The following is a 43,532-nucleotide window of genomic DNA, read 5'->3' as shown; positions in this document are numbered from 1 at the left end:
GGCCGGGCAGTGCGCGGTGCTGCCGGGCGCGCACAACGCGTGCTTTCCCTATCCCGTCCAGGCCGACGCCGCGGTGCGCGCGGCGGTGCGGACATGGAAGGGCCCAGCCGCCGGGAACGACGGCTGGGCCACTGCTACCTGAGGACCGCGGCTACTTGACGACCGCGTCGAGCGCCTTCTTCATCGCCTTCGGCTGAGCCGGGCTGCGCGGCGCCGTCTTGCGCATCTCTTCCATCCGCTCGCCGAGCTCGGCGAGCTGCTTGCGTGACATCCCCTTGCGTACCTCGGGGAACCACTCCTGCTCTTCTTCTTCGATGTGGTGCAGGACGTTCTCGATCAGCACCGTCGTCTTGGCATCGAAGCGCTCATGGTCAGCGCTCATCGTGCTCAGCTCCAGGCACAGCACGTCGGCGACGTGGTGCTCCTCGTAGGACTCCAGAACATCGTCCTCGAGGTCGGGAAGCTGCCGGCGCACCTCTGGATAGATCAGCTCGTTCTCCAGGTAGGTGTGAACGGTCAGCAGCTCGATCATCTTCTTGACGAGGTCACCCTTCTTCTCGGTGGCATCCTCGCCTGCCTGCTGGAACTGCTTGAAGACACTCTTGACTTCTTTGTGGTCGGCCTTCAGGAGCACGATTGCATCGCTGGACATAGAGCTTCTCTCTTGTCAGGTCGCGGCGCGACGGGATCGGATCAGGAGCTGGTTCAGCTGCGGCTTTCCTGGATCGTGTCCTTGGCGTCGACGGCCTGGCCCTGGACGTCCTGCGCCGAGGACTTGCCCTCTTCCTTGACGGTGGTGGCCGCGTCAGCAGCGGTCTCCTTGACCGACTCGACCGCTTCCTGAGCGGCCGGCTTGAGGTTCTCGGCGACCTCCTTGGCGGCGTCGCTCACCACCGGCATGGCGGTTTCCTTGACCTGGTCCTTGACCTGGGTGGCGGCCTGCTTCTCGCGCTCGCTGACGGGCAGCAGCGAACCGACCAGCCAGCCGACGCCGACGGCGATCAGGCCGGCAGCCAGCGGGTTGCCAGCGGCCCGGTCCTTGACGGTGCCCGGAGCGCCGGTCACCGCGCTGCCCATGTCGGAGGCCTTGCCGGTCAGGGTGGAGGCCTTGTCCGACGCGCTGGACTGCAGGTCGCCGGCCGTGCCCATCACCCGGTCCTTGACGCCGAACACGGCGCCACGGGCCTTGTCGACCTGCCGCCGGGCCACGTTGCTCGGGGTCACCGTCTCGGTGAGCTGGTTGACATCGTTGGAGAGGTTCGCGCGGGTCCGCTCGATCTCTGCGCGAATCTGGTCTGGGTCGTTGCTCGTCGTCATCGGGTCTCCTCGTTTCCTGCGACAGCGCTGGGAATCTTCTTGACGGTGTCCGTGGTCCGCGGCACACCGGTGACGTTCTTCATCTCTTTACGGCCCATGGAGGCCAGGATCGCGCCGATGATCGCCCAGATGACAGCGACGATCAGGGCGGACCAGCCGTGGCCGGTGGCGTTCCCGATCGACCACCAGAGGGCGATCGAGAGGAACAGCAGGACCATGTGGCCCGCGATGCCGGCGCCGGCCAGCAGGCCCGCGCCCTTGCCGGCCTGCTTGCCCGACTGGGTCAGCTCGGCCTTGGCCAGCGCGACTTCCTGGCGCATCAGGGTGCTCAGGTCGGCGCTGATGTCAGACAGCAGCTCGCCGATCGAGGGGCGGTCAGCCGCCGGTGGGCTGGCGCCCTCGTAGGAAGTACTCACCGGGCGCCACCCGTGGTGCCACCGGTGGTCGGGAATCCGGTCGGGCCGTCCTCGCTGGACGCGTAGGGCCGGACCACCTCGATCTCCTCGACGGTGCCGAGGACGACGGCCTCGTCGCCGTACTGCACGCCGGTCCCGTACTGGGCGCCGGTGCCGTACTGCACGCCGGTGCCGTACTGGGTCGGGGTGCCGTACTCGCTGTAGCTGCCGCTCAGCTGCGAGGCCTGGGCCTCGTCGGCGGCGGTCTCCTTCAGGCCACGGGTCATCCGCCCGGCCAGCACGCCGGCTCCGGCGGCCAGCATCAGGAACATGCCGGGACGCTGCCGGGCGAAGGTCTTGACCTCCTCGAGCAGCTCGCCGGGCTCACGCTGCTCCAGCCAGGTGGCCAGATCCCGGGCGCGCTCAGCGCCCTGGCGGGCCAGGTCGGCGGCGGGGCCGGAGGCCTGCTCGCCCGGCTGGGTCAGCTTGCGCAGCTCGTCACTGAGCGAGCGAACGCCCTGGGCCAGCCGCTGCTGCTGCTGGCCGGCCTGCTGGCTGAGCTCGGTGGTGGCCTGCGACAGCAGGACCTTGGCCTGGAAGCCGGCTTCGGCGCCCACGTTGGCGGCCTGTTCCTTGGCGACGCCGGCCACGTGCTGGCCAGCCTGCACCGCACCCTGGGTCACCTCGGCCGCCTGGCCCTTGGCCACGTCGACGGTGCCGCTGCCGGTGTCGGCCTCGGTGGCGCCGGTCGCCGGCGGGGTGGAGTAACCCACCACGGGTGGCGTGGTGCCAGCAACCGGAGTGGTGCCCTCGGCGGCCAGCGGCGTAGAGGTGTAAGGCGGGGTGTATTCCTCGGTCATGAGAACTCCTCGAGTTCGACAGAGCGAGCGCTGTGGGTTCAGCGCGACGTACGGCGGATGCGCTCCGCCAGCGGTACGGCTACCGCATCAGACAGTGGACATCAAGTTCGGCTCCACGGCGGCTGGCCGCAGGGACCAGCTCCGGACGAGCGATCGACACAGACTCGGTGCCCTGTCCGGTCGGACGGGACTTCCAGCGCCTACATTCGCTCATCATGTTGGTAGCCCGAGGTCTGTCTCAGCTCATACGAGGCGTGATGTCAGTAGACGCCCAGCTGAGCATCGAAGAGGCTCGTGATTGAGCCACGCGCAGGCCGAAGGCACTCCACTGGGCTTGATTGTACGGTGCGCTCAGTAAGCGGCGCAATCGCAGTGATCATGGAGACAGGCGGCTATGACCTGTGCGGGCGGCTGGCACCGGGTCGCTGCCGCCTGCCGATCCGGGGCGGCAGCGCAGCAACCGGCGGCCCGCCAGCCACAGGCCGCGGCGCAATCCGTGCCCCTGCAGAGCCTCGGCGGCGTACTGCGAACAGGTCGGGCTGTACCGGCAGCACGGGCGTCGCCGCGGGCTGATCTCCTGCTGGTACAGCCTGATCGCGGCAAGCGCGAAGCCGAGCAGCCAGGGGGCTCCGGCGCCCGCCTGCGCACCGGAACCGGTGGCCTGCCGGGCGGCTCGGGCCGATCGCCGCACCAGCGACGGGGCGAGGAGGGCCAGCTGTGGCCCGCAGCCGACCAGCTCGGCCAGGCAGCAGCCGGACTGGATCAGGCAGATGTCGCGCATGCACGAGTTGCCCGGCCGGCCGGGCCCGTAGCCATAGCCCCGGTAGGGGCCATATCCGCCGTAGGGGCGAAAACCCCGCCGCCGGCCCGAACTCCATCCCCCGATGAACACCATGCTGGGAACGTAGCGCGCCGGCGTACGGGGGCTGCAGGCGCCGTCCGTGACCGACGCGCGCAGGTCCGCACAGATTGCAATCGCCGAACCGCAGGAATATGGTCGAATACTGGCTCGGCAAGTAGCCGGCGGATGGAGTCCACCGCAATTGCTGCCAGCTGGCTCCGCCGCCACCAATGCCTCAACCTGATGGAGGCGAAGTGACAAGGTCCAATTCCGGCACCGCGGAGCGCACTGATCTGCAGAAGGCCGCCATGGCGGTCGGCGCGGTGTTTCTCCTGGTGGGAGTGCTGGGATTCATCCCTGGCATCACCAGCAACTACGGCGACATGAGCTTCGCCGGACACCACTCGGAGGCCAAGCTTCTGGGGATCTTCCAGGTCTCCGTGCTGCACAACATCGTCCACTTGCTGTTCGGTGCCGCCGGCATCGCAATGGCTCGCCAGGCTCGCACCGCCTACCTCTACCTGGTCGGCGGCGGCGTGATCTACCTGGTGCTGTGGCTGTACGGCCTGGTTATCGGCAAGGAGTCCAGCGCGAACTTCGTGCCGGTCAACAACGCCGACAACTGGCTGCACCTGCTGCTGGGCCTGGGCATGATCGCCGCTGGCGTCCTGCTCAGCCGTCGGGCGGCTGCTGCGACGGGGACGACCCGCTAGCCGCAGACCGACCGATATCCCTCGCGGTGACCGTTCTGGTCAGCGCGACGCCGGAGCACGGCATCATGTCGCCGAACCGCCGGTCCGCACCGTCAGCTGATGCGGGCCGGCGGTTCTGCGTCGGCCCATTTCCTTCAGCCTGAGGAGATTGCCCATGACGACGGTACGAATCACCCGGCGGCGCCACCAGCCACGCTGGGCTGAATCCGCGGGCGGGATACCGGAGTCGGCGCAGCTGGCTGCCGCACTGGGCTACGCCAGCCTCGGGGTGGGCGCCGTCCAGGTCGTCGCTCCCAGATTGGTGGCATGGCTTACCGGCGTCCGGCCCAGCCAGGCGCACAAGAGCACCATGCGCGCGGTGGGGCTGCGCGAGCTGGCCGTCGGAACCGGGCTGCTCAGCGCCAACACCACCAGTCCGTGGCTGTGGGCACGCGCTGCCGGGGACGTCCTGGACCTGGCCCTGCTCGGCCCCGGCCTGGCCTCGAGCCGGGTGGGCCGCCGGCGCCGGGTGCTGGCGATCGCCGCGGTGGCCGGGGTCACCGTCCTGGACGTGGTCGCCGGCCGGCGGATCTCGGCCGCCGAGGGCAGGAGCGGGAACAGCAGCACCAGAACCCACCTGCGGGCCTGGGCGACGATCCGCTGCCCACCTGAAGAGGCTTACCGGTACTGGCGAAATTTCGAGAACTTCCCCAACTTCATGGAGCACGTGGAAAGCGTGCAGGTGATCGGGGACACCCTGTCGCACTGGCGGGTCAAGGGGCCGGCGGGCAGCCGCCTGGAGTGGGACGCCGAGATCATCCGCGACGATCCGTCGTCGCTGATCTCCTGGCAGTCGCTGCCCGGAGCGGCGATCTCGCATCAGGGCGGCGTTCGGTTCCGGGAGGCGCCGGGCGGCGCCGAGGTGTCCCTCGACATCGTCTACTCCCAGCCGGCCGGCCTCGCCGGTGGGCTGGCAGCCAGGCTGCTGGGTGAGCATCCGCAGCAGCAGGTCTCCGATGACCTGCAACGGTTCAAGCAGCTGATCGAAGTGGGTTCGGTCACATATCCCGGCGACACGCCGGCCCAGCCGGCCGGCTGACGCACCGGTTCTCGTCACCGGACCAGCGCCGGTTCGTTACTCCCAGCAGATCATCGTCGTCCGCTGGAGGTATTCGTGCGCCGCGCCCTGTGCTCCGTCCTCACCGCTGCCACAGCCCTGGCTGTCAGCTCCACGGTCGCCGTCGGAGCGCGGGCGGCGGGCGCCGCCGAGCCCGGGTACCGCACGCAGTCGCTGCACTTCTCGGTGACGGTCGGCCCTGCCGGCAGCCAGCAGCAGTGCGACATCGTCGGCGACCTGTACACCCCGGACGGCGCCTCGGCCCAGCAGCCCACGCCCGCCATCCTCACCACCAACGGCTTCGGTGGCTCGGCCGCCGACCAGGCCCCGTTCGCCCAGCAGTACGCGAGGCTGGGTTACACGGTGCTGTCCTACTCGGGGCTCGGCTTCGGCGGCTCGGGGTGCAAGATCACCCTCGACGATCCCGACTACGACGGCCGGGCCGGCAGCCAGCTGGTCAGCTTCCTCGGCGGCGCGCCAGGTATCGCCTTCGCCGACGCCGAGCACACCCAGCCGGTGCCCGCGCCGGACTACGTGGTGCACGATGCGGTGGACCACCACGGCATCGCCCAGCAGCACGACCCCCGGGTAGGCATGTGGGGTGGCTCCTACGGCGGGCAGATCCAGTTCGCGATCGCCTCGATCGACGCCCGGGTCGACGTCCTCAACCCGCAGATCACCTGGCACGACCTGAGCTACTCCCTCGGCCCCAACAATGCCGGTCCCACCAATGCCGGTCCCAACAATGCCGGGACCAGCACGCCCGGCGCCACCAAGCTGACCTGGGCCGGCGCCTTCTCCGCGATCGGGATCTTCAACGGCGCGCAGTACGCCCAGCAGGACCCGCAGCGCCTGATCGGGTGCCCCAACTTCGCCGAGTTCGTCTGCCCGGCGCTGGTCACCGCCGGCAGCACCGGCTACCTGCAACCGGACGATGCGGCCAGGCTGCGGCACGCCTCGGTCGCCAGCTACCTGCCCCGGATCACCATTCCGGTGCTGCTGGACCAGGGCCAGGTGGACACCCTGTTCACCCTCAACGAGGCCATCGCCACCTACCATGCGCTGCGCCGGCAGCACACCCCGGTGGCGATGATGTGGCGCTACAACGGCCACTCCGGCGGCACCCCGTCGGCTGCGGGCGCGGCGTACGAGGCGGCCCGGATCCAGGCCTGGTTCGACCACTACCTCAAGGGCAAGGACGTCAGCACCGGCCCGGCATTCGCCTACTACCAGGACTGGACGGGCACGGTGGCGACCGCGTCCAGCTACCCCGTCGGCAAGCCGCGACGGCTCTACCTGTCGGGTACCGAGCTGGTCGGCAGCGGGGTGCGGCCGGGGTCGCAGTCCTTCACCACGCCACCGGCCGGGGCGCCGAGCACCCTGGGCAACCTGGACGTGGTCGGCTCCCGGGTCGAGGTGCCGCTGGACAATCCGGATGTGAACCTGCCCGGGACGTACGCGTCCTGGACCGGAGCACCGCTCACCGCGCCGGTCACCGTGGTCGGCACGCCCACCCTGGACGTCCGGGTGTCGGCTCCGACGGCCGCGCTCAGCCAGTCCAGCGGTCCCGCCGGCCAGCTGGTGCTGTTCGCCAAGCTGTACGACGTCAGCCCGGACGGCACGGCCCGGCTGATCCACGGCCTGGTGGCCCCGACCCGGATCTCCGACGTCACCAGGAGCGTGCACATCACGCTGCCAGGCATCGCGCACCGGTTCGAGGCCGGCCACCGGATCGCGGTGTACCTCGCCGGCGGCGACACCAACTACCGCGGCGGGCAGCTGGCCACTCCGGTGACGGTCAGCACCGGCTCTACCGACCAGGTGCTCACACTGCCCGTGGTCTGACCCTGGATAGAAGTGTTGTATCGTCACTTAGAAGCTGTAACACTTCTATCCATGGGTCGAGAGTCGCTGCCTGCCACCTTCACCACGGCAATGGCCCGGGCGCGAGGTGTGCATCCCCGCGATTTGTATGCCTGGCGCGATGACGGTCGAGTCGTCGAGCTGTCACGCGGGGTGTTTCGGCGGGCGGACGCACCCCCAGCAGGTTATCCGGATCTGTTGGCGGTTGCCTACCGATCCCCGGTCGCCATCGTGTGTTGCCGCTCGGCCGCCGCATTCCATGATCTGAGTGACGAGATCTCTCCGGCGGTGCAGATCGCGGTGCCGACCCGGCATCGCCCACCGCGGATTGCCTACCCACCGACGGCGGTGTTCCGATTCGAGGCATCGACGTTCGAGCTCGGCCTGTCAGCTGTCGAGGCTGCACCCGGGGAATGGGTACGGATCTATGACCCTGCACGGACAGTGGTCGACCTGATGCGTCTTCGCGGGCGGTTGGGTGACGACGTGGCCTACGGCGCGCTGCAGCATTACCTGCGGCGTCGTGATGCCCGCCCGGCAGGATTGCTCAAGTTGGCATCCGCATTAGACGTGCGTGGGCCCATGCAGCGGGCGCTCGACGTCGCCCTGGCGCAGTGATTCGGGTTGATCAGCCCTGCCGGCGCTTGCCCAGCTCCTCGAGCAACCGCAGCCACACCTCGCTGGCCGTGGGGTACGAGGGCACGACGTGCCGCAGCACTCCCACCGGGATGCGGGCCACCACTGCCATCGTCGCCGAGTGGGTCAGCTCGGCGATCCCGGTTCCGACGAAGGTCGCGCCCACCAGCACGTCCCGCTGCCGGTCGATCACCAGCTTGGCCCGTCCGACGTAGTTCTCACGCAGCAGGTACGTGCCCGCCAGTGCCGCCATGTCGTACTCGACCGCCTCGATGTCCAGGCCCTTGTCCCGGGCCTGCTGCTCGGTCAGCCCCACCGAGCCGATCTCGGGATCGGTGAAGGTCACCTGCGGCACCTGGTCATGGTCGGCCACATCGGCGTGCCGGCCGAACGGATCGCTGTCCAGCGGCCGGCCGGCAGCCCGTGCGGCGATCACCTCGCCGGCGATCCGGGCCTGGTACTTGCCCATGTGGGTCAGCAGCGCCCGGCCGCACAGGTCGCCGATCGCGTACAGCCAGTCGCCGTCCACACCTTCGACGTTGAGCTGGTCGTCCACCTCAAGGTAGCCACCGGACTTGCACCCCACCGACTCCAGCCCGATGTCGTCGCTGTGCGGACGGCGGCCGGCCGCCACCAGCACCTCGTCGGCGGTGATCTGCTCGCCGCTGTCCAGCGTCACGGTGACCTCGCCGCCGTGCCGGTGCCCGACCGGGGCGTCGTTGACCTCCGCCCGCTCCGCCGAGGTGACCTTGGCCCCGGTCCGGACCGTGATGCCGGCCGCCCGGAACTGCTCGGCGATGATCTCCCCGGCGAAGGGCTCGTTCTTGGCCAGCAGGCCCGGGGCGCCCTCGACCACGGTGATCTCCTCGACGCCCAGCCCGTGCAGCCAGGTCACCGATTCACAGGCCACCACGCCGCCGCCCACCACGACCACCCGCCGCGGGATCTCGTGCATGTTCGTGACGTCGCGCGAGGTCCACGGCCGCGCCTCGGCCAGCCCCGGCACCGGCGGGATCGCCGGCGAGCTGCCGGTGTCGAGCACCACCGCATGCCGGGCGGCCAGCACCCGCTCGGCGCCGTCCGGGCCGGTCACGGTCACCTCGCGCACCCCGGACAGCCGGCCGTAGCCACGCACCACGTCGATGCCGGCCCCGAGCGCCCAGTCGACCTGGGAGCCGTCGTCGAGGTGATTGACCACGGCATCACGACGGGCCAGCACCGCCTGGGCATCCAGCCGGCGATCCCCCAGCAGCTCCTTCACCCCGGGCAGGTCCCGTCCGGTCGAGAGCACCTCCACCGGGCGCAGCAGCGCCTTGCTCGGCATGCACGCCCAGTACGAGCACTCGCCGCCGAGCAGCTCCGCCTCCACGATCACCGCGCTCAGGCCGGAGAACTGGGTGGCGTACTGGGCGGCGTTCTCACCGGCCGCCCCGCCCCCGAGAACGATGACGTCCCACTCCCGGCGATCCGGATCGACTGCCGCGCTCATCCCGACCTGCCTCTCTTCGCGAAGCCGCCCAGCGCACCGGCTGGTCCGGACCCTGCGCCTCGACGCTATCGATCGAGGGTATGGGCTGCGCTCGCGGCAGCGGTACCGGCCGGCGAACCCGTGGAGCGGATCGGCCTAGCATCGAAGTACCACGGGGAAAGGCGGGCACGGTCGTGACCACAGGCGAGATGTTCGACACCGATCCGGCAGCGCTCGCCGAGCAGCTCACCGCGATCGCCCGCAGCCTGAGCCTGGAACAGCAGGTGCGGCTGCTGACCGGCGCGGACATGTGGAGCACCCATCCGGAGCCCGCCGCCGGACTGCGCGCCATGGTGCTCTCCGACGGCCCGTCCGGCGTCCGCGGCCAGATCTGGGACGAGCGGGACCCCTCGCTCAACCTGCCCTCGGCGACCGCGCTCAGCGCCTCCTGGGACCCGGAGCTGGCCTACCGCTACGGCCAGATCGCCGCCGCCGAGGCCATCCGCAAGGGCGTCGACGTCGTCCTCGGCCCGACCATCAACCTGCACCGCAGCCCGCTCGGCGGCCGGCACTTCGAGGCGTACTCGGAGGACCCGCTGCTCACCGCCGAGATCGGCGCCGCCTTCGTCCGGGGGGTGCAGTCGGCCGGCATCGCTGCCTGCCCCAAGCACTACATCGCCAACGACTTCGAGACCGAGCGGTTCACCGCCTCGGTGGAGGTCAGCGACCAGGCGCTGCGCGAGGTGTACCTGGCGCCGTTCGAGCGGACGGTCCGCGACGGCGCCTGGACGGTGATGTCGTCCTACAACGCCGTCCGGGGCGTCACCATGTCCGAGAACGACCTGCTGCGCAGCCCGCTGTGCGAGGAGTGGGGCTTCGACGGGGTGGTGATCTCGGACTGGACCGCGGTCCGGTCGCTGGCTGCGGCCAAGGCCCGGCAGGACCTGGCGATGCCCGGCCCGAACGGCCCCTGGGGAGATGCGCTGGTGGCCGCCGTCCGGGCCGGCGAGGTGCCGGTCGAGGCCATCGAGGAGAAGGTCCGCCGGCTGCTGCTGCTGGCCGTCCGGGTCGGCGCGCTGGGCGCGGAGCCCGACCACCGGCCGCGGCCGATCATCGACGCCGGCTTCGCCCGCGAGGCCGAGGCCCGGGGCATCGTGCTGGTCCGCAACGTCGACGGCCTGCTGCCGTTGCGGGCGCCGGCCAGCGTCGCCGTCAGCGGCCAGAACGCCGAGCTGCCCCGGACCCAGGGCGGCGGCAGCGCGACGGTGGTGCCCAGCGAGGTCGTCTCCCCGCTCACCGGGCTGCGCCAGGCGCTGCCGGCCTCGATCGTCAGCTACCGCCTCGGCGCGGTCGTCCAGGAGGGGCTGGCCGAGCTGCCGCTGGACTGCCTCACCGATCCGGAGACCGGCTCGGCCGGGCTGCGGGTGCGGTTCACGAACCTGGCCGGCGAGGTGGCGCTCGACGAGGTCCGGTTCTCCAGCGCGCTGGTGTGGCTGGGCAACGCCCCGACCGGCGACCTCGACACGTGCGAGATCATCACCGACTACCGGCCGTCGGCCACCGGACCGGTCGAGCTGGGCTTCGCGGCGGTGGGACCGACCGTGCTGTCGATCGACGGAGCTGTCGTGCTGTCCGCCGAGAGCGACGTCACCGGCCATGACCCGGCCACCGCGGTGCTCTCGCCGCCGGTCAGCACCACCGAGGTCGACCTGGAGGCCGGCCGCAGCTACCGGCTGAGGCTGGAGCACTCCCTCGCCGGCAGCGCGCGGCTGCCCGGCACCCTGGGGATCACGCTCGGCTCCCGGCCCGCGGTCGCCTCGGCGGACGCGCTGATCGCCGAAGCGGCCCAGGCCGCCCGCGAGGCCGAGGTGGCGGTCGTGGTGGTGGGCACCAACTCCCAGGTCGAGTCCGAGGGCTTCGACCGGACGTCGCTGGCGCTGCCCGGCCGGCAGGACGACCTGGTGCGGGCGGTGGCACAGGCCAATCCCCGCACCGTGGTCGTGGTGAACTCAGGCTCGCCGGTCACCATGCCCTGGCGCTCGGAGGTGCAGGCGGTGCTGCTCACCTGGTTCGGCGGCCAGGAGTACGGCCGGGCGCTGGCCGACGTGCTCAGCGGAGCGGTCGAGCCGGGCGGCCGGCTGCCGACCACCTGGCCCGCCGAGGAGGCCGACGTGCCGGTGCTCGACGTGACGCCGGTCGACGGGGTGCTGCGCTACGACGAAGGCATCCACATCGGCTACCGGGCGTGGCTGCGCGCGGGCGCCGAGCCCGCCTACCCGTTCGGTTTCGGCCTCGGCTACACCACGTTCGAGTACGAGTCGGTGTCGGTCGCGGCAAGCCCTGATGCCGCCGAGGTGTCGGTCCGGCTGCGCAACACCGGAACCCGGGCCGGCCGTGAGGTGGCGCAGGTCTACCTGTCCCGGCCGGAGTCCGCCCACGACCGCCCGGTGCGCTGGCTGGCCGGCTTCGCCGGCGTCGAGGTCGCTGCCGGACAGACCGCGACGGTGACCATCGCGCTGCCCCGGCGGGCCTTCGAGCACTGGCAGCAGGACGGCTGGGCGCTGGAGCCCGGCAGCTTCACCGTCGAGGCCGGGCCTAACGTGGCTGAGCTGCCGCTACGCGCGGAGCTTCCGGCTGACTGGCAGGGGTAAGCAGCTCCTTGCCGAAGTGCTTGGCCAGCGGCCGGTCGGCGTAGTGGCCGAACGGCGGCACCGGCTGGTACCCGCAGGACTGGTAGAGCTGGACCGCCTCGGGCTGCCGGGAGCCGGTCTCCAGCAGCAGCCAGCGGGCCCCGGCCTCTCGCGCGGTGTCCTCCAGCCGGGCCAGCATCGCCCGGGCGTAGCCGCGCCCGCGGGCGGCGGCCGCCACGTACATCCGCTTGACCTCGACCATCGGCGCCGCCCAGGACGTCTGCGGGTGGTCGTCGTCGTACCGGCGCCAGCCGCCCATGACGACCGGTTCGCTGTCGAGGTAGCCGACCAGGAACAGTCCCCGGGGCGGCTGGAACTCCAGCGGATCGACCGGCGCCCGGTCCGGGCCGCCGTAGCGCTGGACGTACTCGTCCTGCACCTCGGCGATCAGCCGCTGCGCGTCGGGATGGTCGTAGCCGACTTCTCGGATGGAAAGAGAGCTCATCCCTGCATTATCGAATGCCGCCCGACGACGGCGCGGGCCGGTGCGCTACGGCCGGCGAGCAGGTCCGAGGCGGCCTGGATGTCCAGCGGCCGGGACAGCAGGTATCCCTGCGCCCGGCCGCAGCCCAGCGCCCGGACCTGCTCCAGCTGGTTCTCGTCCTCGATGCCCTCGATGGTGGTCTCCAGCGACAGCGCCTCGGCCACCTGCAGCACCGCCCGCAGCAGCGCCGCCCCGCTGAGCTCGCCGTTGAGCCGGTCCACGAAGGACTTGTCCACCTTGACGATGTCCAGCGGGAAGTTCACCAGCTGGCCGAGCGAGGAGTAGCCGACCCCGAAGTCGTCCAGCGCGAGCGCCACCCCGAGATCCTTGAGCTGGTTCAGCACCGTCACCACGTCCACCGTGGGGGTGGCCAGGCTGCTCTCGGTGATCTCCAGCACCAGCGCCGACGCGGGCAGCCCGGCCACCCAGAGCGCCCGCTGAACCTCCGAGATCAGGCCCGGGTCCGACAGCTGCCGGGGCGAGACGTTGACGCTGACGGTCAGCTCCCGTTGGGCCGGGATGCTGCGCCGCCACTGGGCGAGCTGGTTGCAGGCCTGGCGCAGCACCGCCGAGCCGAGCCGATCGATCAGCCGGGATTCCTCGGCCAGCGCGACGAACTCCTCCGGCGAGATCAGCCCGCGCTCGGGATGCTGCCAGCGCACCAGCGCCTCCATCGAGACGATCTCGAAGCTGCGCAGGTCGTGGATCGGCTGGTAGTGCACGATCAGCTTGTCGGTCTCGATGGCGTGTTCGAGATCGGCCTTGAGGGCCAGCCGGGCCATCGCCTCGACGTGCATCCCGGGGGCGTAGCAGTGGCAGCGGCCGCCGCCGTCCCGCTTGGCCGTGTACATCGCCAGGTCGGCATTGCGCAGCAGGTCCCCGGCGTCCTCGTCGGCCGAGGGCAGCGCGATGCCGATGCTGGCCCGGATGGTCAGCGTCTGCCCCTCGACCACCAGCGGCGCCGACAGCGCGGCCAGCACCCGTTCGGCCGCATAGACGGCATCCTCGGCGCCGTCGAGCTGGCGCAGCAGCACCACGAACTCGTCGCCGCCGAGCCGCGCGGCGACATCACCGGGGGCCACGCAGGTACTCAGCCGCTCGGCGACCGCGATCAGCAGGGCATCGCCGGCGACGTGGCCGAGGCTGTCGTTGACGGTCTTGAAGTCGTCGAGGTCCAGCAGCAGCACCGCCAGGCTGCCCTCCCGCCGGCGGCTGGAGGACAGCGCGGCCGTGACCTGCTGGATGAAGTAGGTCCGGTTGGCCAGCGGCGTCAGCGGATCGGTGAAGGCCTGGACCCGCAGCTCCTGCTCCAGCTGCCGGTGCAGGGTCATGTCCCGGAAGCTCCAGACCCGCCCGACCGTGAGCCCGTCGATGCGCTGTGGCTGGGAGTAACGCTCGAAGAACCGTCCGTCGAGGAACTCGATCTCGTCATGGCTGCACTCGGCCGGCGTCGCCATCAGCGCATCGGCCTTGCGGGTGAAATCGTCGGGGTCGACCAGCTGGTCGAGCACCGACGCGCGCAGCCGCGCATCCTCCCCGGACGCCAGCACGGCCGGCTCGATCCGCCACATGTCGACGAACTTCTGGTTGTAGCCCAGGATCCGGCCGTCGGCGCCGATCACCAGGATCCCGTCGGCGGTGGCGTCCAGCGTCGCCTCCAGCAGCGACATCGACAGGGTCACCCGGGCGTGCTCGGCGGCTCGCAGCACCGCCACCGAGGCCAGGCTGGCCGCCCAACCGGCCAGGTCGCCGTCCCGGTCCTGGGCCACTGCCAGGTCCGGGTAGTGCAGGCTCACCCGGCCCAGCGGGTTGCCGTTGGGCGCGGTGAAGTCCGCCTGATGCCCGGCCGGGCCGAACCGGTCGCGGTCGGCCTCGGTGAACACCCCGTCGGAGCCGGTGAGGATGCTGCGCCCCAGCCCCGCGCCGGCCTCGACCTCGATCAGGCAGCGCGCGGTGCCACTGACCGTCTCGGTGGCGCTGGCCAGCTCGATCAGGGTCGACTCCAGCTCGTCGCCGCGGGCCACCCGCTCGACGATGTCGGCATGCTCGGCCAGCAGCAGCTCGGTGCGCTTGCGGGCGGTGATGTCGTAGAGCAGGCCGTGCTGGATGGCTCCGTCGCCGACCTCGTCCAGCAGCGCGTCGTCGAGCACCCAGATCACCTGGCCGTCCCGGCGGATCATGCGGTACTCGATCTGGGAGCGCCCGGTGCCGGGCTGCGTCATCTCCGAACGCAGCACCCAGTCCCGGTCCTCGGGGTGCAGTTGCCGGGCCCACAGGCCGGGGTCGGCGATCAGGTCTTCGGCGCAGAACCCGAGCATCTCCTGGATCTGCGGGCTGGCATACACCCACTGCCCGTTCGCGCCGGACTCCGCGGCATAGATAGCGGCCGGCAGCCGGTCGACCAGCCCGGCCAGCAGCAGCTCACGCAGCTGCGCGCCGCCGGTCTTGTGCCCGATGGGCTCCGGACCGGGGGTCTGCATCGCATACATCGCCAACCGCCATCTCGTCGTGGGGTCCCCCGGCCCCATTACCTAATCGACTACACAGCAATTTCACGATCCATGGGTGTGCGCGTCCGCATCACGCATAGTCCTGGCAGCCGGCCCGTTTCCGATGTCGGCGCGCCCTACCGCACAAAATTCACACACTGCGACATCTACCAGCTTGCCGGATACCGCCGATCAGGGAAAGTCGGCCAGTTATCGCCTGATTACCCACGATACGGCGCGAAGCCTGAGTGTGCTCGGCGCGCGCCTGCAGCGACATCGCCGGTCGCGGCGCCGGGTCACAGTGGCACCGGGTCACAGTGGCACCGGGTCACAGTGGCGCCGGCTAGCCGGCGTCGGCGAGCACCCGCAGCACGTTCTCCCCGGTCAGCGCCGCAAGCTCCGCCTCCGACCACCGCCGGTCCAGCAGCTCGGCGATCAGGGCCGGGTACCCGGCCACGTCCTCCAGCCCCACCGGCAGCTGGTCGCAGCCGTCGTAGTCCCCGCCGAGGCCGACATGGGCCAGCCCCGCGACCTCGCGGACATGCTCGACGTGGTCGGCGACCTGGGCCACCGTCGCGGCAGGCCGTGGCTTGCCGCTGTCGGCGTAGCGGGCGATGGCAGCCATCCGGGCCTGCCAGTCCCGGACGTTCTCGCCCCGCTCGAGCATCTGCGCGGTCACCTCGTCGGCGTAGGCGCGGCAGTCCTCGCTGACGAAGTACGGCACGAAGGTCACCATGCAGACGCCGCCGTTGCCGGCCAGCGTGCCGAGCACGTCGTCGGGCACGTTGCGCACGTGATCGCAGACCGCCCGCGCGGAGGAGTGGCTGAAGACCACCGGAGCGCTGGTCACCGCGAGGGCGTCGCGCATGGTGTCTGGCGAGACGTGCGACAGGTCCACCAGCATGCGGAGCCGGTTCAGCTCCCTGACCACCTCGCGGCCGAAGTCGTTCAGCCCGCCCAGCACCGGCTCGTCGGTGGCCGAGTCCGCCCACGGCACGTTGTCGTTGTGGGTCAACGTCAGGTACTTCACGCCCAGGCTGCACATGGCCCGCAGCACGGGCAGCGAGCTGTCGATCGAATGACCGCCCTCGGCGCCCATCAGGCTGGCCAGCTTGCCCTCGCGCCAGGCCCGCCGGACATCGGCCTCGGTCCTGGCCAGCACCATCCGGTCGGGGTAGCGCGCCGCCATCTGGTGGACGACGTCGATCTGCTCGAAGGTCGCGGTGACGGCCCGCTCACCGGCCCAGCCGGCCGGCACGAACACCGACCAGAACTGCGCGCCGACGCCGCCCTCGGCCAGCCGGACCAGATCGGTGTGGGTGCGGCTCTGCCGCTGGCCGATGTCGTAGGCGTCCAGGTCGTAGTTGACCAGTTCCCTCAGCGCGTAGGGCAGGTCGTTGTGGCCGTCGATGATCGGATGGCTGGCCAGCAGCGTCCGGGCGGCTGTCAGCGAGTGCTCGCTCACAGGTCCACGCTCTCGCCGGCGTCCAGGTGCTGGAAGCGGGTCACGCCGTGGAACTCGCCGATCCGGCCGAGCTGGCTCTCGTAGAGGCCGCGCCCGATGTCGTTGAGCAGGCCGTCATGGATCTGGAAGGCCCGGGCCGCCCGCACCGAGACGGTGAAGTCCATCGCCTCGGCCAGCTTCGACCACGGCGCGTTGATCGGCACCAGCACCGCCTCGACGATGGCGTTGGGCACCACGTAGGAATCGCCCGGGTGATAGACCGCGTCCCCCACTAGGTAGCCGACGTTGGAGATCACCGGGATCGAGGAGTGGATCAGCGCGTGCTGGCCGCCGTAGGTGCGCACCTGCAGGCCACCGGCGACGAAGGACTGCCCGGGTCCCACGGCGGTCACCCGCTCACTCAGGACCTCGTTGCCGGCCAGCTGGTCGGCGACCGACTTGGGCGCCCAGACCCGCAGCGCCGGGTTCTGCCCGGCCGCCGCGGCCAGCTTGTCGACGTCGATGTGATCGGGGTGCTCGTGGGTGATCAGCACCGCGTCGATGTCGGCAAGCGCCTGTGCCACATCGGTGAACACACCCGGATCGATGGCCAGCCGCCGGTCGCCGTCGCTGATCCGGACGCAGGCATGGCCGAACTTGGTCAATTGCATGCAGGTACTTCACCACATCCGGCGACGAACGCATACCGTCGAAAGGGTGCCTGCTGTGATGTGGTTCCGGCGCGACCTGCGGGTGTCCGACAATCCGGCGCTGGTCGCCGCGACGGAGGCCGGCAACGGGTCGGCGCTCGGGGTGTTCGTGCTGGACCCGGCCCTGCTGCGGCCGTGCGGCACCCCTCGGCTGGCGGTGCTGTACCGCACCCTGCGGGCGCTGGACGCCCAGCTCGGGGGCAACCTGGTGGTGCGGCACGGCCAGCCGGCCGCCGTGCTGGCCGAGCTGTGCCGGGAGGTGGCGGCGGATTCGGTGCACTGCGCGGCGGACTTCGGCCCGTACGGCGCCCGTCGTGACCAGGTGGTGGCCGACGCGCTGGACGGCGTCCCGCTGCGCCGGACCGGCTCGCCGTATGCGGTGTCGCCGGGCAGCGTGGTCAACGGCAGCGGCCAGAACTTCAAGGTCTACTCGGCCTTCTATCGGGCCTGGCGCCAGCACGGCTGGGCGCAGCCGGCCCGCTCGGTGCGCCCGCAGTGGATGCCGGCCCGTTCGGACGGCGTGCCTGCGGACCCGGAGCTGCCGGCCGGGCTGCGGCTGCCCGAGGTCGGCGAGCCGACCGCCCGCCACGCCTGGCAAGCCTTCCTCGCCGGCCCGATCGAGGACTACGCCGACCACCGGGACCGGCCGGACCTCAACCGCACCTCGCACATGTCGGTGCACCTGAAATGGGGCACGATCCATCCGCGCACCCTGCTGGCCGGCCTGTCCGAGCGGCACGAGACCTACCGCCGGGAGCTGGCCTGGCGGGAGTTCTACGCCGACGTGCTGCACCACCGGCCGGACACGGCCCGTGCGTACTACCACGGGCAGCTGCAGGGCCTGCCCTTCGCCACCGGCCGGCTCGCGGAGCTCCGGCTGGCCGCCTGGGCCGCGGGGCGGACCGGCTATCCGATCGTGGACGCCGGGATGCGCCAGATGCTCGCCGAGGGCTGGATGCACAACCGGGTGCGGATGATCGTCGCCTCGTTCCTGGTCAAGGACCTGCACGTGGAGTGGACCGACGGCGCGCGGCACTTCATGCGCCACCTGGTCGACGGCGACCTGGCCAGCAACGCCCACGGCTGGCAGTGGGTGGCCGGCACCGGAACCGATCCGGCGCCGTACTACCGGATCTTCAATCCCGTCCTGCAGGGCAAGAAGTTCGATCCGGACGGGGCCTACATCCGCCGGTACGTGCCGGAGCTGGCCGGGACGCCGACCTCGTTGATCCACGAGCCGTGGCGCAGCCCCGGTGGCCTGCCGCCCGGCTACCCGGAACGGATCGTGGACCACGCGGTCGAGCGGGCCGTGAGCCTGGCCGACTACAACGCGCTGCGCCAGGCGCGCTGACGCTCGTTTCTACTGGAGGACGCCGCACGGTCGGAGGTGCAGCCGCTGCCGCTGCCCACCGTGGAGCCCCTGGCCGTCGACTGGCGTGGAAGACTCCCCGGGAACCCACCCCTGACCCCAGACGTCGGAGCAACCATGACCTACCTCGCGAACGTGGACCACTTCTTCGTCAAGCAGAAGATCACCATTGGGGTGAACCGCTACGAGATCCGTGCCGCCCTGCCGGACGGCTCCGAGGGCGAGGTGCTGGCCGTCGCGCAGCAGAAGCGGATGGCGTTCAAGGAGCAGGTCACGTTCTACGCCGACGAGAAGCGCTCCGTGCCGGTGTTCAGCTTCAAGGCGCGCAAGCGGATCGACCTGGCCGCCACGTACGACGTGCTGGACGCCCAAGGCCAGCCGATCGGCAGCTTCCGCAAGGAGTTCGCCAAGTCCCTGCTGCGGTCCTCGTGGGAGCTCACCTCGGCGGCAGGCGTCGCCAGCGGGACCGAGCGCAACCAGACCGTCGCCATCGCCCGGCGCCTGTGGGAGTCCCTCCCCTTCGTCGGCGACCTGCCGTCGCCGTTCCTCTTCCACTTCGACTTCACCGACGCGCAGGGCAACGTCGTCCTCTCCTCGGTGCGCAAGCGCTCGCTGCGGGACCGGTACGAGGTCACCGTCCCGGGCGGTCGGGTCGACGGCCGCGTGGCGGCGGCGATGGCGGTCGCGCTGGACGCGCTGCAGTCCCGCTGAGCCGGCTCAGACCAGCCGGATGCCCCAGCTGCCGGTCCACTGCTGCCCCGGCTCCAGCCGGATCAGCCCCTCGCCGGAGTTGAAGGCGTTCGCCGGGCAGCTCATCGGCTCGATCGCCACCGCGTTGCGCCCGGGCGTGATGAAGGACGGCGTGAACACCTGCAGGTAGCCGAACGCGGCATCCCAGCTGATCTCGACGGCCCGCTGCTCGGTGCGCAGCACCGCCGCCGAGCCGGTGAGGTCGGCGAAGCCGTGGTCCAGCCGCAGGCTGCCGATCGGCCGGCTGGTGCGCAGATCGAACGGGGTGCCCTCGACCGGACGGCGCCCGGTCGGGATCTGGCGGTCATCGGTGTCGAGCACCGTCCCGGCCGGCACCAGCAGCTCAGCGGTGTCGAGCGGGTGCCCGGCCAGGTCGAGGTAGGGGTGGAAGCCGGCCCCGAACGGCGCGGCGGAGCGTCCGGTGTTGGTGACGGCGGCGCGCACCCGCAGGCCGTCCTCGGCCGCCAGCCGGTAGCTGACCTCCAGCCGCAGCTCGAACGGGTACCCGGTCTGGGGCACCAGGTCGTGGGCCAGCGTGACCGACGAGGCGTCCTGGCTGGTGGCGCTCCACCGGACGAACCGGACCAGGCCATGGCTGGCGTTCTGCCTGGCCGGCTCGGTGAGCGGCAGCTGGTGGTCCACGCCGTCGAAGGAGTACCGGCCACCGGCGATCCGGTTCGGCCAGGGCAGCAGCACCGCGCCGGTCGACTTGGGCGGCAACGCCTCGGGCGAGCTGTCCACGGTGACCGGCGAGCCGTCGTGCCAGAGGCCGGCCAGGCGCGCGCCGACCTCGGCCAGCGCCGCCCGGTAGGGACCGGCGGCTATCTCATAGCGCCTGCCGTCGAAGGTCATGGACCCGACGGTAGCGAGTCCGGCACGGCGGATGCCTGCTGCGCTTCGGCTTCCCGGGCGTCATAGCGCCAGAACGACCGAACGGCCCGGGCCGCCACCAGCACCCCGCCGGCACACAGCAGGCCACCGCCGACCCAGGACACCGTCACCGAGGTCAGCGACGCGGTGGCCCCGGCCCGCAGGTCCCCCAGCCGCGGGCCGCCGGCGACCACCACCACGAAGACACCCTGCATCCGGCCGCGCATCTGGTCGGGGGCATAGGTCTGCAGGATGGTCTGGCGGTACACCGCGCTGATCAGGTCGGCCGCGCCGGCCACCGCCAGCAGCAGCACCGCCAGCCAGAGCTGGTGGGCCAGGCCGCTGACCGCCACGCACAGCCCCCACACCACGATCGCCCCGGTCAGGCTCACGCCCTGCCGGCGAACCCGGCCGATCCACCCTCCGGACAGCCCCGCCAGCACCGAGCCGATCGCGATCGCGGCGTACAGCGGGCCGACCTGGCCGTCCCAGCGGTCGGCGGCGACCTGCGGGTAGAGCGCCCGGGGCATCGCGAACACCATCGCCACGATGTCGACCACGAAGGACATCAGCAGCACCGGACGGCTGCTGATGAACCGCAGGCCGTCCAGCACCGAGCGCAGGCCGGCCCGTTGCGACCGGCCGTCCGGTGGGATCTCCGGCAGCCGGGCGGCCGCGTACATCGCCAGGGTGAACAGGGCGGCATCGACGGCGTAGGCGTAGGCGAAGCCGTGCTGGCGGGTCACCAGCACGCCGGCGATCAGCGGCCCGATCACCTGGCCGACGTTGCCAGTAGTGAAGGTCAGGGTGTTGGCCGCCGGCACCAGCTCGACGGGCACGATCCGGGGGATGATGGCGCCCCGGGCCGAGGAGGCAACCGCGAAGAAGCCGGACTGGACGGCCACCAGCGCCAGGATCAGCGGCACGCTGGCCAGTCCCGCCACGGTCTGCAGCAGCAACCCGACGGTGCACGCCCAGGTGCCCAGCGAGCTGATCAGCAGCAGCGTGCGGCGGTCGATGACGTCGGCGATGGCCCCGCCGTACAGGCCGAACACCACCAGCGGCAGCAGGCCGACCAGCCCCACCAGGCCGACCTGCAACGAGGAGTGCGACAGCGCGTAGACCTGCACCGGCACCGCCACGGCGGTCAGCATCGCGCCGATGAACGAGGTGCCCTGGCCCAGCACCTGCCGCCGGAACGAGGCGATCCTCAGCGGCGCGGTGTCGATGGCGTGGGTGCGCAACCAGCCGGCCCCGGCTTCGGGCTCGGCCTCGACGACCGCTTCGGCCGGCCCCGGCGCGTCGTCCGAGGTCACGGACCCAGCCGCTCGACCAGCCACCGGTCCTCGGTCAACCGGTACCGCAGCCGGTCGTGCAGCCGGTACTCCCGGCCCTGCCAGAACTCCGCCTCGGTCACCGTGATCCGGAATCCGCCCCAGTGCGGCGGCGGTGGGATCTCGCCGTCACCGAATCGCTCGGTCACCTCGGCCAGCCGCCGTTCCAGCTCCACCCGGTCGGCCAGCGGCCGGGACTGCGGCGAGGCCCAGGCCGCCAGCTGCGCCCCCCGCGGCCGGGTAGCGAAGTAGCTGGCGGTCTCGGCCGGGTCCACCCTGGCCACCGGCCCGCGCATCCGCACCTGGCGCTCCAGCGGCAGCCAGGAGAACAGCACGGCGGCCACCGGGTTCGCGGCCAGCTGGCGGCCCTTGGCCGACTCGTAGTTGGTGTAGAAGACCACCCCGGCGGCGTCGAAACCGCGGGCCAGCACCGTCCGGACGTCCGGCCGGCCCTCGGCGTCGACGGTCGCCACCTGCATGGCGTTGGGCTCGGAGATCCGGTCGTCGGCGATCGCCTGGCCGAACCAGATCCGCAGCTGCTCCAGCCAGGTCGCAGCCAGGTGGGCCTCGCTCAGCTCACCGGCGCGGTAGGAGCGCCGGCTGCTGGCCTGCCGCGCCAGCGGGTCGCCGGAGTCGCTGCTGCCGTCGCTGCCGTCGCTGCCCGAGACGCTCACCGGGCCATTCTTCCAGCTTGGCCGGGGGCTTCGTGCAGCCACCTGACCCGCCCGGCGCTCGATAGGTAACAATGGACAGGTCGGGGGCATCGACATCGCGCCCGCCCCTCAGCGAGCCTTCCGCGCCGGCTCAGCCGGCTCAGGCGGTGAGCTGACCAGATGATCGGAGTCAGTTGCATGTCAGACGATTTCAGCCCCGGCCTCGAGGGCGTCATCGCGTTCGAAACCGAGATCGCCGAGCCGGACAAGGACGGCGGCGCGCTGCGCTACCGCGGTGTCGACATCGAAGAGCTGGTCGGCCACGTCACGTTCGGCAACGTGTGGGCCCTGCTGGTGGACGGCAAGTTCGGGCCCGGGCTGCCGCCGGCCGAGCCGTTCCCGATCCCGGTGCACACCGGCGACGTCCGGGTGGACGTGCAGGCCGCGCTGGCGATGCTCTCCCCCATCTGGGGCTACCGGCCGCTGCTGGACATCAGCGACGACGAGGCCCGCGAGCAGGCCGCCCGCGCCTCGGTGATGGCGCTGTCCTACGTGGCCCAGTCCGCTCGCGGGGTCGGCGCGCCGGCCGTCCCGCAGTCGCGCATCGACCAGTCCCGCACCATCGTCGAGCGGTTCATGACCCGCTGGCGGGGCGAGCCCGACCCCAAGCACGTCGACGCCGTGGACGCCTACTTCGTCTCCGCGGCCGAGCACGGCATGAACGCCTCGACCTTCACCGCCCGGGTGATCGCCTCGACCGGCGCCGACGTGGCCGCGGCGATCTCCGGAGCGATCGGCGCGATGTCCGGACCGCTGCACGGTGGCGCGCCGGCCCGGGTGCTGCCGATGCTGCAGGAGGTCGAGCGGACCGGCGACGCCCGAAAGGTGGTCCGCGACATCCTCGACCGCAAGGAGCGGCTGATGGGCTTCGGCCACCGGGTGTACCGCGCGGAGGACCCGCGGGCCCGGGTGCTGCGCCGTACCTGCAAGGAGCTCGGGGCGGTCCGCTATGACGCCGCGGTGGCCCTGGAGCAGGCGGCCCTGGCGGAGCTGCGCGAGCGCCGGCCCGATCACCCGATCGAGACCAACGTCGAGTTCTGGGCCGCGGTGACCCTGGACTTCGCCCAGGTGCCGCCGCACATGATGCCGGCGCTGTTCAGCTGCGCCCGGACGGCCGGCTGGTGCGCGCACATCATGGAGCAGAAGAAGACCGGGCGGCTGGTCCGGCCGTCGGCTCGCTACATCGGCCCGGACCCGCGCAGCCCGAAGGACGTCGAGGGCTGGGACAACATCGCCCACTCCTGACGGGGAGCCATCCAGGTCCGGGTAGGGGGATTCGCCCGTCGGGGTAGGACAGTTTCCGCCCTGCCCCAAAGGGAGATCGCGCTGCCGGTCGCGGGGCCGCCATCCTGGACGCAGCGGTGTCAGCCGGGTCGGCGTCACAGCGCGGCGACACGTCCGACGGTTAGGGCTCGCACAGGCGCCGCCGGGGTTCTATAGTCGCCCGATCATGGGCAAATACGGTACGGCGGGCTGGCGCAACTGGGCGGGCACCTACGCGGTGACCCCCGCCCGGCTGTACCACCCCAGCTCACCGGACGAGGTCGCTGACGAGGTGCGCCGGGCAGCGGAGGACGAGCTGTCGGTGAAGCCGGTCGGGGCCGGCTACAGCAGCAATGACATCGCGATGACCCGCGGCGTGATGCTGAACCTGTCCAAGCTGAGCGGCATCATCGAGGCCGACGAGCGGACCGGGCTGGTGACGGTCGGCGCCGGGACCACCCTGCGGGAGCTGAACCGCGACCTGTGGAAGCTCGGCCTGTCGCTCAGCTGCCTGGGCAACCTGGACGCCGCGACCATCGCCGGCGCGATCGCCACCGGCACCCACGGCACCGGACGGCGGTTCCCGGGCCTGGCCAGCCAGGTGCGCCGCCTGCAGCTGGTCACGGCCGCCGGGGAGCTGCTGGAGTGCTCGGCCGAGCAGAATCCGGAGCTGTTCGCCGCCGCCCGGGTCAGCCTCGGCGCGCTGGGCATCATCACCGCGGTGACGCTGCAGTGCGAACCGGCCTTCGTCCTGCACTCGGTCGAGGCGCCGGCCGACTACGACGACCTGCTGGAGGTGCTCGCCCGGCTGGAGCTGAAGGACCACTTCGAGTTCCTCTGGTTCCCGCACACCCGCCGGGTGCTGACCAAGGTGCAGACCCGGCTGCCGGTGAACGCCCCATTGCAACCGAAGAGCAGGGCGCGTGGCTGGTACGACGACAAGGTGCTCGGCACCGTGTTCAGCGGCATGAACCGGCTGTCCTCGACGTGGCCGGGCGTGACCGGCAAGGTCAACCGGATGGCCACCAAGGCGCTGCCCGAGCGCAGCTACACCGACCAGGCCCACCGGATCGTCAGCGGGTCGGGCCGGGTGGTGTTCCGCCAGATGGAGTACGCGGTGCCGCGGACGTCGCTGGCCCACGTCCTGGACTCCCTCGACGACTGGCTGCAGCGCTCCGGGGAGCAGATCACCTTCCCGGTCGAGGTCCGGCTGACCGCTGCCGACAACATCCCGCTGTCGCCCGGCTTCGGACGCGAGACCTGCTGGATAGCGGTGCACCAGTACCACCGGCGCCCGCACGACAGGTACTTCCTCGCCGTCGAGGCGATCGCCCGCGAGGTCGACGGCCGCCCGCACTGGGGCAAGCTGCACTACCGGTCGGCGGAGGACCTGGCGCCGGTGTACCCGCTGTTCGACGAGTTCCTGGCGGTGCGCGACACCTACGACCCGGACCGCCGGTTCGGCAACGACTACCTGCGCCGGGTGCTCGGCAGCTGACCTGCTGCAGCAGCTGATGACGTCCGCCGCACGAACCGCGGCAGCAGGCGATCCAGCGCCTGCTAAGGAATGACTGACCGGCTGAGCGTGGTGTCGATCAGCGTGCAGGCGTCCTGGAGCCGGGTGCCCAGGTAGACGCCGGGCAGGTTGCGGCGGCTGCGCAGTGAGGTGAAGGCGTTGCCCGCGTAGAACACCTCGACGCCGAGGACGTTCGCGGCGTGCAGCGATTGGATGGCGCGGGCGCGGCCGGAGTTGAGGTGCGAGACGATGACGACAGCCCCGGCACGGGTCGCGGAGATCGCGGCCTCCAGAGCGGGGACGGACGTTCTCGCCCCCAGCAGGCGAACGGTCCACTGCTGGTAGCGCAGCAGCGCCCCCAACGCTTCCAGGCCGATGGTGTGCAGATCGGTCGGCCCGCAGGCCAGCACGATGGGCGTCGGGCGGACGGGCGCCGGGGCGTAGGCGGACAGGGCTTCCAGCCAGGCCCGCGACGCCTCGGTGGCGAGGTGTTCCTGTTCCACGTCGCAGCGTCCGGTCTGCCACCACAGCCCGACCTGCCGCATCGCCGGCAGCAGCACGTCGTCCAGGCAGGCCGCCAGGCCCAGTGCTTCGTGAGCCCGGGTCAGGTGCTGGCGCACGGCGATGGGGTCCGAGCGTTCGGAGGCGGCGAGGAGGTCGTTGACGAACTCGCTGCCTGCGCCGGTGAGCTGGAGCAGGTCGCGCACCGACTGCGCGGCCAGGCTCGCTCGTTTGCCTCGGGCTATCTCATCACGCATCAGTCTGAGGCCGTGCAGTTCCGCGGGGGAGTACCGCCGGTGCTTGCCCGCCCCTCGCGAGGACTGGGGCAGGTTGTACCGAAGCTCCCAGGAGCGCAAGGTCGGCATCGGTACGCCGAGTTGGCGTGCCGCCTCAGCGATCGGCACACCCAGGGACGCGCTGGGGGACTCCTCGCCGGCTCCGGGCGCCACCATCAGCCCCGACGTGCCGGGTCTGCCAGGCGGTCGTGCGGAGGGTTGCCGGCCGGGCTGCGCATCGGGTCCACCGAGGAGGGGTGCCGGCGCATGAGAGGAGGTTATCGTCCTGGATCCACGGTGGCGAGAATGAGCGACGCCGCGGCCTGCAACCGGGTTCCGAGGTAGGTCCCGGGCACGTCGCGGCGCAGCTCGGGGGTCGCGAAGGCGTTCCCGGCATAGAACAGGTCCGGCACCCATTCCTGAGCCGTCCACAGTGACTCAGCGGCGCGGTCCCGGTTGACCCGCAGATGCGACACGATCACGACCGCCGCCGGGAGGCTGGCTCGGATGGCCGTGACGAGCGTGCGGGAAGACACCCGGGCGCCAAGCAGGCGACAGTCCTGCCCCTGGTAGCGCAGCAGGATGCCTAGCGCCTCCAAGCCGAGGCTGTGCTCGTCCGTCGGCCCGCACGCCAGCACCACAGGTGAGCCGCCATCAGGTTCGGGCACCAGGACCTCGTGGCTCTGGAGCCATCCCCGCGCGCATTCGGTGGCGAGCCGCTCCTTCTCGATGCTGCAGTGCCCGCTCTGCCAGAGGGCCCCGATCGCTCGCATCCCGGGCAGCAGGACGCCATCGAGGCACTCGCCCAGATCGCACGCCTCGGTGGCCTGCTGGAGCGTCAGGCGCATCGCTGCCGGGTCATCGCGCAGGAACGCCGACAGGAACCGGGCAGCGAACTCGGCGGGCTGATCGGCCAGACCTGCGCTGGAGCCACGGCCGGGCTGCGGGTGGCTCATCTAGCGCGTCTGGTCGCGCGACCGTCAAGCGGCAGCACAGCGGGCGGACAGAACATGGAAAGCCTCTCGGGGGTCGGCCCTGCCCATCCTTCTGAGCGCGCGGCGGCAGCGACAAGGGGATCGGTCGCGCAAGAACCGCAATGCATAGTTTGGAACCGCCTTGCAGCCACCGTTGTGGGGGAACATTCAACCGGGCTCAGCGCCGAAGCCCGCCGCTGCGTTCCACGGCCCCACGCCATCTGGCATCGGACCGGGCACTTCACCTCGGAGATTTTCATGAGCACTCAAACCGCGCCCCTCGTCGAGCATCGAGCGTCCTCCGGCGGGCGGTCCGATCTGGAGCTGATCCTTCGGGCCCTGGACGGGCTGGTGGCTTCTGCCGAACCCGCGGTCGTGTTCACCAGCGTCACCCGGCTGTGCGTACCCCTGCTGTGCGATGCCGCCAGCGCCACCATCGTCACCGCCGATCAGCAGGCGTACCAGACCAAATGGCCGTGGCACGAGGCCGACCCGGATGCCGCGCTCGTCAGCAGGACGATGGCCGGCCGGCAGCTGGTCAGCCACAACGCGGTGCTGACGCCGATAGCGGGCCTCAGCACCGAAGGCGGTCCCGACTACCGGGGCGTCCTGGCACTGAACTTCCACACCTCCAGCCCCAGCCCCAGCCATGCCGTGCTCGCCCAACTCGTCGTCGAGCGTGCGGTGGCGGTGATCGAGCGCGAGCGTCTGGCCGATGTGGTGACGGCCCAACGGGCCCAGGCCGACCATCTCCGCATCGCGTTGGCGTCCAATCGGCAGATCGGCGCCGCCATCGGGATACTCATGGCCAGCCGCAAGCTGACCAGCGAGCACGCTTTCGACCTCCTGCGCCTGGTCAGCCAGCACAGGCACCGCAAGCTCTACGACGTCGCCCTCGAGGTGATCGAGACCGGAACGGTCGAGCTGCCCACCAGCCTCACCAGGACGACGCCCGCGAACGGGACCGTCGCAGCGGTGACCCCGCCGGAGCCACGCCAATTCATGCCCCTGCAGCCCGAAGCCTCGACGCCTGCCTCGAACTGAGGCTGAGCAGCCGGGTCAGGGCACGAAGACCCAGTCGCGAAAGCTTCCGTAGGACCGGACGAACTCCGCTGCGTCCCGGAGAACGCCCGACACCCGGTCACCTTCTGGTCCGGCTACCCGATCACCGGCGATATCGCCGGCAAGGTCGAGGTTTCGCGCCAATCGTTCGATCGGAAAGCCCCGTGACTCCAGGACGCTGGCCAACCACGCGACATCGTCCTTCATGTCGCTGCCGTCGTTGACCGCCCCGACGGCCCAGTTCAGCAGGTGCTGGTTGTCATGGACGCACCAGGCGTTGCCGGCCTCGCCGTAGCGCTGCTCCTCGTCAGGGAACTCTTCGCGGTAGCGGTGGCAGATCGCGGTAGCCAGGACAACGAGATCCAGCGCTCGGCCATCGGCGAGGACCGCGGACACCGGCGCGGCGTCGCCGCCGCTGGGTGGCAGTAGCGGACGTGCGCTCACTGGGCGAGGACCTCGTAGGTCTGTTGCAGGTGCTCGAGCCGTTCGAGCTTGATCGCTCTCCTCAGGCTCGGATCCATCCGCTCGTGTGACACCCGGTGGTCTTCGCTCTTCAGGTACGCCGTGAAGCAGTCCCGGTTGCGCCACCTGCTGACCATGAGCACCTCAGCAGGGTCACGGTCCGAACGCCAGACCTGCAGATCGATGAAGCCGTCGTGACCCTCGACCAGGCCCGCACGCTGGGTGAAGGCGGCGATCAGCTCATCGGAGCGTTCGATCGCCACCCGCAGGCGCGACACCGAGACGTACATGGCGGGAACGGTCATGGGACTGTACCTCGTGGTTGCGGCGATCGGTGGCCCATGCGCGCAAGGTCGGCGACGACGGCGGAACGCGCCCACCCTACGGGCGCCGATGACCCGTGTCACCACCCCCAGCTCCGACCGCCGGTGAGGCGTGCGCGATGACGGGTGCTCAGGCGGCCGGGTTGACGGGGCAGTTCTGGTAGACCGCCAGCAGCCACTTCCGGTTGCGCTTGACCAGGATCCAGGACGCCTGGATGGCAGCGGAGTCGGGCAGCTCGGTCTGGCCGGCGGGGATCACCCCGCCCCTGGTGATCAGCGCCACGGCCCCGGCCTGCAGCGGCTTGATGTCGATGGGCGCTCCGGTGACCCTGGTGCCCTGGTAGGCGCCGGCGTACTCCCTCGCCATGTACTCCCGGATGTTGTCCTTGCCCTTCTGGTAGAGCCCGGGCAGCATCAGCGTGCCGTCGTCGGTGAACAGGTCGGCGAAGGCGTCGGCATCGTGTGCCGCCCACGCCGCCACCATCCGCGCCGGGACTGCCGCGATGGCGGCCTGGTCGGCGGCGGACGGGCCGGCGCCGCGGGCAGCAGGCTTGGCAGCCGTTGCGCCGTTGGAGGTGGCCGGCTTGGCTGTTGAACCGGTTTTGGCGGCGGCCGGCTTGCGCGCCGAACCGGTGCTGGGGGTGGCCGACTTGCTCGCGGTCATGGATGTTCTCGCTTTCCGTTCGGGTTGACGATGGGGGTGCTGGGAGGGGCGGTGACCTGCCCTGGCGCTGCTCGACTCGACCGTCGCATCAGTCGGTGAGGTGATGCACCTTCGGTAGTGCGGGCTCGCCGCCACGCCCGGCTGGGATACTGGGCCGGTGAGCCACCCCGAGCCCTATCCGGTGATCCCCGCCGAGCTGCTGCCCCGGGACGGCCGGTTCGGCTCCGGGCCGTCCAAGGTCCCGGCAGACACCCTGCGCCGCTTCGGCGAGCGGGCCGGCCGGGTGCTGGGCACCTCCCACCGCCAGCCACCGGTGAAGTCGCTCGTCGGCCGCATCCGGTTCGGGCTGACCACCCTGTTCCGGCTGCCGGCCGGCTACCAGGTGGTGCTGGGCAACGGCGGCTCGACCACGTTCTGGGACGCGGCGGCGTTCTCCCTGGTCCGCCACCGCAGCCAGCACGTCACCATCGGGGAGTTCTCCGCCAAGTTCGCCGCCGTCACCCGGGGCGCGCCGTTCCTGGACGAGCCCAGCCTGCGCTCGGCAGCGCCCGGGTCGGCCGCCTACCCCGAGTACGAGGACGGCATCGACACCTACGCCTGGCCGCAGAACGAGACCTCGACCGGGGTGATGCTCGACGTCCGCCGGGTGGCCGGCGCGGACGGGGCGCTGCACCTGGTGGACGCCACCTCCGCCGCGGCGGGGCTGCCGGTCGACGTCACCCAGAGCGACGTCTACTACTTCGCGCCGCAGAAGGGCTTCGCCGGGGAGGGCGGCCTGTGGATCGCCTTCTTCTCCCCCGCCGCGCTGGACCGGGCGGCCGAGCTGCGCGCGTCCGGCCGCTGGATCCCGCCGTCGCTGGATCTGGTCACCGCCATCGACAACAGCGCCAAGGACCAGACCTACAACACCCCGGCGATCGCCACCCTGTGGCTGCTGGCGCATCAGATCGAGGATCTGCTGGAGCGCGGCGGGCTGGCCTACAGCACCGGCCGCAGCGCCGAGTCCGCGGCCCGGCTGTACTCCTGGGCCGAGAAGTCCTCGTTCGCCGGCCCGTTCGTGCCCGATCCGGCGGTGCGCAGCTCGGTGGTGGCGACCATCGACTTCGCGTCCGAGATCGACGCCGGCCGACTGGCGAAGGCGCTGCGCGCCAACGGCATCGTCGACACCGAGCCCTACCGCGGGCTGGCCCGCAACCAGCTGCGGATCGGGATGTACCCGGCCGTGGATGCCGACGACGTCTCGGCGCTGACGTCCTGCATCGACTGGCTGGCGCCCCGGCTGGGCTGACCGGCCCCGGCACGCACAGCCATCTGTGGCAACCACGGCGTGGACAGTCACGTTCTGCGGCGGGTCACCGTATCGTCGCGGGCATGCGAGCGCTGCGTCTGATCGGTCCCGGTGAGGACGGCACGTCCCTGATCGTGGAAGCGGTCGAAGCGGGCAGCCTGGAGGGTGAGCGCTTCACCCTGTCGCTGGATGAGCGGCTGCGCGCCATGGCCAGCGCTCGCTCCGATCTGAAGACCGAGACGCCGGCCGAGACGCCGGCAGAGAGCAGCGGCCCGGTGCCGACTCCCCGTGAGATCCAGGTTCGAGTACGAGCCGGCGAGACTGCCCAGGCGGTCGCCGACGAGGCCGGCATCCCGCTGGAGCGGGTGATGCGCTTTGCCTTCCCGGTGCTGCAGGAACGCGTCCGGGTCACCGACGAGGCGCGTCGCGCCCGGGCCAGGCGGGGCGGCGACGGCCTGCTGACGCCGTTCGGGGAGTTGATCGACAGCCGGCTGGGACGCCATGGCGTCGACCCGGCGTCGGTGCGCTGGGATGCCTACCGGCGCGAGGACGGCGGCTGGACCGTCACCGCGGAGTTCACCAGCCCGCACGAGCGCACCGTGCTGGCGAAGTTCTCCTTCGCGCTGCTGAACCGCACCGTCTCGGCGCTGGACGACATCGCCGCCGACCTGCTGTCGGACCGGCCGGTGCAGGCGCTGCTGATCCCCTCGGTGACTCCCGAACCGGTCGCCGAAGAGCCGGTCGCCGAGGAGCCCGCGCCCGACTGGGCGCCGGATTGGGACGCCCCGCCCCCGCCGCCCCGGCTGACCGCGGTGCCCAATCCCAGCCCCGCCGAAGCGCCCCGGCCGCAGGAAGCCAGCCCTGCGGTACGGTCGCCGTCGCGACGGCAGAAGGCGCACACCCGGCCGGTCCCGGTCGCTGCCGATGACGAGCTGTTCGACCAGGACGCCTTCGAGCAGCCCTGGCACGAGCCGCAGCTGCCGTTCGAAGCCGACGCTGGCCGCGGCGCGGCTGCCAGCTCGCCGCGCCACCGGGCTCAGCGGGCTCGCGACGCCGAACCGCGTCCGGATGCGGCGGCGCTGGCCGGAGTGGACATCGCCGAGGACGAGGCGGCCGGCTCCGAGCGCGCTGAGCCGGAGAGCCACGGTGCTCCGCGCCTGGTGCCCGCCGGTGTGGAGCCCGCAGTCGAGGCGGCTGAGCCCCGTTCCGAGCCCGCCCCGATCAGCGCGGCCGCCAGCACCGGATCGACCTCCGGGGAGGCTGCCGCCAGCCGCCCGGCCGAGGTGGCGGTGGCCGGCGACTCACAGCGACGCGGCCGGCGCTCGGAGAAGCCCCGGATGCCGTCCTGGGACGACATCCTGCTCGGCGTGCGGCACAAGTCCGACTGAGCCGAGCGCCCTAGAACAAAGCCGAGGAGCGCCTAAAAGCAACGCGGGAGCGCCTAAAACCATTCGCCCGTTGTCGGTGCGCCGTCGTAGGGTGAATCACCGTGGCACTAGGAGCGGACGACGCAGCAGCGGCCGGCTCCTCAGCCGGATCGCACGCCTCCGTGCGCGGTCTGCTGCGGCTGTGGCCCTGGCTTCGTCCCTACCGCGGCTACCTGATCTTCATGCTGGTGATCGCCACCCTGGCGATGATCGTCCAGTCGATCCTCCCCCTCATCACCGCCGCCCTGATCGACGGGCCGATCGCCCGGCAGGAGCCGTCCGGGATGTACCCGCTGATCGGGCTGGCATTGCTGTTCGGGGTCCTCGAGGCGGTGCTCTTCGGCATCCGGCGGTGGGCGATGAACATCTCGTCGCTGGCCATCGAGACCGACCTGCGGCGGGACTTCTACCGGCACTTGCAGCGGTTGCCCGTCAGCTTCCACGACCGGTGGCCGTCCGGTCAGCTGCTGTCGCGGGTGACCAGCGACCTGAGCATGCTGCGCCGGTTCGTCGGCTTCATGGCGGTCTTCGTGGTGGCCAACCTGGCCGTGATCGTGGTGGTGCTGGCACTGATGATCCGGCTGCACCCGATGCTGGGCCTGGCCGTCCTCGTGGCGATGCTGCCGCTGGCGGTGACCACCAGGCACTTCGAGCGGCGCTACAACATCGAGGCCCGCAAGGCCCAGGACCTGACCGGTGACCTGGCCACCGGCGTCGAGGAGTCGGTGCTGGGGATCCGGGTGGTCAAGTCCTTCGGCCGCCGTGGTCAGCTGCTGCAGAACTTCACCGGCGATGCGGTCCGGTTGCGCGATGCCGAGCTGGGAAAGAACCGGACGCTGGCCACCCTGTGGACGATCATCGGCACCTACCCGCAGGTGGTGCTCGCCGGGGTGACCGGCTTCGGGGTGCTGGCGGTCTCCCGCGGCTCGCTCAGCCAGGGTGACCTGGTCGCGTTCATCACCCTGCAGCTGCGGCTGAACTGGCCGCTGATGGCGATGGGCTGGCTGATCGCCGGCACCGAGGAGACCGTCGCGGCGACCGCCCGGCTGTTCGAGGTGTTCGACACCGCCAGCGACATCACCGATCCACCCGAGCCGGTGCGCCTGGCCGGCCCGGGCAACCAGCCGGCCCGGCTGCAGTTCGACAACGTCTGCTTCCGGTTTCCGGGGGCGGCCGAGGACACCCTGCACGGGCTGAACCTCGACATCGCGCCGGGCGAGACGATGGCGCTGGTCGGCCCCACCGGCTCGGGCAAGACCGTGCTCACCTCGCTGGTGTCCCGGCTGCACGACGTCACCGGCGGCGCGGTCCTGATCGAGGGCGTGCCGGTGAGCCAGCTCGCCCTGGCGGAGCTGCGCCGCACCGTCAGCACCGCCTTCGAGGACGCCACCCTGTTCTCGGCCAGCGTCCGGGAGAACCTCAGCCTGGGACGCCCGGAGGCCACCGACGCCGAGATCGCCGAGGCGATCGACATCGCCCAGGCCGGCTTCGTGTACGAGCTGCCGTACGGCCTGGAAACCCGGGTGGGTGAGCAGGGCCTGTCGCTGTCGGGCGGCCAGCGGCAGCGGCTGGCGCTGGCCCGGGCGGTGCTCGGCCGGCCCCGGGTGCTGGTGCTCGACGACCCGCTGTCGGCGCTGGACGTGCACACCGAGGCCCAGGTGGAGAAGGCGCTGCGCCGGGTGCTGGGGGCGACCACCGCCCTGGTGGTGGCTCACCGCGCCTCGACGGTGCTGCTCGCCGACCGGGTCGCGCTGCTGGACGGCGGCCGGATCACCGCGGTCGGGACGCACAGCGAGCTGATGGCGGCCAACCCGTCCTACCGGAGCCTGCTGTCCCAGGACGGCGTCTTCACCGTCGAGAGCACCGACCGCACCGCCGACGTCGAGGAGGCCCGGGTATGACCACCGAGCTGCCCGTCGACGCGAGCTCCGAACAGCCGGCGCCGGTGCCGGTCGTCCAATGGCGCGGCCGGTATGACCGCAAGGAGGCCGAGGACGAGCAGGCCGTGGTCCCTGAGGGCCGGCCGCGTCTGGACCCGGAGGCCCGGCGGCTGCTGTTCGAGCTGATCCGGCCCTACCGGCGCCAGGTCTTCATCCTGCTGGCCCTGGTGATCGGGCAGGTCGTCACCACGATGGCCGCGCCGCTGCTGATCGGGCTGGCCATCGACCACGGCCTGCCCGACGCCCTGGACGGCGACTACCGGACCCTGCTGCAGCTGAGCATCGCGCTGGTCACAGCCGCCACGGTCGCCGGCGTGCTGCAGTGGGTGTTCCTGCGCCGCACCGGCGTCGTGGGCCAAGCGGTGCTGTTCGACCTGCGACGCCGGGTCTTCGACCACACCCAGCGGTTGAGCGTCTCCTGGCACGAGCGGTTCACCTCGGGCCGGGTGATCAGCCGGCTGACCTCCGACATCGACACCTTGCGCGAGCTGCTGGACTCCAGCCTGGACGGGCTGCTGCTCGCGATGCTCAACATCGTGGTGATCTCGGTCGTGATGCTGGTGCTCGATCCCTGGCTGGCCCTGATCGCGCTGATCGCGCTGATCCCGCTCTTCCTGCTGTTCCGGTGGTTCTCGGCGCACTCCACGGTGGCGTTCCGGCGCACCCGGGAGAGCGTGGCGCTGCTGATCGTGCAGTTCGTCGAGACCTTCAACGGCATCCGGGCGGTGCAGGCGTTCCGGCGGGAGCCCCGCAACGACGCCATCTTCGAGGGCTTGAACAACGACTACCGCGACGCCAACCGCGCGGTGTTCAACCTCCACGCGATCTTCATCCCGGGTGTGACCCTGATCGGCAACATCGCGACCGTCACGGTGCTCTTCGCCGGCGGGTACCGGGTGGCTCAGGGTGGTTTGGCGCTCGGCGTGCTGACCGCGTTCCTGCTGTACCTGCGGGAGTTCTACGGCCCGATGGAGGACGTCGCGATCTTCTACAACTCGCTGCAGTCGGCGACCGCCGCGATGGAGAAGCTGGCGCTGGTGCTGGCCGAGGAGCCGGCGGTGCCCGAGCCCACCAACCCGGCGCCGTTGCCGCATCCCACGGCCGGGGAGATCCGTTTCGACTCGGTGGAGTTCAGCTACGACCCGAAGGCCGAGCGTCCGGTCACGGTGCTGCACGAGCTCGACCTGTGCATCTCCAGCGGCCAGACGGTGGCGCTGGTCGGCGCCACCGGCGCGGGCAAGACCACCATCGCCAAGCTGATCAGCCGGTTTTACGACCCGACCGAGGGCCAGGTGCGCCTGGACGGCGTCGCGCTGAACGAGCTGTCGGACTTCGACCTGCACACCGCGGTCGTGATGATCACCCAGGACGGTTTCCTGTTCTCGGGCTCGGTGGCCGACAACATCGCCTTCGGCCGGCCGGGCGCGTCCCGGGCCGAGATCGAGCAGGCAGCCCGGGCGGTCGGCGCCGATGAGTTCATCCGGCGGCTGCCGGCCGGCTATGACACCGACGTCCGCAAGCGCGGCGGCCGGCTGTCGGCCGGCCAGCGGCAGCTGATCGCCTTCGCCCGGGCGTTCCTGGCCGACCCGGCGGTGCTGATCCTGGACGAGGCCACCTCCAGCCTGGACATCCCGACCGAGCGGGCGGTGCAGCGGGCGCTGCGCACGGTGCTGCGCGGGCGTACCGCGCTGATCATCGCGCACCGGCTCTCCACGGTGGCGATCGCCGACCGGGTGCTGGTGCTCGATGCCGGCCGGGTCGTCGAGGACGGCGCCCCGGCCGACCTGATCGCCACCGCGAACGGCCGGTACGCCGCGCTGCACACCGCCTGGCTGGACTCGCTGGTCTAGCTTCCGGTGGGCTCGATCGTTGGCCGCCTAGCAGGGGCGGCTCGCCGTGCTCGCTCTGCAGTGCGGCCAACGATCCGCACGCGGGCCGGTAACGCCACTGACCCGCAAACCCGGTTGACCGGTGCGGGACAGTCAGGTCATGACCGACGCCTTCGACCTGGTGGATGCCCAGCTCCGATCCTGGGTCGAGGAGCGGGACTTCTCCGGAATCGCCGCGGTCCGCCGTGGCGGGATCGTCGAGTTCGAGGGCTGTTACGGCCTGGCGAACAGGTCGGACTCGGTGCCGATCACCCCGCGGACCCGGTTCGGGTTGGCGTCGGTGTCGAAGATGTTCACCGCGGCGGCCGTGGCCACGCTGGTCCGGGACGGCCGGGTCGCGTTCGACACGCCCGTGGTGTCCGTGCTGCCCGCGGATCGCCGGCCGGCGACGCTGCGGCCGGAGGTGACCGTGCACCACCTGCTCACCCACACCTCCGGCATCGCCGACTATGCCGAGGAGGAGGATGAGGACTTCGACTACGGCGCGCTGTGGACGGACCGGCCGGTGGCCGGGATGCTGCGGCCGGCGGACTTCCTGCCGCTGTTCGGCGACCTGGAGCCCTACCGGGCGCCGGGCGGCGCCTGGCAGTACTCGAACGCCGGCTTCATCGTCCTCGCGCTGCTCGTCGAGGAGCTGGCCGGGCAGCCGTTCGCCGAGGCCGTCGGCGAGCGGGTGCTCGGGCCCGCGGGCATGACCGCGAGCGGCTACTTCCGCTCCGACGAGGCGCGGCCGGACATCGCGGTCGCATACCTGGAGCGGGCCTGCCGCGACGAGCCGTGGCGCACCAACGCGCACGCCATACCGGTCGTCGGCGGCGGGGACGGCGGGGCGTACTCGACCGCAGCGGATCTCGACCGGTTCCTCCGCGCCTACGACGACGGCTCGCTGTTCGGGCCGGCGCTGCGCGAGGAGATGCTGACGCCCCGCGCGACCGTCGAGCCAGGGCTCGAGTACGGCTACGGCGTGTACCTGGTCGGCGGGCGCTTCGGGCACGCCGGCGGTGACCCGGGGGTGGCCGCGATCGCGCAGCGGCTGTCCGCGGCCGACCTGTCCGTCGCGGTGCTGTGCAACGTGGAGGCGCCGGTCGTGGCGGTCCGCAACCAGCTGCTGGCTGCGACTACCGGGGCCTGAGCTGTTCGCTGTCAGCGAGCAGCCGCCGCCGGGCTGCTGCACCGGACCGAGCCGGGGGCGCCACGCCGGCTCGTTGAGGTCGTCGGATGCGTGGCGAACCACGGGTGATCGCCCTCGGACCGGCCTGACCGAAACCAACCCGCCAAGGCGTCCACGCCGTAGAGTCCCGCCCACAGCGCGCGTTAGGCCACAGCGGCCTGCGATCGCACCCACTGTCGACAATAGGGGTCGTCCATGCGTATTCCTCGAAGGTTCCTCGCGGCAGCGGCGGTCGCCCCGCTGCTGGCTTCGGTGATGGTGGTGCTGACGCCCGGGGTGGCCGAAGCCGTCACCTGTGGCCAGGGCTGGTCGGACAAGGACAAGACCGGCTCGGGCTTTCCCGACGGTCCGGGCAACGGCGAAGTCATGATGCACACCGGCATGTACGGCGCCTGCCCATCGGCCGGAACTGTCAATGGCATCAGGCTCTGGTACCACTGCTACCGGGTCAACTCCTACGGCCACACCTGGACCCACGTCCGGGTGGACGGGACGACCGCCAAGGGCTGGGTGTACGACGCCTACCTGAGCAACAACGGCTCCATCTACCACTGCTGATCAGCTACGGATGATTGTGCGGCCCCCACGGGCATGTACCGCGCAGCTCACTCCGACGGCTCGATCTGACCAGGACGAGCTTCGTCCTCTGCCGTTCACCGTCAGCGATCACGGGCAAAGCTGCATACCACGTGGTATGCAACGCGGTAGGCCGGATTCCGTGAGCACCCAGATCGCCATCCGGCTCGCGAGCAGGAACTCGCGGCCCTGGACCGCGAGGTGGCCGAGGGGCGTGCCGCCAGCCGGGCCGACGCGGTCCGACGTGGCATCGCCTACCTCGACCGCGCCCAGCGCTACCGCGGCGAGGAGCAGACCCTGCTTGAGCTGGCCCGGACCATCGACGTGGTCTACCCCGACTTCGAGGCGCTGTACGACCTGCCACATCCGAAGCTCGACTGAATGCGAGCCATTGCCCTGGTACGCCTGGACAAGCCATGCCCCGCGGTGATCCTCACCCGGCCGACGGTGCTGCACCTGATCGGCTGGGTGACCGTCGCGCCGATCACCAGCACCATCCGCGGCCTGGTCAGCGAAGTGCCGGTCGGCTCGCGCAACGGCCTCGACCACGACAGCGTGGTCAGCTGCGACACCATCACCACGGTCCGGCAGGACGCGGTCGGAGCCACCATCGGCCTGCTGTTCGATGACCAGGAACCGGCGCTGGCCAGGGCGATCAGCGATGCCTTCCAGCTCTACCTGACGTGAGCCAGGCCTGAGCCGACCGAAGGACCGGCGAGGCGGAGCCAGCGCCGGTCCTTCCGAGCTCGGCTGCCCTACGGCTTGACGACCAGCGCGCTCCCGCCGCCCAGCCGGACCGGCTCCGCCGCGGCCTGGAACCGGCCACCCGGCAGGAACTGGATGCCGGTGGCGTTACCGATGTACTGATCCCGGGGCAGCACCGGCCCGGTCTGCTGCCGGAACTGCTCGCCGTACTTCGAGATCAGCTGCTGTGCCTCCGGGGTGGCCAGGAAGGCCGGCTCGGCATCGGTGAGCGCCCCGTTGCGCTGGCTGGCCCGGGGCGCGGCGATCGCGTCCGGCAGGCTCATCCCGAAGTCGATCCGGTTGACCAGGATCTGCAGCACGGTGGTGATGATGGTCGCGCCACCCGGCGAGCCGACGGTGAAGTACGGCGCGCCGTCCTTGAGCACGATGGTCGGGTTCATGCTCGAGCGCGGCCGCTTGCCCGGCGCGGGCAGGTTGGGGTCGTACACGCCGGGCGCCGACGGGGCGAAGTCGAAGTCCGTCATCTCGTTGTTGAGCAGGAAGCCACGGCCCGGCACGGTGATGCCGCTGCCGGCCAGCTGCTCGATGGTGTTGGTGTAGCTGACGACGTTGCCCCACTTGTCGGCGGTCACCAGGTGGTTGGTCTGGGTGCCCTCGTGCACCGGGTGCTGGGCTGCGGTCGGAGCGGAGCAGCCGGTGTACGGCGGGAACGGCTTGCCCGGGGCGGCCGGGGAGGTCAGCGCGGTGTTGCCGATCAGGCAGCTGCGGGTGGCGGCGTAGGCCGGGTCCAGCAGAGCGGCCTGGGGCACCGGCTCGTAGTCGGCGTCGCCGATGTAGGCATTGCGGTCGGCGAAGGCCAGCCGGGACGCCTCCAGGTAGTGGAACAGCGCCGCGGCCCGTGACTCGGTGGACAGGTTCCAGCGGCTCAGGATGTTGAGCGCCTCACCGGTGGTGATGCCACCGCTGGACGGCGGCGCCATGCCGTAGATGTCCAGGCCCCGGTAGGTCACGTGGGTCGGCGTGCGCAGCTTGGCGGTGTAGTTCTCGACATCGCGCGCGGTCATGATGCCCGGCCGCACGGTGACCGGGGCGCCCGAGTACACCGGCGGGTGCTGCACGGTACGGGCGATCTCCCTACCCAACGGGCCCTCGTAGAGGTAGTCAGCTCCATGGCTGGCCAGCTTCTGGTACGTGCGCGCCAGGTCGGGGTTGCGGAACCGGGAGCCGACCGGCAGCGGCTGGCCGTCCTTGGTGAGGAACAGCTTGCGGCTGCTGGTGAAGGCCTGCAGGGCGGCCAGCGCCTTCTGCTCCTGCTGGTTGAAGTCCGCGGTGACCGGGAACCCGCGCTTGGCGATCCGGATGGCGGGCTTGAGGTCGGCGGCCAGGCTCTTCTTGCCGTACAGCTCCACCGCCTTGGCCCAGGTGGCCACCATTCCCGGCACGCCGACCGACAGGCCCGAGATGCGGGCGTCGGAGAAGGCATACGGCTGGCCGGTCGCCGGATCGATGAACAGCTTCGGGGTGCAGGCCGCCGGGCACATCTCGCGGCCGTCGATGGTGATGACCTGCTTGGTCTTGGCCAGGTAGATCATCATGAACCCGCCGCCACCCGGGCCGGCCACGAACGGCTGGGTCACCCCGAGCGCGCTGGCCACCGCGACCGCGGCGTCGACGGCATTGCCGCCGGATTTGAGGATCTCGATACCGGCCTTGCTCGCGTTGAATTCGGCCGAGGCAACCGCCCCGCCGCTGCCGGTGGCCACCGGCGTCTTGGTGTAGCTGGGCCGGGACGGCTTGGCGATGGCCGACGAGCCGGTCGTGACGAGGGTGGTGGCTGCCATCGCCGTGATCGCCACCGAAGCTGTGAGCAGACGAGAATTCACTTGGGGACCCCCAGGGGAAGGAATAGGCCTCCCTAGCCGTACTCGGGTGCTCCACAGGTGTCAACACGCAGCGCTACCGGCTGGTTGCGGGATCTGCCGGGGGAACCCAGCCGCGAGACGCAAGCCGGCGCTACGGGGCAGCCGGAAGGGCCTCTAAACACTGTGCGGTATCACAGTATCCGGATAGCATGAGCAGAATGTCCGATAGCTCCGATCCCTGCCATGAAGGAGATCCCATGCTCCGCAAGCTGCTTGTCGTGCTGGCTGCCCTCGCAACGACCTTGGGTCTGATGGTGCCTACCGCCGGCAGCGCCTCGGCGCTGGGTGGAGAGTGGCTCGGCTGCTGGGCCACCCCCGGGGACGAGTCGGGCTACAGCTCCGAATGCTGGGGCGGCGCCACCGGCGGCTACGTCAGGGTCGACTTCGTGGTGCAGGACGAGACCGCGCCTTCGACCTACAGCTGGTCGGTGCCAGCGGCATACCAAAGCAAGATCACGTCGGGATGCTCGTCAACCCAGCACCTCTGCTCGCTGACAGTGCCGGCTGCTTCCCACCAGATCTCGGTGTCAGTCACCCTCACCCAAGGCGGGACCACCGCAACCCACACCGCGGTCGCCTACATCGACCGTTCCTGCGGCTGGTGGTGCTGATGATGGCGAGCCCTCCGGCCACCTGATCGGTGGGGAGCTAGAACGCGCTCTGATCGCCCGGGTGAGCCTGCGCCTCAGCCGGTCAGGTGGGCCAGCGCCACCGCACCGGCCGTCGCGACATTGAGCGAGTCCACCCCGTCGGCCATCGGGATCCGGACCCACTCGTCGGCTGCGGCCAGCGCGGCGTCGGAGAGCCCCGGCCCCTCGGCGCCCAGCAGCAGCGCCCAGCGGCTCGGCGGCGAGAGCCGCGCCAGCGGGGTGGCCGCCGGCCGCGGCGTCATCGCCAGCAACCGCACGCCGGCCTCGCGCAGCAGCTCCAGCGAGGCCGGCCACGGACGGTCGAGCACCGCGAAGCCGACGCCGAAGACGTGGCCCATCGAGACCCGCACCGACCGGCGGTACAGCGGATCGGCGCAGCGCGGGTCCAGCAGCACGGCATCGACGCCGAAGGCTGCGCTGTTGCGGAACACCGCTCCCAGGTTCTCGTAGTCGTTGATCGACTCCAGCACCACGAACCGGCTGCCGGCCGCGATCAGCGACTCGGCGGCCACAGGCGGGGGCCGGTCCGCCGAAGCCAGCACGCCCCGGGTCACCCGGAAGCCGACCACGTCCGACAGCGTCCACTTGTCGACCTCGTAGGCCTCGACGTCCAGGGCGGCGAGCAGCGGCGCCAGCGCCTCGAGCTTGGCCGGCACTCCGACCACGGCCCGGATCCGGTAGGGCGAGCGGGCCAGGCGCTGCACCACGTTGACGCCCTCGGCGATGATCACGCCGCGCTGGGGCAGCCGGTCGGCCCGCATCAGGTCCCGGAAGTCGTCCAGCCTGGGGTCGGCGGGATCGGGGACCGGGGTGGAGCCGCTCACCCGGAGAACGGGTGCGGCGACCGCAGCCGGTCGATCACCTGGGCCGATCCGACGTGGCGGTGCCGGGCCAGGTAGCCGGCCACCAGCAGGGTCGCGACCAGGCAGATCAGCCCGCCGCCGAGCATTCCCCAGCGTGGGCCGAACACCTCGGCCACCCAGCCGACGATGGGCGCCCCGATCGGCGTTCCACCCATGAAGCACAGGATGTAGAGGCCCATCACCCTGCCACGCATGGTCGGTTCGACACCCAACTGCACGGTCGCGTTGGCCGATTGGGCCAGCGTGATCATGGCGAATCCGGCCGGGATCAGCGCCAGCGCCGTCAGCCCGAAGGTCGGCATCAGCCCTGCCAGCAGCTCGGTGAGGCTGAATGCCAGCGCCGCGCCGACCAGGAACAGCCGGGTGGGCCGGCGACGCCGGGTGGTGGCTCCCAGTGCTCCCAGCGTCGCCCCGATCGCCAGCATGGTCGACAGCAGCCCGTAGGAGTCGGCGCCCCGATGGAACACCTGCTTGGCGACCAGCGCGATGCTGATCTGGTAGTTCATCCCGAACGTGCCGACGATGAACATCAGCAGCATCGGCAGGACCAGGTCTGAGCGCTTGGCCACGTAGCGGATCGCCGCCCGGTACTGGCCGGACCCGCGCCGCACCCGGTCGCTGACGGCCAGCTCGGCCGAGCGCATCAGCGCCAGGCCCGCGAGCACCGCGAGAGACGACGCGGCGTTGCCCAGGAACGCCCAGCCGGTGCCGAAGAGGGAGATCACCACGCCGGCGATGGCGGGGCCGAGGATTCTGGCCAGGTTGAAGCTGGTGGAGTTCAGCGCCACCGCGTTCGGCAGATCTTCGGGCCCGACCATCTCCACCACGAATGCCTGCCGGATCGGGCCGTCGAGCGCCGAGAACACGCCGACCACCCCGGCCAGCACCAGGACGTGCCAGAGCGCGATCACGCCGCTGAGATCGAGCACTCCCAGCACCAGCGCGGCGATCCCCATTCCCGCCTGGGTGCCGAGCATCAGCTTGCGCTTGTTGCCGCGGTCAGCCAGCGCGCCGCCGTAGAGCGAGAGCAGCAGGGCCGGGGCGAACTGCAGGGCGGTGACGATGCCCAGCACCGTGCCGGAATTGGTCAGCTGCAGCACCAGCCAGTCCTGGGCGATCCACTGCGCCCAGGTGCCGGTCAGCGAGACGAGCTGGCCGAAGAAGTACAGCCGGTAGTTGCGGACGGCCAGCGAGCGCAACGGACCGGGCCAGCCGAGTAGCCGGCGAGAGGGATCCGTCGCGGTCGCCCCGGCCGGCGTGCGGTCCACCGGCGAGGCGTTCACCGGCGGCAGGCCGACCTCGGCGGCGGGCTCGTCGGCGGCGGCGCCCGGCAGCTCTACGGCCGTCACTCCGATCCCAGCCTGTCCAGGACTTCGACCGCCTCACCGAGCTTGCGCAGGTCCTCTGCCGAGAACTCGACCAGCCGCTTGGCCAGCCACTCGTCCCGGGCCCTGGTCTCTTCGGCCAGCAGGTCGCGCCCGGCCGGGGTGATCTCGATGATCGACTGCCGCCGGTCGTCCGGATGGGACGAGCGCTGCACCCAGCCCGCGCTCTCCAGCGAGGCCAGGATCTTCGTCATCGACGGCGGCTGGACCCGCTCGATGGCGGCGATCTCACCCGCGCTCAGCGGCCCGCACTTGCAGACGGTGGCCAGCGCCGACAGCTGGGACAGGGTCACCGCGGTGTTCACCCGTTGCGAGCGGAGCCGGCGGGCAGTCCGCAGCAGCGCCAGCCGCAGCGCCGAGGCAAGCTCGGCTTGGCCCGGTGATGGCTGACTCACATTATTAGCCTAGCTAACAAAAACTGCGGTTGCCAGCGCCGGGCGAGGCGCTCAGCTGATGCCGAATGCCGACTTCAGCGGCTCGATCGCGAAGTAGATGGCGAAGAACGTCGCGACCGCCCACATCAGCGGATGCACCACCCGGGCCTTGCCGACGGCCACCTGCAGCACCACGTAGCTGACGAAGCCCGCCCCCACCCCGTTTACGATCGAGTAGGTGAACGGCATCAGCACGATGG

Annotated in this window: 41 protein-coding genes and 2 pseudogenes; 19 read left to right on the top strand and 24 right to left on the bottom strand. The window is 71.1% G+C overall.

All coding sequences use genetic code 11. The features are described 5' to 3' along the window. Positions 1–151 precede the first annotated feature (151 nt). The 5 genes from VF612_RS14205 to yidD all read right to left on the bottom strand — a co-directional run bounded on the left by VF612_RS14205 (position 152) and on the right by yidD (position 3,467). Positions 152–652, bottom strand: coding sequence for a hemerythrin domain-containing protein (locus tag VF612_RS14205; protein ID WP_408660503.1), 501 nt, complete (start codon positions 650–652; stop codon positions 152–154). Between the two features lie 53 nt (positions 653–705). Continuing rightward, positions 706–1,317 carry a DUF3618 domain-containing protein gene (locus VF612_RS14200; RefSeq protein ID WP_408660502.1) on the bottom strand — a complete coding sequence of 204 codons (612 nt, stop codon included), beginning with the start codon at positions 1,315–1,317 and terminating at the stop codon, positions 706–708. Beyond that, a complete protein-coding gene (locus tag VF612_RS14195) occupies positions 1,314–1,733 on the bottom strand; it encodes a phage holin family protein (protein ID WP_408660501.1) in 420 nt (139 codons plus the stop codon). Before VF612_RS14195 ends, VF612_RS14200 begins: the two co-directional genes overlap by 4 nt. Beyond that, positions 1,730–2,572 (bottom strand): hypothetical protein, encoded by an 843-nt coding sequence (locus VF612_RS14190; RefSeq protein WP_408660500.1) that lies wholly within the window; start codon positions 2,570–2,572, stop codon positions 1,730–1,732. Before VF612_RS14190 ends, VF612_RS14195 begins: the two co-directional genes overlap by 4 nt. Before the next feature lie 376 nt (positions 2,573–2,948). Further along, positions 2,949–3,467, bottom strand: coding sequence for a membrane protein insertion efficiency factor YidD (gene yidD / locus VF612_RS14185; RefSeq protein ID WP_408660499.1), 519 nt, complete (start codon positions 3,465–3,467; stop codon positions 2,949–2,951). Positions 3,468–3,643: 176 nt separating this feature from the next. On the opposite strand from yidD, the gene VF612_RS14180 reads away from it, so the two are divergent. From VF612_RS14180 to VF612_RS14165, 4 genes are all read left to right on the top strand, one after another. After that, the gene (locus VF612_RS14180; protein WP_408660498.1) at positions 3,644–4,126 is read left to right on the top strand and encodes a DUF4383 domain-containing protein; all 483 of its coding nucleotides are present in this window, start codon (positions 3,644–3,646) and stop codon (positions 4,124–4,126) included. A 154-nt stretch (positions 4,127–4,280) separates the two neighbouring features. After that, positions 4,281–5,204: an SRPBCC family protein gene (locus VF612_RS14175; protein ID WP_408660497.1), complete on the top strand. Its 924-nt coding sequence runs from the start codon at positions 4,281–4,283 to the stop codon at positions 5,202–5,204. A gap of 75 nt (positions 5,205–5,279) precedes the next feature. After that, positions 5,280–7,067: a CocE/NonD family hydrolase gene (locus tag VF612_RS14170; protein WP_408660496.1), complete on the top strand. Its 1,788-nt coding sequence runs from the start codon at positions 5,280–5,282 to the stop codon at positions 7,065–7,067. 51 nt (positions 7,068–7,118) lie between these two features. Continuing rightward, a complete protein-coding gene (locus VF612_RS14165; RefSeq protein WP_408660495.1) occupies positions 7,119–7,703 on the top strand; it encodes a type IV toxin-antitoxin system AbiEi family antitoxin domain-containing protein in 585 nt (194 codons plus the stop codon). A 10-nt stretch (positions 7,704–7,713) separates the two neighbouring features. On the opposite strand, the gene VF612_RS14160 is transcribed toward VF612_RS14165, so the two are convergent. Next, complete coding sequence (locus VF612_RS14160; protein WP_408660494.1) at positions 7,714–9,210, bottom strand: dihydrolipoyl dehydrogenase family protein; 1,497 nt, start codon at positions 9,208–9,210, stop codon at positions 7,714–7,716. Positions 9,211–9,398: 188 nt separating this feature from the next. On the opposite strand from VF612_RS14160, the gene VF612_RS14155 reads away from it, so the two are divergent. Beyond that, on the top strand, positions 9,399–11,840 hold the full coding sequence (locus tag VF612_RS14155; RefSeq protein ID WP_408660506.1) for a beta-glucosidase H: 2,442 nt from the start codon (positions 9,399–9,401) through the stop codon (positions 11,838–11,840). On the opposite strand, the gene VF612_RS14150 is transcribed toward VF612_RS14155, so the two are convergent. The 4 genes from VF612_RS14150 to VF612_RS14135 form a co-directional block, all read right to left on the bottom strand. After that, the gene (locus tag VF612_RS14150; protein ID WP_408660493.1) at positions 11,785–12,324 is read right to left on the bottom strand and encodes a GNAT family N-acetyltransferase; all 540 of its coding nucleotides are present in this window, start codon (positions 12,322–12,324) and stop codon (positions 11,785–11,787) included. The two genes, VF612_RS14155 and VF612_RS14150, sit on opposite strands and share 56 nt — an antisense overlap. Continuing rightward, on the bottom strand, positions 12,321–14,852 hold the full coding sequence (locus tag VF612_RS14145) for an EAL domain-containing protein (RefSeq protein WP_408660492.1): 2,532 nt from the start codon (positions 14,850–14,852) through the stop codon (positions 12,321–12,323). The genes VF612_RS14150 and VF612_RS14145 overlap by 4 nt, the downstream gene beginning before the upstream one ends. A 343-nt stretch (positions 14,853–15,195) precedes the next feature. Further along, positions 15,196–16,317, bottom strand: a complete 1,122-nt coding sequence (locus tag VF612_RS14140) for a dipeptidase (protein WP_408660491.1) — start codon at positions 16,315–16,317, stop codon at positions 15,196–15,198. Further along, complete coding sequence (locus VF612_RS14135) at positions 16,314–16,967, bottom strand: MBL fold metallo-hydrolase (protein WP_408660490.1); 654 nt, start codon at positions 16,965–16,967, stop codon at positions 16,314–16,316. Before VF612_RS14135 ends, VF612_RS14140 begins: the two co-directional genes overlap by 4 nt. Between VF612_RS14135 and VF612_RS14130 the strand changes: the two genes are divergently transcribed. Together VF612_RS14130 and VF612_RS14125 are read left to right on the top strand one after the other, a co-directional pair. Then, positions 16,966–18,357, top strand: a complete 1,392-nt coding sequence (locus tag VF612_RS14130) for a cryptochrome/photolyase family protein (RefSeq protein WP_408660489.1) — start codon at positions 16,966–16,968, stop codon at positions 18,355–18,357. The genes VF612_RS14135 and VF612_RS14130 overlap by 2 nt on opposite strands. 135 nt (positions 18,358–18,492) lie before the next feature. Further along, complete coding sequence (locus VF612_RS14125) at positions 18,493–19,086, top strand: hypothetical protein (protein WP_408660488.1); 594 nt, start codon at positions 18,493–18,495, stop codon at positions 19,084–19,086. A gap of 6 nt (positions 19,087–19,092) precedes the next feature. On the opposite strand, the gene VF612_RS14120 is transcribed toward VF612_RS14125, so the two are convergent. The 3 genes from VF612_RS14120 to pdxH are packed head-to-tail and all read right to left on the bottom strand — an operon-like array spanning position 19,093 to position 22,003. Next, complete coding sequence (locus VF612_RS14120; RefSeq protein WP_408660487.1) at positions 19,093–19,977, bottom strand: aldose 1-epimerase family protein; 885 nt, start codon at positions 19,975–19,977, stop codon at positions 19,093–19,095. Continuing rightward, entirely contained in the window at positions 19,974–21,311 is a 1,338-nt protein-coding gene (locus VF612_RS14115) for an MFS transporter (protein ID WP_408660486.1), read from the bottom strand. The genes VF612_RS14120 and VF612_RS14115 overlap by 4 nt, the downstream gene beginning before the upstream one ends. Then, complete coding sequence (gene pdxH, locus VF612_RS14110; protein ID WP_408660485.1) at positions 21,308–22,003, bottom strand: pyridoxamine 5'-phosphate oxidase; 696 nt, start codon at positions 22,001–22,003, stop codon at positions 21,308–21,310. Before pdxH ends, VF612_RS14115 begins: the two co-directional genes overlap by 4 nt. A 177-nt stretch (positions 22,004–22,180) precedes the next feature. Here pdxH and VF612_RS14105 point away from each other — a divergent pair, with 177 nt between their 5' ends. Together VF612_RS14105 and VF612_RS14100 are read left to right on the top strand one after the other, a co-directional pair. Continuing rightward, the gene (locus tag VF612_RS14105; protein WP_408660484.1) at positions 22,181–23,287 is read left to right on the top strand and encodes a citrate synthase 2; all 1,107 of its coding nucleotides are present in this window, start codon (positions 22,181–22,183) and stop codon (positions 23,285–23,287) included. 205 nt (positions 23,288–23,492) lie between these two features. After that, positions 23,493–24,803 carry a D-arabinono-1,4-lactone oxidase gene (locus tag VF612_RS14100; RefSeq protein ID WP_408660483.1) on the top strand — a complete coding sequence of 437 codons (1,311 nt, stop codon included), beginning with the start codon at positions 23,493–23,495 and terminating at the stop codon, positions 24,801–24,803. 62 nt (positions 24,804–24,865) lie between these two features. Here VF612_RS14100 and VF612_RS14095 read toward each other — a convergent pair whose 3' ends face one another. The 3 genes and pseudogenes from VF612_RS14095 to VF612_RS14085 form a co-directional block, all read right to left on the bottom strand. Then, positions 24,866–25,579, bottom strand: coding sequence for a cobalamin B12-binding domain-containing protein (locus tag VF612_RS14095; protein ID WP_408660505.1), 714 nt, complete (start codon positions 25,577–25,579; stop codon positions 24,866–24,868). A gap of 3 nt (positions 25,580–25,582) precedes the next feature. Then, a pseudogene (locus VF612_RS14090) lies at positions 25,583–25,774 on the bottom strand (MerR family DNA-binding transcriptional regulator); the annotation flags it as partial. 101 nt (positions 25,775–25,875) lie between these two features. After that, positions 25,876–26,553: a cobalamin B12-binding domain-containing protein gene (locus VF612_RS14085; RefSeq protein ID WP_408660482.1), complete on the bottom strand. Its 678-nt coding sequence runs from the start codon at positions 26,551–26,553 to the stop codon at positions 25,876–25,878. A 54-nt stretch (positions 26,554–26,607) separates the two neighbouring features. Here VF612_RS14085 and VF612_RS14080 point away from each other — a divergent pair, with 54 nt between their 5' ends. Then, positions 26,608–27,615 (top strand): ANTAR domain-containing protein, encoded by a 1,008-nt coding sequence (locus tag VF612_RS14080; RefSeq protein WP_408660481.1) that lies wholly within the window; start codon positions 26,608–26,610, stop codon positions 27,613–27,615. 15 nt (positions 27,616–27,630) lie between these two features. Here VF612_RS14080 and VF612_RS14075 read toward each other — a convergent pair whose 3' ends face one another. The 3 genes from VF612_RS14075 to VF612_RS14065 form a co-directional block, all read right to left on the bottom strand. Next, a complete protein-coding gene (locus tag VF612_RS14075) occupies positions 27,631–28,077 on the bottom strand; it encodes a hypothetical protein (RefSeq protein ID WP_408660480.1) in 447 nt (148 codons plus the stop codon). Beyond that, complete coding sequence (locus VF612_RS14070; RefSeq protein WP_408660479.1) at positions 28,074–28,400, bottom strand: antibiotic biosynthesis monooxygenase family protein; 327 nt, start codon at positions 28,398–28,400, stop codon at positions 28,074–28,076. The genes VF612_RS14075 and VF612_RS14070 overlap by 4 nt, the downstream gene beginning before the upstream one ends. 148 nt (positions 28,401–28,548) lie before the next feature. Beyond that, positions 28,549–29,082 carry an SgcJ/EcaC family oxidoreductase gene (locus VF612_RS14065; protein WP_408660478.1) on the bottom strand — a complete coding sequence of 178 codons (534 nt, stop codon included), beginning with the start codon at positions 29,080–29,082 and terminating at the stop codon, positions 28,549–28,551. Positions 29,083–29,239: 157 nt separating this feature from the next. Between VF612_RS14065 and serC the strand changes: the two genes are divergently transcribed. From serC to VF612_RS14025, 8 genes are all read left to right on the top strand, one after another. Continuing rightward, positions 29,240–30,370: a phosphoserine transaminase gene (gene serC, locus VF612_RS14060; RefSeq protein WP_408660477.1), complete on the top strand. Its 1,131-nt coding sequence runs from the start codon at positions 29,240–29,242 to the stop codon at positions 30,368–30,370. Between the two features lie 83 nt (positions 30,371–30,453). Continuing rightward, on the top strand, positions 30,454–31,758 hold the full coding sequence (gene sepH, locus VF612_RS14055) for a septation protein SepH (RefSeq protein ID WP_408660476.1): 1,305 nt from the start codon (positions 30,454–30,456) through the stop codon (positions 31,756–31,758). A gap of 101 nt (positions 31,759–31,859) precedes the next feature. Then, positions 31,860–33,698 carry an ABC transporter ATP-binding protein gene (locus VF612_RS14050; RefSeq protein WP_408660475.1) on the top strand — a complete coding sequence of 613 codons (1,839 nt, stop codon included), beginning with the start codon at positions 31,860–31,862 and terminating at the stop codon, positions 33,696–33,698. Then, positions 33,695–35,587 (top strand): ABC transporter ATP-binding protein, encoded by a 1,893-nt coding sequence (locus VF612_RS14045; RefSeq protein ID WP_408660474.1) that lies wholly within the window; start codon positions 33,695–33,697, stop codon positions 35,585–35,587. The genes VF612_RS14050 and VF612_RS14045 overlap by 4 nt, the downstream gene beginning before the upstream one ends. 139 nt (positions 35,588–35,726) lie before the next feature. Then, on the top strand, positions 35,727–36,758 hold the full coding sequence (locus VF612_RS14040) for a serine hydrolase domain-containing protein (RefSeq protein ID WP_408660473.1): 1,032 nt from the start codon (positions 35,727–35,729) through the stop codon (positions 36,756–36,758). Between the two features lie 234 nt (positions 36,759–36,992). Beyond that, positions 36,993–37,355 carry an SH3 domain-containing protein gene (locus VF612_RS14035; protein ID WP_408660472.1) on the top strand — a complete coding sequence of 121 codons (363 nt, stop codon included), beginning with the start codon at positions 36,993–36,995 and terminating at the stop codon, positions 37,353–37,355. A gap of 219 nt (positions 37,356–37,574) precedes the next feature. Next, positions 37,575–37,754, top strand: a complete 180-nt coding sequence (locus tag VF612_RS14030; RefSeq protein ID WP_408660471.1) for a hypothetical protein — start codon at positions 37,575–37,577, stop codon at positions 37,752–37,754. Further along, complete coding sequence (locus VF612_RS14025) at positions 37,755–38,060, top strand: type II toxin-antitoxin system PemK/MazF family toxin (protein WP_408660470.1); 306 nt, start codon at positions 37,755–37,757, stop codon at positions 38,058–38,060. A gap of 68 nt (positions 38,061–38,128) precedes the next feature. Here the strand turns inward: VF612_RS14025 and ggt are convergent, their stop codons facing one another. After that, complete coding sequence (ggt, locus tag VF612_RS14020; RefSeq protein WP_408660469.1) at positions 38,129–39,919, bottom strand: gamma-glutamyltransferase; 1,791 nt, start codon at positions 39,917–39,919, stop codon at positions 38,129–38,131. 278 nt (positions 39,920–40,197) lie between these two features. On the opposite strand from ggt, the gene VF612_RS14015 reads away from it, so the two are divergent. Next, the gene (locus VF612_RS14015) at positions 40,198–40,611 is read left to right on the top strand and encodes a hypothetical protein (RefSeq protein WP_408660468.1); all 414 of its coding nucleotides are present in this window, start codon (positions 40,198–40,200) and stop codon (positions 40,609–40,611) included. A gap of 74 nt (positions 40,612–40,685) precedes the next feature. Here VF612_RS14015 and VF612_RS14010 read toward each other — a convergent pair whose 3' ends face one another. The 4 genes and pseudogenes from VF612_RS14010 to VF612_RS13995 all read right to left on the bottom strand — a co-directional run. Beyond that, a complete protein-coding gene (locus VF612_RS14010; protein ID WP_408660504.1) occupies positions 40,686–41,411 on the bottom strand; it encodes a TrmH family RNA methyltransferase in 726 nt (241 codons plus the stop codon). A gap of 59 nt (positions 41,412–41,470) precedes the next feature. Continuing rightward, complete coding sequence (locus VF612_RS14005; RefSeq protein WP_408660467.1) at positions 41,471–42,862, bottom strand: MFS transporter; 1,392 nt, start codon at positions 42,860–42,862, stop codon at positions 41,471–41,473. Next, on the bottom strand, positions 42,859–43,293 hold the full coding sequence (locus VF612_RS14000; protein WP_408660466.1) for a MarR family winged helix-turn-helix transcriptional regulator: 435 nt from the start codon (positions 43,291–43,293) through the stop codon (positions 42,859–42,861). Before VF612_RS14000 ends, VF612_RS14005 begins: the two co-directional genes overlap by 4 nt. 51 nt (positions 43,294–43,344) lie before the next feature. Then, positions 43,345–43,532, bottom strand: a pseudogene (locus VF612_RS13995) (NCS2 family permease); the annotation flags it as partial.

Origin of the sequence: Jatrophihabitans sp., from assembly GCF_036388195.1 — a bacterium.
In the GTDB taxonomy this organism is placed as follows: Bacteria; Actinomycetota; Actinomycetes; order Mycobacteriales; family Jatrophihabitantaceae; genus Jatrophihabitans_A.
The sequence above is the reverse complement of the archived record's forward strand: the minus strand, read 5'-3'. Positions and strand labels throughout refer to the sequence as shown.

Excerpts from the sequence above, each read along its gene's own strand:
- VF612_RS14045 (WP_408660474.1), top strand. The coding sequence starts at position 33,695 with ATGACCACCGAGCTGCCCGTCGACGCGAGCTCCGAACAGCCGGCGCCG.
- VF612_RS14070 (WP_408660479.1), bottom strand. The coding sequence starts at position 28,400 with ATGACCGTTCCCGCCATGTACGTCTCGGTGTCGCGCCTGCGGGTGGCG.
- VF612_RS14120 (WP_408660487.1), bottom strand. The coding sequence starts at position 19,977 with ATGACCTTCGACGGCAGGCGCTATGAGATAGCCGCCGGTCCCTACCGG.
- VF612_RS14205 (WP_408660503.1), bottom strand. The coding sequence starts at position 652 with ATGTCCAGCGATGCAATCGTGCTCCTGAAGGCCGACCACAAAGAAGTC.
- ggt (WP_408660469.1), bottom strand. The coding sequence starts at position 39,919 with ATGGCAGCCACCACCCTCGTCACGACCGGCTCGTCGGCCATCGCCAAG.
- VF612_RS14010 (WP_408660504.1), bottom strand. The coding sequence starts at position 41,411 with ATGCGGGCCGACCGGCTGCCCCAGCGCGGCGTGATCATCGCCGAGGGC.
- VF612_RS14105 (WP_408660484.1), top strand. The coding sequence starts at position 22,181 with ATGTCAGACGATTTCAGCCCCGGCCTCGAGGGCGTCATCGCGTTCGAA.
- VF612_RS14135 (WP_408660490.1), bottom strand. The coding sequence starts at position 16,967 with ATGCAATTGACCAAGTTCGGCCATGCCTGCGTCCGGATCAGCGACGGC.
- VF612_RS14040 (WP_408660473.1), top strand. The coding sequence starts at position 35,727 with ATGACCGACGCCTTCGACCTGGTGGATGCCCAGCTCCGATCCTGGGTC.
- VF612_RS14100 (WP_408660483.1), top strand. The coding sequence starts at position 23,493 with ATGGGCAAATACGGTACGGCGGGCTGGCGCAACTGGGCGGGCACCTAC.
- VF612_RS14035 (WP_408660472.1), top strand. The coding sequence starts at position 36,993 with ATGCGTATTCCTCGAAGGTTCCTCGCGGCAGCGGCGGTCGCCCCGCTG.
- VF612_RS14015 (WP_408660468.1), top strand. The coding sequence starts at position 40,198 with ATGCTCCGCAAGCTGCTTGTCGTGCTGGCTGCCCTCGCAACGACCTTG.
- sepH (WP_408660476.1), top strand. The coding sequence starts at position 30,454 with ATGCGAGCGCTGCGTCTGATCGGTCCCGGTGAGGACGGCACGTCCCTG.
- VF612_RS14095 (WP_408660505.1), bottom strand. The coding sequence starts at position 25,579 with ATGCGTGATGAGATAGCCCGAGGCAAACGAGCGAGCCTGGCCGCGCAG.
- yidD (WP_408660499.1), bottom strand. The coding sequence starts at position 3,467 with ATGGTGTTCATCGGGGGATGGAGTTCGGGCCGGCGGCGGGGTTTTCGC.
- VF612_RS14165 (WP_408660495.1), top strand. The coding sequence starts at position 7,119 with ATGGGTCGAGAGTCGCTGCCTGCCACCTTCACCACGGCAATGGCCCGG.
- VF612_RS14190 (WP_408660500.1), bottom strand. The coding sequence starts at position 2,572 with ATGACCGAGGAATACACCCCGCCTTACACCTCTACGCCGCTGGCCGCC.
- VF612_RS14145 (WP_408660492.1), bottom strand. The coding sequence starts at position 14,852 with ATGTATGCGATGCAGACCCCCGGTCCGGAGCCCATCGGGCACAAGACC.
- VF612_RS14080 (WP_408660481.1), top strand. The coding sequence starts at position 26,608 with ATGGAAAGCCTCTCGGGGGTCGGCCCTGCCCATCCTTCTGAGCGCGCG.
- VF612_RS14130 (WP_408660489.1), top strand. The coding sequence starts at position 16,966 with ATGCAGGTACTTCACCACATCCGGCGACGAACGCATACCGTCGAAAGG.
- VF612_RS14155 (WP_408660506.1), top strand. The coding sequence starts at position 9,399 with ATGTTCGACACCGATCCGGCAGCGCTCGCCGAGCAGCTCACCGCGATC.
- VF612_RS14180 (WP_408660498.1), top strand. The coding sequence starts at position 3,644 with ATGCCTCAACCTGATGGAGGCGAAGTGACAAGGTCCAATTCCGGCACC.
- VF612_RS14175 (WP_408660497.1), top strand. The coding sequence starts at position 4,281 with ATGACGACGGTACGAATCACCCGGCGGCGCCACCAGCCACGCTGGGCT.
- VF612_RS14150 (WP_408660493.1), bottom strand. The coding sequence starts at position 12,324 with ATGAGCTCTCTTTCCATCCGAGAAGTCGGCTACGACCATCCCGACGCG.
- VF612_RS14085 (WP_408660482.1), bottom strand. The coding sequence starts at position 26,553 with ATGAGCCACCCGCAGCCCGGCCGTGGCTCCAGCGCAGGTCTGGCCGAT.
- VF612_RS14025 (WP_408660470.1), top strand. The coding sequence starts at position 37,755 with ATGCGAGCCATTGCCCTGGTACGCCTGGACAAGCCATGCCCCGCGGTG.
- VF612_RS14160 (WP_408660494.1), bottom strand. The coding sequence starts at position 9,210 with ATGAGCGCGGCAGTCGATCCGGATCGCCGGGAGTGGGACGTCATCGTT.
- VF612_RS14065 (WP_408660478.1), bottom strand. The coding sequence starts at position 29,082 with ATGACCGCGAGCAAGTCGGCCACCCCCAGCACCGGTTCGGCGCGCAAG.
- VF612_RS14200 (WP_408660502.1), bottom strand. The coding sequence starts at position 1,317 with ATGACGACGAGCAACGACCCAGACCAGATTCGCGCAGAGATCGAGCGG.
- VF612_RS14125 (WP_408660488.1), top strand. The coding sequence starts at position 18,493 with ATGACCTACCTCGCGAACGTGGACCACTTCTTCGTCAAGCAGAAGATC.